The organism is Mycolicibacter senuensis (assembly GCF_002101885.1).
GTDB lineage: Bacteria > Actinomycetota > Actinomycetes > Mycobacteriales > Mycobacteriaceae > Mycobacterium > Mycobacterium senuense.
Genome location: NZ_LQPS01000018.1, coordinates 1 through 53,081, shown reverse-complemented (window position 1 = coordinate 53,081; position 53,081 = coordinate 1). Strand labels below are relative to the sequence as shown.

Here is a 53,081-nt window from a genome sequence, read left to right as displayed (position 1 = left end):
GTCCAAAGCCGGCGCCGCCGCCACCGCCGCCGCCGCCGCCGCCGCCGCCGCCGAAGTCGCCGTCGCCGCCGGTACCGGTGTCGGCGTAGTTGCCCAGGTGATCAGTGCCGCCGCTCCCGCCATCACCGCCGTCGCCACCGTTGCCCGCGTTGCCGGCGTCGGTGCCGTCGGCACCCGCACCGTCGAGACCGCCGGCGCCAGGGATGCCCCAACTGCCGGTCGCGCCGTTGTGGCCGGCGACCGCGTCGCCGCCATCAGCACCGTCACCGCCGTTGCCGCCGTTACCGGCAGCCCCCGAGACCGCGCCGCCGTCACCGCCGGCGCCACCGTTGCCACCCGTCCCACCGTTGCCGCCGGCGGCGCCGGCAGCCCCCGACCCGCCGTCGCCGCCGGTTCCGCCGTTGCCGTGGTCGCCGCCGTCACCGCCCTGGCCGCCGTTGCCGCCGGAGGCGCCCGGGGTGGTAGCGGTCCAACCGTTGCCGCCGGTGCCGCCGTTTCCACCGGCGGTTCCCGACCCACCATGGGAGCCGGTCGTCGACCCGGTACCGCCTGCCCCGCCGGCGCCCACGTCGCCGCCGCGGCCGCCCGCACCGCCATCGGGTCTGCCGGCATCACCGGCTCCGCCGGCGCCACCGTCACCGGCATTGCCGCCCTGGCCGCCGTTCCCGCCCCCGGCACTGACGCCGGTTGTGCCGTCGGTGCCGAACAGTGAACCGCCCGCCCCGCCGGCCCCGGCCTTGCCGGCGTCGCCGCCGGTGCCGCCCGCTGCAAGCGCATTCGTGCCGTCGGCGCCGGTGCCACCCCGCCCCCCGGTGCCACCGGAACCGGCAGCACCACCGTTGCCGCCGCCGCCCAGCCACCGCGATCCGGCGCCGCCGTTGCCGCCGTTGCCACCGGTGCCGCCGATCTCACCGACGCCGCCGTTAGCACCGGGGACCACCCCGTCGGCGCCGTTACCGCCCAGATACCCCGCGCCGCCGGAACCGCCGTCGCCACCGTTGCCCCACCAGTCGCCGCCTGCGCCGCCGTCTCCACCGTCTGCACCCGCGCCGCCGGCACCGCCGTCACCACCGTTGCCCCAGCCGCCGCCATCACCGCCGTCGCCGCCGACGGTCCCGGCCACGTCACTGTCCCAGCCTTGCCCGCCGTCACCGAACCACCACCCACCGCCCTGGCCGTCCGGGTCGGCGTGGGTCCCGTCGAGGCCGTTGCAGATCACGCCGCAGACGTCGGTGGGCGTCAGCGGACTCAGCAGCGTGTTGATCACGCCGTCGACCTGCTGGCCGATGTCGCTGGTGATCCAGTCCTGCAGCATGGCGTGGACCGGCAACCAGAGATCCGCCTGGAACGTATCGGCGAGCGCGCTCTCCGGACCGATCGAGGCCAGCGCCGCATCGTCCGAGCCGAACCAGCCCGCCCACCCGGTCGGGTCGAACAGATCCTCGAAATCCGCGTGAGCGGGCGTCGGCGTCATCGCCACCGCCAGGAACGTCCCGACCGCACTGCACGCACCCACCACCAGCCGCTCGCTCCGGCGCCGATGACCCGACATGGCAAACCTCCCGATGAACCCACGTGCTCCTCAGCGTGCGCTCAGCGCGCCACCTCAATGCCAGTAGCGCACTACCTGTCCTTGCGCCCGCCGCAGCGACCACTACTCACCCCGGCTGCGTAGTCGCCACCCCGCCCGGGTAGTCGAAGGCCTCGGCTCGGTGGGAATCGGGTAGTCGGCCACGGATGCCGCGGGTCGCGGGGCCGGACACAGTGGAGGACCGAGATCGGACGAAGCGAGGGCAGAAATGGCCGCTGCTGACAGCACCGCGCAGCGGTATGAGGCCGCCCTGCGCCGGCTTCCCGATGCGCATTCCCTCGCCCTGCGACTGCGCGCCGCCGGTGTCGCCGATGAGGTGATCTGCGGCTACCTACAGATCGAGCCGGAAGGGCTGGGCAGCGTCCTGGAGCTGGCGCGCCGGAAGCTGGACGCCGAACTACACAAAACTCCTCGGTAGTGACCGTGAGGTGTCCGACAGTGTCTACGATCGACGGGTGGGTGGCCGCTGGCCCCTGATGGGCCGGGGCGAAGAGCTCCGGCTGATCGGAGACGCACTCGCCGACAGTGAGTTACGAGGGGTTCTCATCGCCGGTCGTGCCGGGGTGGGCAAGTCCCGGCTGGCGTCGGAGGCCGCCGAGATCATGGCCGCCTCGGGCTGGGCGGTCAGTCGACTGGCCGGAACGGCGAGCGGGCGGTCGGTGCCGCTGGGCCCGTTCGCCGCGTGGGTCGACGACTTCGACGCCAGCCCGCTGGCCATCACACGGCAGATCCTGACCGCGTTGCGCGCCGGTGCCGGCGGGGCGCCGCTGTTGGTGGTGGTCGACGACGCCCACCTGCTCGACGACCTGTTGGCGCTGGTGGTGAATCAACTGGTGGCCCAGCACGTCGCCGAAGTCCTCGCCACCGTTCGCACCGGTGAAGCCGCACCCGATGCGGTGTCCACGCTGTGGAAGGACGGCGCCCTGCGACGGGTCGAACTGCAGCCGCTGTCCCGCCCCGAGAGCGAGGAGCTGCTGGCGGTGGTACTGGGTGAGCTGACGCCCGCGTGCGCCGAGCGGATGTGGCGGCTGACCCGCGGAAACGCGCTGTATCTGCATCATCTCGTCGAGCAGGAACGCGAGGCGGGCCGGCTGGTGTGCGAGGCCGGCCGGTGGACCTGGGCCACCGGGCTGTCGGTGTCACCGACGCTGGTCGAGCTGGTCGAGCTGCAGATCGGCAAGGTCGCCGACGACCTGCGCGACGTGGTCGACCTGGTGGCGATCGCCGAACCGATCGACCGGGCCTGCCTGGCGTCGCTGGCGAGCCCGCAGGCGATCGAGGCCGCCGAGGAACGCGGGCTGATCAAGGTGTCGCCGAGCGCCGACATGATCCGGGTCGGCCATCCGCTCTACGGCGAAGTGCGGCTCAATCAGTGCGGCCCGCTGCGGTTGCGCAGACTGCGCGGCGAGATCGCAACCGTCATGGCGCGAGAGCCGGCGCGCGCCGATCCGCTCCGGTTGGGCCTGCTGTGGCTGGAATCCGATCTGCCGGCCGACCCCGTCGTGCTGGTGCGAGCCGCCACCGTCGCCCGCTCGCGGCTCGACTTGGCGCTCGCCGAGCGGCTGGCGCGCGCCGCCGCGGACGCCAGCCCGAATCCGGTGACCAAGTTGCTGCTGGCCTACGTGCTGTTCATGCGGGAGAACGGGCCTGAGACCGAAGAAGTGCTGGCCGGTATCGATGACAATGACCTGCCGGCGGCCGGGTTCGTCAGTCCGACGATACTGCGTTCGGCCAACTTGCTGTGGGTGTTGCGCCGGCCCGACCAGGCGTGGCAGGTGCTCGAGGACGCGCTGCGCGGTGGCGACCCCGATCGCGCCGTGTCGCTGCGAACGTTTTGTGGGGTGCTGCTGGTGCTGGCCGGCAAGCCCGCCGACGCCCTGGCGGCCCTGTCGGACGGCGACATCGACCGGCTCGATCAATTCGGGAAGACGCTGGGCCGGTGCGCCCAGACCATCGCCCTCGGTGATCTGGGGCGGATCGCGGAGGCCGGGCAGCAGGCCGGTCTCGGATACGACGTGATCGCCGAATCCCCGCAAGGAGAGTTTCAACGGCAGTGGCCTGAGCGAGTTCCACTCCTATGCGCTGCTGGCCGCCGGCCACATCAAGGAGGCGTCGGCCGTCGCCGAAGCCCGCCGCCGGCGCTGCGCCGACATGCCCGGGATGGTGAGCGCGATGGCCGCCGCGGTGGTGGGCATGACCGCGCTCGGTGGCGGGGAGCTGCCTGCCGCCCGGCGCCTGCTCGGTGGGGCTGCCGCCGGAATCGGCAGCTATGGCGAGATCAGCGGGATCTTCTACCGGTTCAAGATCCTGCACACCGAGGCGTTGGCCCGCAGTGGTCAAGTCGATGCCGCCGACGCCGAGTGGCGGGCCACCCGAGGCAACCGCCACCCCGCCTATACCTATGTGGAGTCGGGTCGGCTGCTCGCCGGCGCGTGGGTGTCGGCGGCGCGCGGCCGAGTCGGCGAGGCGCGCGCAATCGCAGCCGGCGCTGCGCAGTTCGCCCGTGACCACGGCCAGTGGGCGCGCGAAGTGGTGGCATTGCAGACCGCGGCCCAGTTCGGTGACACCGGTGTCGCCGACCGGCTGGATGAGTTGGCGACCCTGGTTGAGGGGCCCCGGGCGCCGATCGCCGCCCGGTATGCACGGGCCCTGGCCGCCGGCGACCATGCCGGTCTCGAGGTGGCGTCGCGGGAGTTCGAAGACATGGGCGACGGGTTGGCCGCTGCCGACGCCGCGGCGCAGGCCGCCGCGGGGTATCGCCAGACCGGGCTGCGTGGCAGTGCACTGTCGGCCGCCGGCCGCGCCCGTCGGCTCGCCGAGCAGTGCGGCGGCGCGGTCTCGCCGGCCCTGGCTGCGGCCGCGATGACCCTGCCGCTCACCGGGCGGGAACGGGAGATCGCCCTGCTGGTCGCCCAGAGCCTGTCCAACCGGGACATCGCCGAGGCCATGTCGCTGTCGGTGCGCACCGTCGAAGGCCACATCTACCGGGCGACCGTCAAAGCCGGCGTCGCCACCCGAGACGAATTGTCGTCGATGGTCAAGCAATTCGGCCAGGCGTCGGTGCCGTCGGCCTGATCGGATCCAGCAGCAGACACCCGACGCTCGGTGCGCCATGATGACGGTATGGAATTCCGCTACCTGGGCAACTCCGGCCTACAGATCTCCGAGATCACCTACGGCAACTGGCTCACCCACGGCTCGCAGGTCGAGAACGACGTCGCCACCGCGTGCGTGCACGCTGCGCTAGATGCCGGCATCACCACCTTCGACACCGCCGACGTCTACGCCAACGGCCGTGCCGAAGAAGTACTCGGCGCCGCTTTGCGCGGCCGGCGCCGCGAATCGCTGGAGATCTTCACCAAGGTCTACTGGCCGGTCGGCCAAGCGCCACTGGGCCGCAACGACACCGGCCTGTCCCGTAAACACGTGATGGAGGCTATCGACGGGTCGCTGCGCCGGCTGGGCACCGACTACGTCGACCTGTACCAGGCGCACCGCTATGACTCCTTCACCCCGCTGGAGGAGACCATGCAGGCGTTCGCCGACATCGTCCGGGCGGGCAAGGCGCTCTACATCGGGGTCAGCGAGTGGACGGCCGAACAGATCCGCCAAGCCCACGGACTGGCCCGCGAGCTCGGGATCTCATTGATCTCCAGCCAGCCGCAGTACTCGATGCTGTGGCGGATCATCGAGCCCGAGGTGGTCCCGGTCTGCCGGGAGCTGGGCCTGTGCCAGATCGTGTGGTCGCCGATGGCCCAGGGCGTGTTGTCCGGCAAGTACCTGCCCGGTCAGCCCCCGCCGGCCGGTTCACGCGCCACCGACGAGAAGGGCGGCGCGAACTTCGTCAAGCGCTTCATGACCGACGACGTGCTGACCCGGGTACAGCAGTTGCGCCCGATCGCCGACGAGCTGGATCTGACGACGGCACAGTTGGCGATCGCCTGGGTGCTGCAGAACGACAACGTCGCCGCGGCGCTGGTCGGAGCGTCGCGCCCGGAGCAGGTGACCGAGAACGTCAAGGCGTCCGGGGTGAAGATTCCCGCCGAACTGCTGGCCCGCGTCGATGAGGTGCTGGGCGATGCGGTGACCAGCGACCCGGCGCTGGTGGCCAAGTCCACCCCGGCGCAACGGCTGCTCTGAGTCATCACCCCCGGCACAGGATCTGGCTGTGCGGAATCGCCAGCCAGCCGTCCGGGTGACCGGCCCAGTCTCGCCATGCCCGCGAAATCGCTTGCAGCTTGGCCTGATCGGCGACGCCACGGCTCAGCAGTTGCTCGGCGATGGCGGAATGCAGGATCCGGTCGGCCCACATGCCGCCCCAATGCTCCCGTTCGGCCGGGGTCGCGTAACACGTCGCGCTCACCGACGGGGTGACGTCGGTGAATCCGGCCGCATGGGCCCAGGCCAGCAGGCGTCGCCCCGCGTCGGGCTCGCCGCCGTTGGCTCGCGCGGCGTCACGGTAGAGCCGTAGCCAGTCGTCCAATTGCGTCGACGCCGGATGCCAGGCGAACGCCGCATAGTCGCTGTCGCGGGCGGCCACCACCCCGCCGGGCTTGCACACCCGGCGCATCTCGGCCAGTGCGGTCACCGGGTCGGCGACGTGCTGCAGCACCTGATGGGCGTGCACCACGTCAAAACTGTTGTCGCCGAACTGCAATGCGTGCACATCGGCGACAACGAAGTCGATGTTGTGCTGGTCGCGCTCAACGGCGCAGGCGCGGGCCAGCTCCAATGCCTCGGGGACCGGTTCGATGGCGGTGACCCGGCCCGGCGCGACGATGCTCGCCAGATCCGCCGTGATGGTGCCCGGGCCGCAACCGACGTCCAGCAACCGCAGGCCCGGCGCCAGCGATCCCAACAGGTAGGCCGCGGAGTTCTGCGCGGTGCGGGTGCGGTGAGCACGCAGCACCGACTCGTGGTGGCCGTGGGTGTATTTGGGCTCGGAAGGCTCGGAGGGCTCGGACACGTCGGGCAACGCTACGCGGGGGCCGGCTGTCTGCCGCGCACCAGCCTGCCGGGCCGGGCCGCGGTGGGTTTGCCGTGCTCGGCGATGATCTCGCCGGAGACGATCGTCGCCACGTAGCCGTCGGCGGTCTGGTCGAGCCGACGCCCGCCGGCCGGCAGGTCGTAGGTGACCACCGGCTTGTGCAGCCGCAGGTTCTGGTGATCGATGACGTTGAGATCCGCCTTGTAGCCGGCCGCTATCCGTCCCCGGTCGTCGAGACCGGCGACCCGGGCCGGTACGGAAGTCAGCTCGCGGATCGCCTCGGGAACGCTGAGCCGCCCGGACGCGCGATCACGAGCCCAATGTGTCAGCACATAGGTGGGATAGCTTGAGTCGCAGATCATTCCGTAGTGTGCGCCGCCATCGCCCAAGCCCAGCACCACGTCGTCGCGGCGCATCAGGTCGCCGACGGTGTCCAGCGAGTTATCCCGGAAGTTGGCCAGCGCGTCCAGCAGGAACGCGTGCCCGCCGTCGTCGAGCAGCCGGTCGTAGGCCTCCTCGGCCGGCGACACGCCACGGGCGCGGGCCCGTGCCGCGATGCTCTTCGACGGATCCGGTTCGTAGTCGGCGTCATCGTCGAGCGGGTACGTCCACTCCCAAGACTGCGCGAGGTAGGCGATGGGGTTGGTCGGGACGATACTGGCCTGATCGGCCAGGATTCGCTGCCGGACAGCAGGTTTGCGCATCTCGGCCACCCGCTCCGGCAGCGGCAGCCCGGCGATCTCCCGATAGCTGGGGTAGAGCACGAACGGGTTGATGCTCAGGTCGAGTCCGACCATCAGCCCGATCGGCCGGGGGAAGACCTGCGCGGTGATCGTGGCGCCGGAACCGTTCGCCTTCTCCACCATGGTGATGGCGTCCTGCCAGACCGGATCACCGGCGTTGCCGATCAACAAAGTGAAGGTGACCGGTAGGCCGGCGTCGGTGCCCGCGTCGAAAACCTGCTGCAGCACCGGCTGATACGCGCCATCGGGCAGATCGGGAACGAACTGGATCAGGCCGCCGCCGCCGTCGGCGATGCCGCGGCCGATCTCCAGGATCTCGTCGTATGCGGCGTCGTAGCTGGGGATCTGGGAGCCGGTCCGGGTGCGGTGGGTGACCAGCCGCGACGATGAGAAACCCAGCGCCCCCACCTCGGCGGCCTCGCAGGCCAGTTCTCGCATCCGTGCCAGATCGGCCGCGGTGGCCGGCTCGCGGTCGACACCGCGCTGCCCCATCACGTAGACCCGCAGCGGCGAATGCGGCAGATACGCCGCCACATCGATGTCCCGCGGCCGCGAATCGACGGCATCCATGAACTGCGGGAAGGTCTCCCACGTCCACGGCAGACCGTCGGTCATCACCACACCCGGAATGTCCTCGACACCGGCCATCAGGTCGACCAACACCTCATGGTCGGCGCCCCGGCACGGCGCGAAACCCACTCCGCAGTTGCCCATCAGCGCCGTCGTCACACCGTGTGCCGACGAGGGATTGAGTCGATCCGACCAGATCGACTGGCCGTCATAGTGGGTGTGCAGATCCACGAAACCCGGTGTCACCAGCAGCCCGGTCGCATCGATCTCGTGCCTGGCGTCGCCGCTGAGGGTGCCGACCTCGGCGATGAGACCGTCGCGGACCGCGATATCGCCGACGAACGCCTGGCCGCCCAGCCCATCGACGATGGTGCCGCGACGGATGACGAGATCAGCGACGTGCGTCATCTAGACAATCTACGACCGTATCGGTACCTCATGCCAGGGCATTTCCGTGATCGGTCGCCCAAACGGCTCGGGACTGCCGGCTCGAGTCGTGGCTATAGTGAGTGGTTGGAGCAACCCTGAAGCCTGCAAGGGATAGGGAGGGGCAAACCGATGGCCGCCATGGAGCGTCTCGACTCGGACGGTGTCCGGGAGCTGTCCCAACGGACCGACAAACTCGGCGTGCTGTCGGTCAGCCTGAACGCGGATCCGAGCGGGGATCCGAACCTGCAAGCCGCGGCTATCGACCTGAAGAACCGTTTCCGGGAATTGCAACGCCGGGTTGCCGCGGAGGCCGATGACAGCGGCGAGACCGTCGCGGCACTAGAACGAATCTGGCCGCGAATCGCCGAGCTGGCCGACCCGGCGGGTGCCGGCCGAAGCCGAATCCTGTTCGCCGGACTGGAAGATGACTGGGTTCTGCAACTGCAGAGCGCGTTGCCGATCGCCAGTCGAGTGGTGTTGGACGATCGCCCGTTCGTCCATCCGCTGCTTGAGTTGATCGACGAAGGCCGGCCGGCGGGCGTGGTCCTGGTCTCAGCCGAGGAGGCTCGACTGCTCGAGTGGCGCGTCGGGTCGCTTCAGCTGCTGAGCCGAATCGAGCAGCCATACATCCAGGCTGCACACGAGCGTGCCGGGCAGCTCGGTGGCGGCCCGCAAGGGCAGTTCAACACGCCGATGCGAGAACAGCGGCAATCGCGCGAGCATGATCGGGCACACCGTTTCCTGGATCAGGTGACGACGGTGGCTGCCCGGCTGGCCGCTGAGCGCGGCTGGGAGCGAATCCTCGTCAGCGGTGGGGACCGCTGGAGCGAGCCGACCGTCGCGAAGTTTCCGCAAGCGCTGCGCGACCGGATATTCATCGATTCCCGAATCCTCAGTGGGCTCGATCCCGCTGCGCTGCAGGCCGCTGTGACCGACTGGGCCCACGAGCAGCACGCCGAGCGTGAACGCCAATTGCTGGACAGTGTCGGCAAGGGCGCTGCGGCCGGACACGCCGTGGCGCTGGGGTTGTCGGAGGTGGCCGCGGCATTGAACGCCGGTCGAGTCGCACACCTGATATATGACCCGGATGTCCGTTACACCGGCATGGTGGGCGCCAACGGGGCGCTCTACGGTGGCGACGAGGTCGGCCCGGACGGGCGCCCGGGGGAACCGGAGCCCCGGTTGACCGAGCGGCTGGTGGAGCGAGCATTGCAGACCGGGGCCCGGATCAGCCCGATCGAAGGGGCGTCCGACGGGCGGCTGCGCGATGCTGCGGGTATTGCCGCGCTACTGCGCTGGTGATGCCGGGAAGATCTGTCAATGCCGGGAAGGAGTCGACGATGAGCCCGACGGCATCCCGGAGGTCCCCGTGACCGATGCCGCGTTACAGGAACTGCTCCGCGACGCGTTCACGCGGTTGGTCGAACACGCCGACGAACTCACCGGCGATCTCACCGACGCGGTGGCCGACTATCGGCCGAGTCCACAAGCCAACAGCATCGCCTGGCTGCTGTGGCACAGCGCCCGGGTGCAGGACATCCAGATCGCCCAGGTCGCCGGCGTCGAACAGGTGTGGACCTGCGACGGCTGGGTGGACCGGTTCGGCCTGGACCTGCCGCGCGATGACAGCGGGTACGGCCACAGCCCGGCCGACGTCGCGAAGGTCCACGCCCCGGCGCAGCTATTGGCGGGCTACTACCGCGCCGTGCACCAGCTGACCCTGGACTACCTCGACGGTGTCACCCCCGACGAACTGGCCCGGGTCGTCGACACCCACTGGGATCCGCCGGTCACCGCGAGCGTGCGGCTGGTCAGCATCATCGACGACTGCGCCCAGCATCTGGGGCAGGCCGCATACCTGCGGGGCTTGATCGCAGAAGCCCCGGACAGAAAAACTTGACACCTGTCGAGGCCCGGTGCGACCCGGATCACAATCAGGACTAACATGGCGCGCATGACCGCCACCACGCCTGCTGCCACCGCTTTGTCCGGCACCGACTCCGTGCTCAACCCCGCCACCGGGGAGTCCGCCGGGGAGGTCCGCTGGACCGATGCGTCCGAGATCGACGCGATCGCCGCCGGACTGCGCACCGCCCAGCGCGACTGGGAGGGGCGCGGCGCCAAGGGCCGGGCCAGAACACTGGCCCGGTACGCGGTCTGGCTCGGTGAGAACCGGGACCAGATCGAGAAGATGCTGATCGCCGAGACCGGCAAGTCCAGCACCGACGCCGCCCAAGAGGTGCCGTTGCTGATCATGATCCTGTCCTACGTCATCAAGGTGATGGACAAGGCGATGGCACCGGAGTCCCGGCCCGCCTCGCTGCCGCTGATGGCGATCAAGAAGGTCGCAGTGCACTACCGGCCCCGGCCGGTCGTCGGGGTGATCGCGCCGTGGAACTACCCGGTGGCCAACGCGTTGATGGACGCGATCGGTGCGTTGGCGGCCGGTTGCGCGGTGCTGCTCAAGCCGTCCGAGCAGACCCCGCTCACCGCTGAGCTGCTGCGCGAAGGCTGGCAGCAGGCCGGCGGCCCCGACGTGTTCGCGGTGGTCCAGGGTGCGCGCGAAGTGGCCGAAGTCGTCATCGACAACTCCGACTACGTGCAGTTCACCGGGTCGACGGCCACCGGGCGCAAGGTGGCCGAGCGGGCCGCGCAGCGACTGGTGCCGTTCAGCCTCGAGCTGGGTGGCAAAGACCCGATGATCGTGTGCGAGGACGCCGACATCGACCTGGCCGCGCACGCCGCGGTGTGGGGCGCGATGTTCAACGCGGGACAGACCTGTGTCTCGGTCGAGCGGGTGTACGTGCTCGAACCCGTCTACGACAAGTTCGTCGCCGCGGTCGTCCGCGACGTGCAGGCCCTGCAGATGGGCGCCGGCGAGGGCACCCACTTCGGGGCCCTGATCAACGATCAGCAACTGGCCGTCACCGAACGGCACGTCAAAGAGGCGCTGGCCGCGGGGGCGCGCGCGCTGACCGGCGGTGAGCGCGCAGGCGGGGCGGGCAGTTTCTACCCGCCCACCGTCCTGGTCGACGTCGACCACTCGATGGCCTGCATGACCGAGGAGACCTTCGGCCCGACGCTGCCGATCATGAAGGTCGGCAGCGTCGAGGAGGCCATCCGGCTTTCCAACGACAGCCCCTACGGGCTGAGCGCCTCGGTGTTCTCCGGTGACGTGGCCCGGGCCAAAGACATTGCGATCCAGTTGGATTGCGGTGCGGTGAACATCAACGACGTGATCGCCAACCTGATGTGCACGACGGCGCCGATGGGCGGCTGGAAGACGTCGGGTATCGGGGCGCGCTTCGGCGGCCTCGACGGGATCCGGAAGTTCTGCCGGCAGGAGGCGGTCGTGTCGCCGCGCACCAGCGTCGGCGCGGGCGGAAACTACTACCACAACTCGCTCAAGGCGCTGGCCCGGATGAACGGCCTGATGACCCGGATGGCGCTGGCGCGCCCGCGCCGCACGGCCAAGTAGTGCGGTTCCTGACCGCCGCCTTGTTCTGGTTGCTGGCCACGGTGACCTTGGCGGTGACACTGCCGACGGCCTGGGCGCAGTGCAACCTCATCGACGGCGACGGCTACGCACGGCTGGCGCAGCGGGCCGCGGCTCAACCGGCCCTGCAGGATGCGGTCGCCGCCGAGCTGAGCTCCCAGGCGGTTCGACTGATCCGTGCGCAAGGCTTCCCCATCAACCCCTCCCCGGTGCGGGAGGCCGCCGCCGAATACACCGCCGGCCCGTCGTTTCCGGCACAGTTCGAGACGCTCAACCGCGACGGGCATGACTGGCTGCTCAGCGGCGACGACACCGGCCCGTGGGAGATCGACGTGGTGCCGATGTTGCGGGACAAGGCGTTTGCGCAGCTGTTGGGCGACTTCAACGTCGCACTGCCGACGTCGATGACCGTGCCGCTGACGCCGACGTCCACCGAGGTGGCGCGGCCCGGCGGATTACACCGCCTCGCGGTGTGGGGACCGTCGCTGAGTCTGGTGCTGGTGGCGTTGACCGGGTTGTGTGCCGCCTTGACGATCGCCGCGTCGCGGCATCGTGGCAGGGCGTTGGCGAGCCTGGGCGTTTCGGGGCTGCTGGCGGGCGCGGCGGGCTGGTCGGGGATCGAGGTGGCGCGGCGCTACCTGAACCAGGTACTCAATCAGGCGACCGGCGACATCCGCCGCATCGCCGACGCGATGGCCGACGTGGCCGAAGCCAGCCTGCACCAGTGGCTCAATCTGACCCTGGCGGCCGGTGCGGTGCTGGTGCTGATCGGAGTTGCGGTTGCGCTGGCGGGCGGGCTGCGCAAGGCGAAATAGCGCGGACCGAGCGCCGACATCAGGACTGCACCAGCCGAATTCAGGACTCCTGTGGTGGAGTGTGACGGTCGAATCTCAGACGCAGCGACTCCGGGCCGTTGGCGATTCCAGCCGCCCATCGCACGTCATCCGTTGGATCGGCAAGGCGCAGGTTTGTGATCTGTTTGAACAGTTCGTCGAAGGCGATGGTGATCTGAATCCTGGCAAAGTGGACACCCAGGCAGCGGTGCAGCCCCAGTCCGAACCCCATGTTGCCGGGACGGCGGACATCGAAATTCAGGCGATCAGGGTTCTCGAACTGGTCCTCGTCCCGGTTGGCCGAGTCGTAGCGGATCAAGACCTGGTCCCCTTTGGGGATGCGAACACCGCCGAGTTCGACATCGGCGGTCACGCGCCGCCCGAGACAGGCGACCGGGGATGTGAGCCGGATGAACTCGTCCATGTCCTGCCGGATCCAGTGTGGATCACGCAGGCGCTGCTCGAGTTCGGGTGCGGTGGCGACATGCCAGGCGATCGATCCGAGCGCCCCTCGAGTGGTGTCGAGACCGCCGAGGAACAGCACCGTCATCACGCCCAGGCGCTCGTCGTCGGTCAGTGGCCGTTCGTCCGGGCCGATCGTGCCGGTTGTGACCGCGTTGAGAACATCGTCCGCATCGACGGGATTGTCTTCTCGTTCAGCGAGATATTGGCCGGCCAGGACCGCGAGCTCGAAGAACGCCTCGTCGGTTGCCTCGGCTGCCACCCGGATCACGATGTCTGCGGCTTGCTTCATCTTCTCGGGATCTTGTTCGTTGAAGGCGAGCTTGGCCAGCGCATTGCCGACGAACGGTGCGGCGTACTCGGAGATGAAGTCGAACTCGCCCCTGTCGATGAACCGCTCGATCAACTCTTGTGCGTCGCGGCGCAGCCCGGCTTCGTGCCGCTGGAAAGAGGTTCTGGTGAACAGCGGGTTCAGCAGCCGCCGCAGTTCGGGCTGGAACGGTGGATCGGCATCCAGGGGGTTCAGCGGAACCGGGGAAGCCCCGCGAGGATTGACGCCTGTCGACGAAAAGGTCTCGGTGTCCTCGAGCACCTGTCGGGCATCGTGATACTTGGTGACCACGTGCTGGCCGCCGCCATCGGCGGAGGTGTGGAACACCGGGCATTTCTGCCGGGCGTAGGCGAAGACGTCCCACTTGATCGCCTCGTGTGCGGGATCCCACATGTCGTAGTGGTCGACGATGTCCTCGGGATGAGGTGTGGACTTAGTGGTCAATGTTCCGCTCCTCCAGTGGCCGGTCGGGTGTCAGCATAAACGAGCAGCGTTCGTTTGTACAAGCGTTTTACCTCGTACGAAATCAGCTTACCCAAGGCCAATGCCGTTGTAGACAAAACCAAACAGTGTCGGCTAACATCCGGTGCGGGATAAAGCTGGAATTCTGGACACGTTGGCGAACCGGAGGTGCGGCTGTGCAGGTGACGATTGACGGTGGGCGGTGCCAGGGGCATGCGCGGTGCGTGACGATCTGCCCAGAAGTGTTCGGGATGGACGACCAGGGCAAGGGGTACGTGCTGGACCAAGACGTCTCCGACACGCTGAAAGACCAGGTCGACGAGGCCGTGATCGCATGCCCCGAAAGGGCGATCTCGATGGAGATCGACGACTGACGCAATACGGGAGCCGGGGCGGCTCTCGCGGCTGATCATCGCGCTGCCGGCGGTCGTGCTCAGCCCGTCAGGTCCAGCGCGGCGCGCACAATGCTGTCGGCGTCGATCTCGTGATAGCGATACACATCGTCGAGGGCGCCGGCCTGCCCAAAGCGACTGACGCCCAGTGCTACGCCGGCCACCTGGTTGATCCCAGTCAGAAACGCCAGGGTGTGCGGGTGGCCGTCGAGGGCAGTCACCATCGGCGCGGCGCGGTCGGCGGGAAACACCTGATCGATGATCCAGCTCCGGGCCTCGCCCAGGCCGCGACGTGCCTGCATCGCCTCGAACAGCAGCCCGGGACTGGTGACGCATACGATGTCCGCGTCGATGCCCTGGCGGCCGAGCCGTTCTCCCGCGTTGAGCAGTTCGGGGACTATTGCACCCATCCCGACCAATGTCACGGCGGGCCGGATCGCCCGCCGCAGCACATATGCGCCGGCGATGACCTGCCTTCGGCGCCGATCGCGGGCCCCGGGATCGCCGGGAATGCCGGCGAGCTTCTGGGGGACCGGCCTGGTCGACAATCTCAAGTACGACGAACTGCCGCCGGGCCGGCCCAGCCGGGCCAAGCAGGACAACAGGATCCATTCGACGTCGACGGCGAAGGCCGGCTCGTACCCGACACAGTTGGGCTGTTCGATACCGATCGACGGGGTTTTGATCGACTGGTGTGCGCCGCCTTCAGCGGCCAATGTGACACCCGAGGGCGTGCCGACCAAGATCGACTGCCCACCGGCATAGATGCCGAAAGACCAAGGTTCCAAAGCACGTTCAACGAACGGATCGTAGAGCACCCCGATGGGGAACAGTGGCTGCCGCCACCTGCTCCACGTGGCGCCCAACTCGCCGATCAGCCCCACCAGGTTCGTCTCGGCAATCCCGAGTTGCATGTGTTGCCCGGTCGGCCTCTCCCGCCAACGCACCAGGCTTTCGCCGTCGTCATCGAACCAGTCACGCCGCTCGGTCGGTGACCATATTCCTACCTTGTTCAACCACCCGGCCAGGTTCGTGGTGGAGCTGACATCGGGGCTCACCGTGACAACTCGCTCGGCGACGTCAACCGCTTGTCTGGACAGGTCCAGCAACGCGCGGCCCAGTGCTGCCTGGGTGGCCATCATGCCGGCGGGGGTGTGTCCGAAATCGGTCGGTACGGGCGGCGGTGCTGACTCCGCGATGCGCGGGCGTCTCAACCGCTCACGGGTCGCGGCACACAGTCGCCCCGCTGCGGAGCTGTGATCGAATCGCCGCCATGGCCGATCCGGATCCATTCGCATACCCGTCGCAAGCTCTTGGTACTCGTCTACTGTCAGTAGCGATGAATGATTCTGTGGATGGCCGTGGGTCGGCAGGCCGTAACCCTTGATCGTATAGGCGATGATCACCGTTGGCCGGGTGTCATCGATCTGCCGGTAGGCCTCCCGCAATACTTCCAGATCGTGTCCGCCGAGGTCTCGGATCGCCGCCAACAACGTCGCGTCGTCGAGTTCGGTGACCAATCGGCGAATCTCGGCACTACCCTCGCCGTCTCCCGGCAGCCGCCCGCGCAGCTGGTCGGCCGAATGTCGCAGCAACCGCTGATATTCCGGGTTGGGCATCGACAGAATTCGAGCCCGCAGCGCCGCCCCTCCGCTGCGGAGGAACAAAGACTCCAGCAGCCGGCCGAACCGGCAGGTGATCACCTGCCAACCGGCGCCGCCGAACATGCGCTCCAACCGCTCAGCGGCCATCAGCGGGACCACGCGGTCCAGTGATTGGCGATTCATGTCGACGATCCAGACCAGCTCGCCGAGTTCGGCGACCGCGGGATCGAGGATCGCCTCCCAGACCGCCCCTTCGTCCAGCTCGGCATCACCGACCAGTGAATACTGCCGGCCCAGCGCGGACCCCGATGATCTGTCCATCCCGACCAGCCCGTCGGAATCGGAGAACCTGGAGTGAACGTAACGCCGCGACAGCGCGCCCCAGATCGGCGCCGTCGCACCGATTCCGACCGATCCGGTGGAGTAGTCCACCGGATCCGGGTCTTTGGAACGGCTCGGGTAGCTCTGCAGGCCGCCGAACTGACGCAGCGTGGTCAGGTGTTCCTCGTCCAGTTCACCGATCAGGTAGTTGATCGCGTGCAGCACTGGTGAAGCGTGCGGCTTCACCGAAACCCGGTCACCCGAGCGTAGTTGGCCGAACCATAGCGAGGTCATGATGGACACCATCGACGATGACGAAGCCTGATGACCGCCGACCTTCAAACCCGAAGGGTTGGGCCGAACGCGGTTGGCGTGATGAATCATCGCTGTGGAAAGCCAGAGCACCCGGTGCTCGATCTCGGTCAGCACCTCGGTCGGAGGCGACGATGCTCCGACGTCAACGCATGGCAAGGCGCCGATACTCATCCGACTACCCGAATCACACGTTGCGCAGCGACTTCCGCCGAGGTCGCGCATCCGTTGGTGCTCGAAGCACTCATGTAGTCTCCGGCAAGCTGAACCCTGGAACGGGGATCGACCCTACTGACGAAGTCGTCGACGTAGGAGTACATCCCGGGATAGCTGCGAACGACCGCCGGCCGCCACCGCTCGATGTGTGAAAACTCCACGTCGCGCGAAATTCCGGGTAACACCTTATCGATGGATGGCAGCATCTTCGCCACCAAATCGGCGTCCGCGTGATCGCTGTGATCGTCGCACCAAGTGCCGAGCCAGTAGGTGCTGACGATGCCCTTCCCGTCCGGCGCGGCACCACGACTGAAATTGTGCGGCAGCACGACAACGCATAGGCCACGGTCGACCGGCGTCGGTACCGGGATCACCATCGCATCCTCATCCGGCTTCCGCGACACCGCGAAGTGTGCGGCATAGGCGGTCCCGTATTCGATCCGGTGGCAGAGGATCTCCCGTTGCACTGCGTCCAGCTGCGGAAACAACTGAGGCACTTCGGTGGCCGGCGTTGCGATCACACACGCATCGGCGGTGAGCGTGGATTCGGCACCGTCGACGGCGTACGTCACGACGACATCGTCGCCCCGTTCGGTCACGTTGGCCGCTTGGGCGTTTGTCACGACGTTGAGTTGCCGGGCGATCGCCTCGACAAGGAATCCGATTCCGGAGGGGTAGCTCATGAATCCGGATCCGACGAAATTGACTGCCGCGAAGAAGAAATCGACAACCGATACGTCGTGCGACTCCGCGCAGTACAGAGCCCGCAGCAGTGGGTTGACCAGGAATTCCTCGAGCTCGGAAGTCAGCCGGCGGTCGCAGTACTGCGCAGCCGTCTGACTGTCGAATTTCGCGGCAGCTCCGAGATTCTCGTAGCTGAGGTACTTTTTCATCCGAAGTCCGTCGATGAGCAGGTTGCGCGCCTTGAGCTTGCTGCGCCGCGTGAACAGGTTGGTGTGAAGAGCGTCCGTCAGCATCGAAACACCGGTGGACCGGATGCGGTGGAGTTGCCCACCCCGCGGAATCGCGAGGATACCGGGGATGTCGCTGATCTGTCCCGAAAGTTTCAGCTCACCGATCAGACTTCTGATCGTCGAATACGACGAGGGCAAAATGTTGGCGGCCCGATTGATGGTGAAACCATCCCGGTGAATGCTGCTCATCTTACCGCCCACCGCCAGCCCCTTTTCCAGCACGGTCACGTCATAACCGCGGCGGTGTAAGCGGAAACCTGCTGTCAGACCGGATATTCCAGATCCGATGACCACCGCGCTCCGGCGGACGTTACCTGACATCACAACCCCTTCCCAGGATCCGCACGAGGTCGGCAGCGGCGCGCTGCCCGGCGCCCACACTGGCGTTGATGCTCGTCTGCGCGTGGTAGTCGCCGGCCAATTGGATGCGACGATCACTACGGCTCCGCACCGCGAACTGGCGCAGGCCGGCAAACGTGCCCGGCCGACTTGCCACCAGGGCCGAAGACCACCGTGAGACGTGCGATGCCTGTACATCGGCGGCCCATCCCGGAAACAGATCATTGATCGCTTGGCGGGTTTGCGCGACGATGCGGGAATCTTCTTCGTCCCAATGCTTCTGCGACCACGCATCCATCCAGAAAGCGGTCAGTATGCCGCTGTTCGGCGGCACGCGGCCGGGTGCGAGATTGTGGCCGAGGCCGATCACCGGAAGGGCCCGGTTGACAGCTCGGGGTATCAGGACCATCGATGACTCCTCGGTGGGCGCGGTCCGGACACCGAGGTTGACAACGATCGACGACGAATAGGCCAATTCATTGAGGTATGCGGCGCGGTTCTCGTCCAGCCCGCCATGGATCTTGAGCACTTCCGGCGCGGGAATCGCCAGGACCGCGGCGTCGAAACTCTGGTGGTGTTCCTTCCCTTCGCACCGCCAGGTGAGGTCAACTCGGTCGTCGTGCTCACGGACGCTTCCGACCTCCACTCGGTGGCGGATGTCCAGTCCGCGGGCCAGCCGCTCGGTGAAGAAGGCGACGCCGGCGCGATGGGTCCAGATGCTGTTGGCGACCAGCAACGTCTTAGCTGCGGCGAACAAGTCCACCACCGACGTCTGTTCGGGTTCCACCAGGAACAGTGCACGGGTCAGGGGTGCGATCAGGTAATCGAAAACGTCCGCGGGAAACCGCGAGTCGGCATATTCGCGCACCGTCTGGGTGTCGAACCGTGCTGCCGTCGACATGTCGATCGGGTTGATCGAGCCGTACCTGCGTGCGAGGTCCACACCGAGCCGCGACAGCGAGAGCTTGGACGCCGCGCTCAATGCCCGGAAGTTCAGGAGACTGAGCGGTTGCCGACGATGGATTCGCTCGACCCGCGCGCCGCGCAGGACACCGATTGTCGCTCCCCGTTTCTCGACATGATCGTCCAGACCGAGGCTTCGGAGCAGTGACTTCACTTCACGACTGGTAGACGGCAGCGCGCCGGCTCCGGTGTCGAAACCGAATCCGCCGCACCACGCGGTACGTGCCCTGCCGCCGACCGTGTCCGATCTCTCGAACAATTCCGGCCGCAAACCCGCTTGCCTCAAACGATAGGCACAGCTGAGCCCGCTGACGCCGGCGCCGATCACCGCTACGCGCGGTCGTACCTCGCGGCCGCCGGTTGCCGCATCGGGATCGCCTGGCGAATCCGGTGACATCTCACATCGACTTTCCATGGGTTGGTCTGTACCGAGGCCCTTCAGGACGTGGCGTTCACCGGGTGGGCCGGCGCGTTGCCACCGATATCGCTGGTGGCCTGCGCGGCCGACCGGAGCAACGGTTCGGTGAACGGTGTGACGGTGTCCGGGCGCATTCCGGGCGGCAGCCCCCACAGGCTGAACGTGATGACGACGTTACCCTCGGCGTCGAATATTGGTGCGGACAACAGCTGGATATCCGCGTCTGCGCACGCGTCGCGGCTCGGTGGGTCGTACTGATCACTGAGCGCCAATATTCGCTTCAAGACCAGGAATTCGTTCTCAACGGCGTCCCGGACCGCATGCCTGCGCACGATCGCCTTCTGCAGTTCCTCATGGGCGTCGTCCCCAACCGCCAGGGACCAGCCGCGCTGCCGCACGATCGTCAACTGCTCGCCGTACGAGCACCGGTCCTGCGCGGACACCGGCGACGGTCGTCGGGCGATCCACTCGTCGACGGCCGCCTGATCGCGCCATGCGACGAAGAGCCCGCCGACGGGCGCAACGAGGGGCAGTCGGTCGCCGAGACGTACGGCCGCATGTCCGGCCCGTGGGCTACCGGCGCTGGCCACGATCACCATCTGGGTGCCGGTGGCCGCTACTGCAAGAGCCTGAACGTTCAGTTCGTCGGCGAGACACTCCAGGCGGTTGCGGACGTTCTCGGTCACCCGGAGTTGCTCAAGGATGTCGGCTTCGGTGGCTCTCGCCGCGCTCGGGGCCACGAACGTTCCGTACCCGCCACGATGGAAGACCAGCGGACCGGGAGCCCGGCGTGCGCTGAGATCGAGGACTCGTGCGAGCACGTGCAGGTGGTCTCCGGCGTCTGTGACCTGTTCGAGCGCGCAGTCCAGCCACGCCGCGACGCCGTCCAGGACCGGCGCGCCCGTCACCGGCGACGGTGTCCAATGGACCCGCCGGAACTTGTCCGTGCCGGTGGCTGCGAAATCGCGGCACACATGCTCCTGGTCGGCGGCCAACACGTTGATACAGAACCCTTTGGCACACTTGATCTTGGGAAAGCTGCTCGAAGTCTTGGCGGGGTAGAACGCGACCAACGGCGGTTCGATCGAGACGGAGGTGAACGAGCCCAGAGCCATTCCCACCGGCTCGCCGGCGGCGTCGACGGCGGTGATGACCGTAACCCCCGTCGGGTAGGTCCCGAGCACGTCCCGGTACTCCAGGCGGTCGATATCGCGTCCTGCGAGCTGAGTTTCCCGCACCGCTGTGTCAGCTCCTCGTCCATGACCCGTTCGTCGCGACGCTGTTCGGTGGCGACCCGGACAATCTAACATCATACGGTTTTCTTCACGTACTGATTCTCACGTTTCCGCCCCCGCCCATGAGCCCGGTCCAGGTCGGTGCAGTACAACTGCCTGGCAGCGGCCCCAGTGCGGCGACTCGGGGCCGCTATGCGGTCTCCCTAGGCTTGGCCAAACCGCTTGATTGACCAAACGTTGTTCGATATTGTTGGCGAGGCTCCGCTGCGACAGGCACGCACCCCCAGCGGACGGCCGGGTATCGACCTTGAGGAGTCGCTGTGACGCAGTTCAACCATCATTCCCCCGCGTTCGCCTTGAACTGGCGCGAGCAGTACGCCGAGATGCGGACGAAATGCCCACTGGCACATAGCGATGAGTTCGGCGGTTTCTACGTCGCGACCGACTACCGATCCGTTCAGGGCATCCTGCACGACCCGCAGAACTTCCGGTGCGGACGCGACCTCGACCTCGGCACCGGTGACATCGCCCCCGGTGGTGTGACCGTTCCGACCAACCCGGTTCGGATGGGCATGATGGAGATGGACCCGCCACGGTCCCAGACTCTGCGAAGGATCATCGCAAACCGGTTCTCCAAGAAGGCCGTCAACGAGTACGCGCCCCGTATGCAGCAGCTGGTGTCCTGGTGCGTGGACCGCGTGATCGAGAGCGGATCCATCGACTTCGTAGACGATCTCGCCAACCCATTGCCCGCCCTGGTCACCGTCGACTATCTGGGGCTGCCCCTGGAGAACTGGGAGTTCTACGCCACGACACTGCACAAGGCGGCCTATCGCGAGAAGGGATCGGCGCGAGCGGTCGGCGAGATGCTGGACGACATCCGAGCGATCGTGCGCAGCAGGCGAACCCGGCGCCGCGACGACGGCACCATTGTCGAGCAACTACTCGATGGCGAGGAGGATGGCAAACCCATCACCGAGGACATCGCGGTGGAAATGCTGTTCATGCTTCTCAACGGTGGGATCGACACGACGACCGCACTGATCGCGAACAGTTTCCTGTACCTCGACGCCCATCGGGACAAATGGGATTGGCTACGTGCGGAGCCGATCCGGATTTCGACAGCCGTCGACGAGCTGATCCGTTACACCAGCCCGAGCACCGGCGTGGCCCGCACGGTCGCCAATCCGGTATCGATTCACGGGGTGGAACTCAAACCCGGTGACCGCGTTCTGCTCGCGTTGGGCTCGGCCAACGCCGACCCGGAGGTGTTTGACGACCCCGGTGAAGTCCGGCTTGATCGACAACGAAACCGACACCTATCCTTCGGTTCTGGCATGCACCGGTGCATCGGCTCGTACATTCCCCCGCTCGAGATGACCCTGCTGTTGCGCGAAGTCACTCAGCGCCTTCCCGACTATCAGATCCAACGCGACCAAGTCGTCGCCTATCCGACCATCCCGCTCGTGAACGGATACATCGCCATGCCGGCGACTTTCACGCCTGGACCGCGCCTGATGAAAGGTATCCTCGCCGAGGACCTGCCGCATGTCCTGGATAGGGCTGCGGTATGACGGCCGAAACGGGTATTGCCGATCGTCCGAACAGTGGATCTCTCAGTGGTTTACGCGTCCTCGAGGTGGGGCACATCATCGGTGGTCCCTTCTGCGGGCACCTGTTCGCCGACCACGGCGCCGAGGTCATCAAGATCGAGCCGCCGGGCAAGGGCGACCCGATGCGGACCTGGGGAGGGCTGTACAAGGGGATCGGCCTGTACTGGACGATCATCGGGCGGGGAAAGAAGTCGGTCGAACTCGACCTTCGGACGTCAACTGGGCAATCGGCCTTTCGTGACCTGGCGCGCACCGCTGATGTGATCGTCGAAAACTTCCGGCCAGGGACCATGGAACGCTGGGGCCTTGGCCCCGACGTGCTGCAAGACCTCAATCCTGGACTGATCATGGTCCGCGTCACCGGATTTGGTCAGGCCGGCCCGTATCGCGACCGGGCGGGCTTCGGGTCGGTCGCCGAAGCGATGAGTGGTTTTCGGCACCTGTCCGGAGAGCCGGGTCGCCCGCCGGTGCGGGTCGGGATCTCGATCGGCGACGCGCTGGCGGCCACCCAGGGATTCATCGGTGCGTTGATGGCACTGTGGGCGCGCGACAATCCGGCCGGACTGGGCAGAGGCCAGGTAGTCGACGTCGCCCTCTACGAAGCCGTCTGGATGTACATGGAATCGACCATCGCCGAATACGAGAAGCTGGGCCGGATCCGCCAACCCACGGGTGCGCTGTTGCCCGGGGTCGCGCCGTCCAACGTCTATCCGACCTCCGATGGGCAGTGGATCATCGTTGGGGCAAACCAGGACTCGGTGTTCAGTCGACTTGCCCGACTGATCGGACGGACCGAGTGGCTGGGGTCGGACTCAACATATCTGACGCATACCGGGCGCGGCGACGGGCAGGCCGAACTCGATGCGGCCATTGCCGCATGGTCGGGTCAACTCACCGCGGCCTCGGCACTGGCGCAGCTCGCAGACGCCGGCGTTCCCGCGGGACCGATCTACAAGGCCGACGATATCGCCAGTGACCCGCACTATGCCGCACGCGAGATGATCATCGATGTCCCGGAACCCGGATTGGGAGGCGAACTCGTACCCATGCCGGGAGTGGTTCCGAAACTCAACGTCACCCCCGGGGTGGTGCGACGAGGTGCGCCCCGCTTAGGCGAGCATACCGACGACATACTCAGCGGCCTGAGGAGTGCTCAAACCTCATCGCGCGCAGCCATATCGGCAGAAGGCGTCGACTATGACGTTGCAGCACGCTAACTCCGGCCCGCTCGCGGGCATCACGGTGATCGACGTCAGTGCGCTCGGGCCCGGCCCGTTCTGCTCGATGGTGCTGGCTGATTTCGGCGCGGACGTCATCAGCATCAGCCGGCCCGGCCCCCGCGAGGCCTTCGACCCGTCGCAGTACTTCTCCCGAGGCAAGCAATCGATCGTGGTCGACCTCCGCAATCCGGATGGCGGAAAGTTGATCCGGCACATGGTCACCGAGGCCGATGTCTTTTTGGAGGGCTTCCGTCCCGGAGTCATGGAAAGACGCGGATTGGGTCCCGACGACCTGATGGCGCTCAATCCCCGGCTGATCTATACCAGGCTGACCGGCTATGGACAAAGTGGGCCATCAGCCCAGACGGCCGGCCACGACATCAACTATCTGGCTTCTGCGGGCGTCCTCGGGGTGTTGGGGGACAGCGAAACCGGACCCACGATACCGCTCAATCTACTCGGTGACTTCGCTTCTGGTTCCATGTCGGCCGTCGTGGGTATCAGCCTTGCGCTGATCGATCGGCATATGACGGGCCGGGGCCAGCTCATCGATGCCGCGATGGTGGACGGCGCGACAGCGCTGCTGTCGGCGCAGCTGGCCGAGTACAGTGCCGGAACGTGGAACGGCCCGGGCACGTCCGTGCTCAGCGGCCGCGCACCTTATTATCGGGCATATCGCTGTTGCGACGGGGGCTGGTTCGCGGTGGGCGCCATCGAGGATCGCTTCTATGTGCAGATGGTCGCCGCCTTGGGCCTGAGTATCAGCGACCTGCCCGACCGATCGAACCCGGCGAACTGGGACGACTTGCGCGATGTGTTCGCTGCTCGGTTCGCAACGCGGTCCCGCGCGGAATGGACGAAGGTGTTCTCCAGTGCCGATGGGTGCGGGAGTGCTGTGTTGCGGCTCGACGAACTGGTCGACAACCCACATTTGCAGAACCGAAAGACGGTGTACCGCAACGGCAACCTGATCGAAGCGGCTCCTGCCCCGAGGCTCGAGAGCTTCCAGCCGATCGTTCGCCCGCGAGTCGCTACCGTCGGTCAGGACACTCGGGCCGTCTTGCAGCGGTTCGGGCTTGACGACACCAGAATCACCGAGCTCGAACAGCGAGGCGTGGTCGCCTGAACCACCCGGCGCACCACGGCGCGGGTGCCCGTCACATCGACATTCCGCCGTCCACGGGCAGCACCACACCGGTGATGTAGCCGGCCTCGGCAGAGGCCAGAAACTGTACCGCCGACGCCATCTCCGCGGGGTCCGCGAAACGCTGCTGTGGAATCGCCGAGGTCAATTCGATGAGCTTGTCGGGTGGGACGGACTTCACCATTGCGGTAGCCGCATTCGGCGAGATCGCATTCGCCGTGATGCCGAAGCGGGCGGTCTCCTTCGCGACCGTTTTCGTGAAGCCGATCACGGCGGCTTTGGCCGCGGCGTAGTTGGACTGCCCGACGTTTCCGTGCATGCCGGTGTAGGAGGTGACGTTGATGATGCGTCCGAACCCCTTGGTGCGCATCCCCGGTATCGCCACGCGGGCGACGTTGAAGGTCCCGCCGAGGTGGACATCGAGGACGGCCTGCCAGTCGGGGTCGGTCATCCTCCACACCACGGCGTCGCGCGCGATGCCGGCGTTGTTGACCACGGTGTCGACGCCGTCGCTCCAGGCGAGAATGCTGTCGAACGCCGAGGCGACGGACAGCGAATCCGCCACGTCGACCGCGATCGGCAACACCTGCTCCTGCTGCGGCCACACCGCCGCCAGGGCGGCCGGGTTGTTGTCCAGCACAGCGACACGGGCGCCGGAGTCGAGGAACGCACTGGCGATTTCGAAACCTATGCCTTGAGCGGCACCGCTGACGAGGACGGTGCGACCCGAGAAGTCGAAACCGATGTTCATGACCGGGCTAGCTGGCTCCATGGAATATCCTTGTCCACGCGGGGTTCTGCGGGCAGTCCCAGCACCCGTTCGCCTAGAATGGTGCGCTGGATCTCTGAAGTGCCGCCCTCGATCGAGTTCGCGAGCGAGCGTAGATAGGCCTTGGTGAGTACCTCGCCGCCGTGTACCGATGTGAAGTCGGGCGCGGTTTCGTCGTAGTTGTCCACCGCCAGCGAGGCCTGGCCCTGGACATCGACACAGAATTCATAGATTGCCCGGTTGAGTTCAGCCATCTGGAGTTTCGCGATCGAGCCCTCCGGACCGGGTGTAGCCAGGTTCGCCCCGGCGCGCAGGTTGGTCAGGCGCGCAGCCTCGGCCTGAATCCATAGCCGGATCAGCCGGTCGCGCGCGACGGGGCCGCCCCGACCTGATTCCGTCGCCTGGCGAAACGCTTGTACCGCTTGTGCGATAGGGCCTTCGCCGCGGTCCCGGTGTATACCGCCGAGGGTGACACGTTCACTGCTGAGCGTGGTCATCGCGACTTTCCAGCCATCGCCGACCGCGCCGATCCGGTCGCTGTCGGGTAGCTCAACATCGGTGAGGTAGACCTCATTGAACTCGGCCTCACCGGTGAGCTGCCGGAGCGGCCGGACATCGACTCCGGGTGAGCGCATATCCAACAGGAAGTACGTCAAGCCCCGATGCTTGATGAGATCGGGATCGGTGCGGGCGAGCAATAATCCATAGCGGGCAGCATGGCCCAGGGAGGTCCATACCTTCTGACCGTTGACCACCCACCTGCCGTCGCGCCGCACTGCTTTGGTGGCGAGCGCGGCCAGGTCCGACCCGGCGCCCGGTTCACTGAACAGCTGGCACCAGATGTCTTCGCCGCTGAACAGGGTGCGCAAATGCTTTCGGTGTTGCTCGGGTGTGCCGTGCCCCACGATGGTGGGTGCCGCCATACCAAGGCCGATCACGTTGCGCGCGCTCCAGTCCGGTGATCCCGCCTGCCGGAACGCGAGATCACACTCGGCCTGCAGGGCTGAGTCCAGGCCCAACCCGCCGAGGCCTGGCGGGAAATAGACGAACGCGAGGCCGGCATCGAAACGCGCCTCGCGTATCAGCCGGTCCGGCGTCGTCGCCACGTCGTGGGCGTCGAAGAAGCGCTCAAGTGCCGTCGACAGTGCGCGGCGGTCGTCGTCAGCAGCCAACGTATTCAACTCCACTCGGCAGTTCGAGGCACATACCCACTCGGTCCCGATTCTGTGCGGGCGAGCGCAGCAACAGCGACGAGGCCTTGGCTCGCTTCAGGTAAAGGTGGGCAGGGTGCTCCCAGGTGAACCCGATGCCACCGTGGATCTGGACGTTCTCTGCGGCGGCACGCATGTACGTGTCGGTAGCCGCCGATCCGGCCAGCGCGGCGGCGATCGCCAGATCTTGCGGATCGTGATCGGCGGTCCAAAGGCCATGCCACACCACTGATCTGGCCAACTCGACGGCGACGAGCAGGTCGGCGCAGCGATGTTTGATCGCCTGAAAGGAGCCGATTGGACGTCCGAACTGTATGCGGGTGCGCGCGTAGTCGACGGCTTGTTCGAGGACTTGCGCCGCACCGCCGAGTTGTTCGGCTGCCAGTAGCAGTGTCCAGATGTCGACGGCCCGGTCCAGGGCGTCACCCGTGATTGAAAGGCGACGTGCCGGGACAGCGCGGAGCTCGACATGGCCGAGCTTGCGCGTCTGATCCAGCGGCGTGATCTCGTGCCACGGTAGCCGCCGGGCATCTTCGACGGCGTACATCTCCGGGCCGTCGGCGGTTGTAACACTCACCAGGAGGATGTCTGCCTGTGGACCGGAAAGCACGTAGTCTGCCAGGCCGTTCAACGTGGCGGACTCGCCGCCGGCGGCGGTGGCAGTGACCGAACTCCGCGACGGATCGGGACCACCCCAGGCCACCGCGGCAACCATCTCCCCGGAAACCAGCGGTGGGAGCAGCTCCTGCCGAGCAGCGGTGTCGGTACAGTACAGCAGCACCGTGGTTGCGAATCCGACGGACGCCAATATCGGTGCGCCGTAGAGGTTGCGGCCGAGTTCCTGGAACACCATCCCGAGTTCGGTGAGCCCGGCTCCGCTTCCGCCGAACTCTTCCGGAACGGCCAGTCCGTGCACGCCGAGCTCGACGGCGAGCGTCCGCCATACCTGCGGGTCGTAGGACCCGGCATCGGACATCCGGTCCCGCACCGTGTCCTCGGGGGAGTGCTTGTCGAGAAAGCGGCGAACGACCGCCCCGAGTTCCAGCGCTTCGTCACTGGGTATGTAGCTCATTGGATCTCATCTCCATGTCGGTACCCACGACGCCTTCCGTCGACGAATTCCTCACGAGCATCGCGTGCTTCGCCCGACATGTTCAACTCGAGGGTGTAACTGAGCTCCTGGCGGTAGGACTTACGGATGTCCCGGCCGATGGTTCCCTTGACCGCGGATTTGATCCCTCTGATCACCGCGGAGCGCTTCGAGGCGATCTGCTCTGCGACAGCCCGCGCCGCATCCGCCAACTCGGGCACCGGAACAACGCGGTAGACGCTGCCGTAGGAATGCAGCTCCTCGGCGAAAAACGGGTCGCAGGTGTACATCGCGGCCTGTAGGCGTTTCTCCGGAAGCAGACCGACGGCTTGGACGATTCCGCTCGTGGCGCCGTTGTCGGCTTCGGCGAGAACGAATCGGGTCTGTTCGGCCGCAAGGATGATGTCGCATACCCCGGCCACCAGTACCCCTAATCCGATGCAATAGCCATGGATTGCGGCGATCACCGGCACCGGACACTCGTCGATCGCAAGCGTAAGCTCTTGGGATCCACTGGCCTGGCCGAGTATTCCGTGAAATCCGGACAGGCCCTGAACTTCCTTGACGTCGCCGCCACCACAGAATCCTCGACCATCGGCTCGTAGCAGCACAACGCGCACGCGGTCGTCAGTCTGGTAACTGCGCAAAAGCCGGACGAGTTCGGCGATATCGGCAAGATTGAGTGCGTTCGCCGGCGGGTTATCGATGATCAACTCGGCGATGCCGCTCCCCGACATATGATGTCGTATCATACTCGTACCCCGCAGTATTGCTGTTTCAACTCCGAGCGGGACACCTTTCCGGTGGCGTTACGAGGGAGTTCTGGCACTACGGTCAGGGCTTTGGGCAGTTTGAACCGTGCCAGCCGTGGCCCGGCGAATTCGTTGAGCTCCTCGAGCGTGGGAGGGTCGTGTGGAGTGGCCGGTACGACGACGGCCATTCCCGTCTCACCCCATACCTCATGTGCGATGCCGATGACGGCGACGTCCGCGACCTTCGGATGAACGCACAGGATCCGCTCTATCTCGGCGGGGTACACATTCTCCCCGCCCGACTTGAACATCTCTTTGACCCGGCCGGACAAGTAGTAGTACCCGTCAGCATCGTAGCGTGCACCGTCGCCGGTCCGATACCAGCCGTCAGTGAAGTATTCCTCGGTGTTCCTGTTCCAATATCCCGGAGTAACGCTTGGACCGCGCAGCCAGATCTCGCCGGTGCGGCCAGCGGGCACGTCGTTGCCGTCCTGGTCGACGAGGCGGATCTGGGTGTGTCGAGCCGCTTTTCCGGTCGACCCGGCCTTGGCCTTCGCGAAGGCGGCCATCGGGTCGGCTGTCGAGTAGTCCAGGGCCGTTGCCATCGGACCATGCTCGGTGCCGCCGTACTGCGGCTGCAGCAGCACACCGCGATCTGCCCAGATCTGCAGCAGCTCGGGTTCTGCGATGGCGCCCGCGACAATGAACTGACGTGCGTTTGAGAAGTCGGCGCCGCTGAAGTCCTGCTGGGTGGATATGCTGCGATACATCAACGGTATCGCGGCGAAATGCGTTACCGGAACCTCAGATCGGGTCAATGCGCTCAAGACGGGCTCGGGTGCGAACCGCCGCATGGTCGATACCGCGCCACCGAAGTACATGACCGGATTGGCCATCACATTGAGGCCGCCGGCATGAAACAGTGGCATGGGGTTGAGGTGGTGATTGTCCGGCTCGGAGAACCTGGTGGTCTGTGCGGTGTTGAGTGCGTGCCACACCAACGTTCCGTGGGTCGAGAGCACGCCCTTGGGGAGACCGGTGGTGCCCGACGTGTACAGGATGTGGGTGGGGTCATCGAACGTCAAATTGCCGTTCGGAGCAAGGTATTCGGCGGCGGCAACGGCGATGTCATACTCCGAGTCATCCGATGCCCACGACAGCCGCTGCGGCACCGCTGCTCTATCAGCGACGGCGTGGGCTACCTGCGCCCAATGAGCGTCGTGGATGATCAGTCGCGGATCGGCGTCGATCGCGATGTCGATCATCTCGGGGACCGCCAAACGCCAATTCACCGGCGTCAACACCGCGCCGATCCGCATCGCGGCGAACTGGATCTCGAAGAGCCGCGGGTCGTTCTCGGCGACCACCAGGATACGATCACCTTTACCGACGCCACGCGCGCGCAGTACCCGGGCAAGCCGGCCCACCCGATCTTCGAGTTGAGCCCATGTCTGCATGGTGGAATCGTCGGCGCTGCCGAGCGCCGGGGCATCCGGGCGGTGGTCGGCGTGGTAAGCAACCCAGTCGTGGGCCACGAAGGCCATCTGTCTATCTCCTCATCGGGTGGCGTGGACCGCGTAGTTCAGTTGACAAACTGGTGCCGCACCACCCAGTGATGCACCAGGTCGGCAGCTCGGGTCAGGTGGGTCTTCTGGCCGGCTCCGCTGAAATAGTGGTTGGCACCGGGCAGTTCCACCAGTTCCTTGTCCGGATGGCTGATCGCATCGAAAACCTGATGCGGGTGACTGGTCGGCACCGCATCGTCGCACCCGTTGACCAGAATGAGAACCGGAACGGTGACGCGCGGGGCTGCGTCGCCGGCGTCAACCTGGGCGGTCTGCAGGCTCCACTGGGAAAGCCAGCTACGCGTGGTGGTGAAACGCATCAGTGCGCCCGGGCTGTTATTGGCGGTGCATGGATCGCCGAGGTAACTCCAGCCGGGTTGTCGCCCGTTGGGTTCGATGGACGGGTCCAGCCAGCGGGGATCGGCCATCGTCCCGGGCACCACGAAACCGTGTTCGGCGTGTGGCCGTCCGGCCGCCCGGAATTCGGCCAACTTGCTCTGGGCGAACGCGGTGATCCGATGGCTGCGTTCCCGCTGGGCGGCGCGATACTCGGCGAGGAAGTCCGGCGAGTACGGCGGCTGGTTGGGATTCGCGGGGTCATACAGGTCGAATTCGGTTCGGCGACCGCATTCCGGTTCGAGTTCATTGGTGATCGAGGCATCGAGAAAATCGGTGAGGAGACGGTGCCTGCTGCGTGGTGCTGCCAGCAGCACCACCCCATCTGCTTTCGCGAGTGTCGTCTCGGTGAGCAGCGTATCCTCGCCGGCAGCGGTTTTGGCGATGATTGGCGATTCGGCCTCCGCCTGATACCCCATCATCGGGGACCCGCCGCCACTCCAGCCGGCGAGGATGACGTGCTGGTAGCCGAGGCGATTGCGCACATCGTCGATACACGCGTGTAGGTCCAACAGCATGTTCTCCATCTGGAGCGCAAAGTCACCGACTGAGTAGCGATTGGCGGCACCGATCACGTGTAGACCGGTGCGGGCCAGCTCGGAGAACAGCGGCAGGTATCCCGGGGAACCGATGGGATGCGTCGCCACGATGACGGTGTCGGATGGCTGAGAGCCGCGAAGGAGCTGCGCTTGCCGGACGATGTTCTCGCCGATCGACCCGTAGACGTCCTTACGTACTGTCTTCTCTTCCGAGACGATCAGATACGGGGTCCTGGTGTACTTTCCGCGGGGCACCTGAGTGACCGATTCAGCCAATTTGAAGATCCTCCAGTCAAGTGCTGACCCGACGGTGACCGATCGCCGCCGGTTACGCGAGAGGTTTGCGGTGCGTTTAGCGGACCGATGCCCCGGCGTCGACCGGCAGTGAGACTCCCGTGACATAGCGCGCTTCATCGGACACCAACCAGGCCGCGGCGTTGGCGACGTCGTCCGCCTCGATCAACTGCACCGGGAGTGCGTTGCTCATCGCTTCGAACAGTTCGGGGAACTGATCGGCCGAACCCAGGAACGCGTCGTTGGCGACCATCGGGGTATTGGCGCCGGTCGGATGCAGGGTGTTGACCCGGATGTTGTAGCCGGCCAGTGCGTTGGCGTAGGAGCGCATCACACCGATCACGCCATGTTTGGCGGCCGTATAGCCCAGCAATCCGTATGTGTTGGTGCGTAAGGAGCGGGCGGTGCCCTTCAAGCCGGCGACCGAACTGGTGATGACGATCGAGCCGCCCTCGTTCTGCTCGATCATGGTCGGCACTGCGGCCTCCAACGTGTAGACCACGCCGGTGAGCATGATGTCGATCGCGTCATGCCAGGCGGAAACCTTGGTGGACGTGGGTCCGACCACCGGCATGATCCCGGCGTTGGCCATCACGACGTCCACCCGCCCGAGTTCGCCTATGCCTTCTGCGAGAACCGCTTCCACCGCAGCCTGATCGCGAACGTCGGCCTGGCGGGCCAACGCTTTACGCCCCAGCGCCTCGACTTGCCGTACGGTCTCTTCGAGGTCGTCTTTGGTTGCCAGCGGGTACGGTACCGAGTCGATCTGCCCGGCGATATCGAACGTGATGATGTCGGCGCCTTCGCGAGCGAGCCGGACGGCGTGCGCGCGCCCCTGGCCGCGCGCACCACCACTGATGAAAGCCACCTTGCCCTCGAGGTTTCCCATGCCGCTCCCGTTGCTGATCTGCTGTGTGACAGGCGTTCTTGGCCCGCGTGGTCCGATAGTAACCAAACGAGGTTCGGCTGGCAAGAAGGGTATCGTGAACGGTGCTTGCGCTGCGTCATCAGGCCGCTTCCGCAGCCGAACCGGCGCTTTAATCGAATGACGCTAGTTTAATGCCCGGGCCCCCTGGAGCCTGCCGTCCGGTCCGCCGGCCGCGGAGCCGGGTATCCACACCCGCTACGCCGGACGGGTCCGCGGAGCGTCCCGGCGTAGCGCTCGCCCGCCATAATCCAATCGATGCTGCATTGAGGTGCCGTATCTGCGGAACCGTCCATCCTCGACGATCCCGGGAGAGCCTTGCAAGCAACCAAATTCGCGACCTCGATGCCCTCCCTTGTCGAATCAAACAGCGTTTGTTAAATTGGGCTGCGGAGCGTCCTGTAGGGACCATCGAGGATGGGAGAAGCGGAACCATGGCTTTGAGTTTGATGACCCTGGGTGACCAAGTCACCGATCCGATCACCGGCAGACGCGAGAGCGCCGTCGAACGTCACCGCGCGATCGTCGAAGCAGCGGTGGCTGCCGATGAGGGCGGGTTCGAAGCGGTGCATATCGGTGAGCACCACGGGCTGGAATACATCTACTCGTGTCCGCCGGTCATCTTGGCCGCCATCGGCGAACGCACCAAGAACATCAAGCTCAGTACCGCGGTAACGCTGCTGGCGAACCTCGACCCACTGCGGGTGGCCGAGGACTACGCAACCCTGGACGCGCTGAACTCCGGGCGCGTGGAAATGGTCGCTGGCCGCGGGAACTTCTTCACGTCGACCTACACGGTCTTCGGGCAGAATCCCGACGACTCACATGAGCTGTTCGAGGAGAATGTCGAGCTGCTTCTCGACCTGTGGACTGGCAAACCCGTGACGTGGCAGGGCAAGTACCGGCCGCCGCTCGACGCGTTTGCATTGCAGCCGCCGCCCGAGCAGGTCCCGCCGCTGTGGATCGGGGGCGGCGCGTCGGAATCGACGCTTGAACTCGCTGCCCGGCTCGGCTTGGATCTCATGCTGCCCAGCGCTTTCGGCAATCCCGCCATGTTCGTCCCGGTAGTGGACAGTTATCTCGAACGTTATGCGTCGCACGGGCATACGCGCAAGCCGCGGATCGGTGCGTGCTGGCATCTGAATGTGGACACCGACAGTCGGCGTGCCCGCGAGCGCTGGATGCCGCGTTACAACGCGTATTTCGATCTCATGAAGACAGTGATCGCCCGCGTGAACCCGAATCCGCCGCCCTTCATCCAGAAACCCTTCAATTTCGAATTCTTGAGCACGGACGGGCCGGCGATCGCGGGCAGCCCCGCCGAGGTCGTCGACCGCCTGGGGAAGGTCACCCAGATGCTCAAAGCCGACGTCAACCTGTTGTCGATCGACATGGGCGGACAGCCGGCCGACGAGTTCCGGGCGATGGTCGAACTGATCAGTACGGATGTCTTGCCCCAACTCTCGTGAGCATCGGCGTCCGCCCGGCGTTGGACATGCCGGAACGAATTTCGGTACGCGAGGTGGGCTTGCGCGATGGGCTGCAGTTGGAAGCGCCGATCGCCACCGCCGCCAAACTGAGACTGCTGGACGCCTTGGTTGCCATGGGAGCCGAACGGATCGAGGCTACCGCGTTCGTATCACCGCGAGCGGTACCCGCGCTTCGCGATGCCGCAGACGTAGCCGCGGCCCTGGACCGTTATCGCGGCGTCGAGTTCTCCGCGCTGGTGGCCAGTCTCGGCGGCGCGGGCCGGGCCATTGACAGCGGCCTGGTCAACCTCGAGTACGTGGTGTCGGCGTCCGAAGGACATTCGCAGGCCAATGTCGGCCGTTCGGTGCAGGATTCGATGGCCCTGGTGTCGCCGATAGCCGACCTCGTTCATGCCGTGGGTGGAACATTGGAGGTCATCTTCGCGGTCGCCTGGGACTGTCCCTTCGACGGGCCCACACCGGCGGCGCGAGTCGAAACCCTCGTCGATCGGGCCGTAGTCAGCGGGGCGGATGTGATCTGTCTCGGCGACACCATCGGAACGGTGACACCGCGGCGCGCAGCCGATCTGATCGTCGCCGCGCGATGCCGGCAACCCGCGGTGCCGATTGCGTTACACGTGCACAACACCCGCGGAACCGGGCTTGCCACCATTTTCGCGGCGATGCAGCTCGGCGTCACGATGATCGACTCGTCGATCGGCGGCCTCGGCGGCTGTCCCTTCGCTCCGGGAGCGAGCGGCAACGTGGCAACCGAGGAACTGGTTTATCTGGCACGTGACATGGGCGTCGAGACCGGGATCGACGTCGAACTATCCATCCGCGCGGCACAACTCGCGCAGGACATCATCGGCCGGCCTCTGCCGAGCGGAGTGCTGCGCGCCGGGGACCGTCGCGGTTTCGCGGGCTCGGGCATCGTGGACCCCTAGCCGCGCCGCGCCCAGCTTCCCCACGCCACAGGACCGGCCGGCCGAATATGGGCCGGCCACCACCAATTCAGTGGATGGATCGGGTTCAGGGCGCCACGCCGGCGTCGATCAACCGCTCGGCGTCCTTGCGGGCACGGGCGTGTTCCGACTTGTGCACGATCCCCTCGTACTCCGGGACGCTCGCGGGCGTGTCATCGGCCATCAGCTCGATGGCTTCGGCGGTGTCGTCCGCGGTGAGAGGAACAGTGTCATAGGTGAACTCGACAAGCGTGCCGTCGGGGTCACGGGTGTAGATCGAGTGGATGAACTCATGCCTGACCTCAAGCACGTGATAACCGCGGTCCAGCCACCGCTGCTTGTGTTGGTCGAGCTTGCCCGCATCGTGGCATTCGAACGCGATGTGGTTCACCCAGTACGGCAACCCGACGCCCGTCGACAGACCGCCTGACCAGCCCTCGTCCATGACACCGGTGCCCTGCAGGCCGCGGAGGTCCCAGATGGCGAAGAATCCTTGCTCACCAGGGTTGGAGTAGAAGATGTGCTTGGTCCAGCCTCCGCCGGGCGCTTGCCGTTTGACGACTTTACGCAGTTCAAAACCCATGACCTCGGTGTAGAACTTGTGAGAACGGTCGACGTCTTTGACGGCGATTGCCGTGTGGTGGAACATGGCACCTCATTTCGCAGCGACAACAGCTGCGTCCATGTTATCGAACGACGATTGATTAGTCCATGGTTTGCCGCCTGCTCGTGAGAAGCGCACCTCCTGGCTGACGGTGGCGATCTCCCGCCCGAGTGAGGTCGACAGCGTGTACGTGGAGAATGCTCGGGCGCCGAAAGCCCGTGAATACGTCTCGTTCACCAAGATCCAGTCGTCGGCCCGGAAGCAGCGGTGGATTCGCAGGTCGTAACCGGTCGGGTGGCAATCACCGGCGTGGCGCATGCCGTACGCGATGACCCGATCGACGATCAGTGCCAATGCTGCGGCGTGGACGAGCAGATCGTCGGGTAGCTCGCGGTCGAACCTGACCCAGGCCCGGCTGTCACCCGGTATTAGCCGGATGTCGACCGGCAAACCCGCCGCCCACCGCGGCGAGGCGACTGCGCGAGCGCGGTGCGGGCCAGGTGTGTCGCTGGCTGCGATCGCGGCTTCCTGGTGTGCACCGAGAAACGGAGCCTCGAACAAGACCTGGCCGTGAGCGAGGGTGCGGTCGTCGAAGGCCAACGCGACCGCGCGGAAGCCCCGGTCCGCACCTGTTTCCCGTTCGGTGATCTCGGTTCTCAGGTCGCTGCTGTCCAGCCGAGTATCGAGTAGCGACACCGACACCGAATGGATCCAATGTCCGAATCCGATATCGATGCCGGCATCGAGAACAGCACGTGCGGCCGCGACACCCGCGGTCAGGCGTGTGGCAGGGCGGCAGAGCCCGGCGATCAACGGGTCGAGTCGCAGCCTTCCCAACTCGGCCCGAGTCGGGCCGCCAGGCCGCGCGGAAATCATGTTGAGGTGCTACGCCGAATTCTCGGTCTTGCCGGCGGGGAGCCATCGAGACTGTCGTTCCTGCACAGCGGTCTCGAACGCGTTCACCACACTCTTGACGATCACATCGAACATCTCGTGTGGTGAAAGTCCTCTTTCGCGAAGCACTTTGGCCAAGACCGGATATTCCTCGGATATCACCGACGACGTATCCTCTGCGGCCGCGTCTGTTCGGGTCTCATGCAGGGCGCTGCCGATCGCCACCAGTTCCAACGACTCGATCAGAGGCATCACCGCGGCACTCGGAACGCCCTCGTCGATCAGGTGTTTTGCCGACAGCTCGATGCGCTTCGGCCCCACACCTATGCTGCGGAGACCGATCACGACTTGGATGATCTCGGGATGGGCGAGTAGCGCGCGCCGGAGCTCACGCGCATTCTGCGGTAGCCAATCTCGCCACGATCCCGACGCGACATCGGGTACCCGCACGTCTTCCAGCGCGAGCTGGGCTGCCCCGGTGATGATTTCGTCCTTGTTCTCAAAGTGGTGATACAGGGAGGCGCCGTTCACACCCAGCTCATCAGCGAGCCGACGGATACTCAGGGCCGCCAGCCCCTCGGTATCGATGATGTCCAGCGCCACTTCCAGCGAACGGCGGCGTGAGATGAGTGCCGTCTTCGGTCTTGCCATCGTCTCTACCTCTCGTCCCCCTGGCCGGTGAATGATGATTTGCAACGAGCTTATCCGAACGCTGTTAGCGCCGGCCTCGTCGACGCGTCAGAAATCTCTCGGACTGGATATCCATGGGGTGACGACTGCGTACCACAACATGAGCTGAACCAGGGTGCTCAGGTAGAACGCGGACCAGATGCCGGCGGCCCCGGTCGCCAGCTGACGGAGCTTGTCCTCGGTGGGGTTCTGCGGCAAGCGGTTCGTGTCTTCCCATCGCAGCGCCAGACGCAGTGCACCGTAACAGCTCACCCCCAGTAGGCCGGAGAACCAGATGTTCGACCAGATGACGCCGCCGACCAGGTACTGCGGGGCTTGATAGTAGGTCCACAGGTGCAACCACGACACCATCGGTATCTCGAACAGCGGTTGGAGCACCCCCATGCCGAGGAACACCACCAGCCATCCCCAGGTGCCGAACCGGCGGTCGAGCCACGCCCTGTTCCGCGCGAGAAAGGCGGTCGGTATGCCGAAGAAGAATGCGTAGGTGAACAGCAGCGCAACGGGTTGCACCGTATCGCCGATCCGGAACAGCGGTATGAAGTTCGAGCTGTAAAGGACGTTGAAGAACCACTTGGTGTTGAACATCCAGTCGAACACGACGGTCAGCGTCGCGCCGACGTAGCCACCGAGCACGATCATGCTGCGGGTCCGCAGGGCGTACCACCAGCCGAATGCGAAGAGGCCGAACGCGACGACTTCAAACAGTCGCACCGCGAGGACATCCGCGACTATCGGTTCAGGCATTCCAGGGCTCCTTCCAGGGGCGTCAACGGCCCGATGTCAACAGTTCTCCGCCGTCGATCGGCACCACCACGCCCGTCAGGTAGTCGGCCCGATCACTGCACAGAAAGCCCACCAAGTCGGCGATCTCCGCCGGATCACCCAGCCGGCCAAGCGGATTGATCGCAATGTCGTTCCTGGCCGTCCAAGCCATGATCGGGGCGACCATATCCGTGTTCGTCTTGCCCGGTGCCACGGTCAGCACCCGGATGCCGGCGCGTGCCCATTCCAGTGCCAGCACCTGCGTGAGCATTACCAATCCGGCCTTGCTGACGTTGTACGGAGCAAGACCGACCGAGGGATACATCGCCGCGGTGCTGGCGACATTGATCACGACACCACCGCTAGCGGGCATCAACTCCCTGACCCGGCACGCCAGAAACCACGGCGAGGTCAAGTTCAGCTCGATGACGGCCGCCCACTGTTGACGGCTGATGCGCTCGGCGCGCTTGGCCCCGGGCAACACACCGGCGTTGTTGACCAGAATGTCGACCACCGGGTGCCGGCGTTGGACTTCGTCTGCTAGCCGCGCCACGTCCGGAGGCAAGGTCAGATCCGCGGTGAACACCTCGTGTTCGAGGTCGCGGTTCGACAGCTGTGCCGCGACTTCATTCAGACGTTCCGTACTCCGGCCGACCAGCAGCACCCTTGCGCCGAGTTGGGCCAGCCGTACGCAGATCGCTGCTCCGATTCCCCGGCTGGCCCCGGTAACGAGAGCGGTTCGCCCACTCAGCGACTCCATCGGTAATGGTGGCGTCGTCACCGGGTGCCGGTCCACTTCTGCATGTGCGCGCCCAATGCGACTCCTACTCGTCAGCTGTAGCTCTTCCGCGACTTGGCCGGTCGTGAGACCCGCAGAACTCACGTCTGTCCTCCGCGCCCTGGACCGACTGCCAGGCCGGGCCAGGATAGCAACTATATCCTGACGGCGCTTGGTTAACTTGGCGTCCGGACACGACTCCGCATCGTGTGTGGACGGCCGAGCGAGGCCGCGCGCCTGGTTCGCGCAAGCCAAGGCGAAGCCGGTTTCCCTGAGGCGCGAGGGCGCAACTATCCGGCCCCCGGTGAATGCATCCCGCGGACTTCATCGTCCCAGGTTGAGGCGTAATACGCGCTCGGCACGGCATTCGTCGGCCCGGGCGCCGGGTCGGGCGGTATCACCCGCTTTCAGCCCGGTGTCTTGGCGGCAGACTGCGCAGCCCGGGCCGGTGCGAGCCCGTCGCGAAAACCCCGGCGCGATGCCCCGCCGAAAAATCTCTGACAGAAAGCTCCAATAACCGGACAGCGTTTGATACTGTGACGCACTGAACACGCCCGTCCGGTGACTGGCCTCACAACGAAATGTAGAAGGACCCGGCATGACAACGCTGCGGACAAGGCCCGAGGTCGATAGCTCAGAAGCGCCGCCAAGCCCGATCGGTCAGGACTCTTCTGGCGACCAGGTCAGGCGCCAGGGCGCCCCTGACGCCCTGACGATGACCCGAGTCCGTGCCGTCAAGATGCTGTCGCGTATCGCCGAAATTCCCTATCGGAGCGCCGACACCACAGGGCGCGGTGTCCTCTTGGCGGCTTCGATGGTGAGGTACGCGGTGACGGACACGATTTCACTGAAGCTTTCGTTCGGTGAGGTGATCGTCCAGGCGTGGACCTTGCTCAAGGTGACGGCGCTGCCGGCTGTTTTGATGGCAATACCGTTCGGCGCGATGGTGGCTGTGCAGATATCCGGTCTGGTCAACGAAGTCGGCGCCAACTCACTCGTCGGGTCGGCGACCGGTGTTGCCGTTCTACGGCAAGGAGCGCCGGTGACCGCCGGACTGTTGATGGGTGGCGCAGCCGCCTCCGCCATCACCTCCGACTTCGGTGCGCGAGCCATTCGTGAGGAACTCGATGCCCTCCGGGCTCTGGGGGTCGATCCGGTCCGACGGCTGGTCGTCCCCCGTTTCCTGGCGCTCCTTATGATCACTCCGATCCTGGTCGTCCTGGTGCTGGCCATGGGGGTGGGCGCCGCGTTCCTAATTGCGACCATGGTCAATGGCGTAACTCCCGGCAGCTTCTGGCTATCTTTCGGGGCGTTCGCGAAGATGGTCGACCTCTGGTTCACCATGGGCAAAGGCTTCTGTTTCGCTGCGATCGTCGCGGTGATCTCGTCACAGCGTGGTATGGAGGCCAAGGGCGGGCCGCGAGGCGTCGCAGACGCTGTCAACGCGTCGGTGGTGCTTAACGTACTTCTCATCGTGGTCGTCAATCTCGGGATCACCCAGGTGCAGTCGATGTTCTTCCCGATGGCGGTTGCATAGTGACGCAACTAGCTCAACGTGGTGCCGCCGCGCCGTCCACCAGGTTCGGACCCATGCTGTTGTTGAAACGGCAGGCGCAGGAACCCTTCCGGCAGGCGGGTCAATGGGCGACCTTTGTTGCGCAGACGATTTGGTTGCTGCCGACCACGCTACGCAAGTACCGGCGCGAAACAGCACGGGTGATGAACAACTTGGCGTGGGGCCGGGGCTCGATCATCGTTGACGGCGGAGTGATCAGCGTGTTGCTGATTCTCGGAGTCACTGTCGGAGGAATCGTAGCCATCGAGGCCTTCGCCACCCTCGATCTGATCGGTCTCGGCGCCTTGACCGGAATCATCGGCGGCTGGGGCAATGTCCGCGAAATGGCGCCGCTGGTTGCCGGTGTGGCCTTCGCCGCTCAAGCGGGCTGCCGGATGACCGCTGAGATCGGATCCATGCGGATAGCCGAAGAGATCGATGCCACTGAAGCGATGGGCCTGCGAGCAATCCCATACGTAGTCGGTACCCGCGTGATCGGCGGATTGATGTGCATCATTCCCGGCTTTGTGATGACACTCGCCCTGAGCTTCTTCACGGTGAATCTCATCGTCCAGAACCTGTACAACCAGCCGGTTGGCACCTATAACCACTATTTCGTCGAGTTTCTCACCCCACAGGACATCGCCTTCTCGGTGCTGAAAGCGACGATCTACTGCACAGCGGTAACGATCATCCACTGCTACTACGGCTTTTTCGCGTCCGGGGGCCCCGTGGGAGTAGGTCAGGCGTCCGGCCGGGCCATTCGTGCAAGCCTGGTGACGATCATGGTTCTCGATCTCACGACGACGATCATGATGTGGGGCCTGCGACCAGAATTCGTGTTCAAGGGGTAGTGCAGACAATGCTATTCCTCACCTCCGCAGAAGAAGAGGCCCGCAGGCTGACCAGCATCGGCCTGGCGGTTATTTCATGCTTCGCCATCGTGTGCACCCTGGTGGTGACAAATCCGTTCGCCCGCAAGAGTGACCACATCTCTGTCGTCATGGATATGCCGTTCGTCGGCCAAGGCGTGGCCACGAACACCCCGCTGATGCTGCACGGTGTCACGGTCGGGAAAGTCACGGACGTCCGAAGTATGCGAAACGGCACCGTTCGGGTCAACGCCAATCTGCAGGCCGCCCCCGCCGCGGGTTTGACCGACAGGATGGGTGTCGATTTTCGCCCCGCGAACTACTTCGGTGTCACGGGGATCAACCTGATTCCGGACGGGTCAGGTGCGCCTTTACGCGACGATGCGCACATCAGCACTGTGCCACAAGGGAACTTCACATTGCAGGCGTTGCTGACCCGCATGGGATCGATCACCGGGAACGTGATCACCCCTCAACTAGTCGACGTCATCAACAAGGCGACCCGGTACACCGACGGGCTCAACCCATTGATCGAGGCGATTCTGATCGCGGCGGATTCGGTGGACAAGGTCCAGACGGTGTCCACCGAACGATTGCTGCGGAATACAACGGGAATCAGCGTGGTCTTCCCGGCCTTCACCGACGCCGCCACCGCTGCCGGCCACGGTTTCAACCAGGGTTCGAGCGCCACCACGTTCAAAGTGTCCAGTGAACAAACCCTGCCCGGACAAGAACTGGCCGCCGTCATCGGGGAACCGGTCTCGGAGGAGTACTGGAGCCAGCGAGTCATACCGACGCTGGAGGTCGTGGCGAACTCCCTGTTCGGCGCGGTCGGAAAGCTGGAATCTTCGCACGCCACCGATTTGCTTCCCGCGATCAAGCTGACGCAGTCGCTCACCGATACGGTGCCCGCGCTGCTGACACCCGTCGGTATCAACGACACGTTGGTAGAGCTGCGCAGCCGCTTCGAGAATCTTTATGCCGGTTCGCCCGAACAACGCGCGATGCAGGTAGAGATCGTGCTCGATCAAATCCCTGGCGTGCAGGCCCCCGTTAACGCGTTTGGAGGAGCGCCGTGATCAAACCCCGCGCCGCCTTATGGCGATTCGTGGTGGCCAGCGCACTTGCCTTTCTGGTGTTCATCCTGATCGTGAACGTGCTGCGCCAACCACTTGCCGACGAAACACGCTCGTATACCGCGGAGTTCACCGACGTGTCCGGCCTGCGCCCGGATGCGGATGTGCGCATTCGAGGGGTTCGGGTCGGCAAGGTCAAAGGGTTGCAACTGGAGCACAAAGCAGGCCAAGACATCGCGGTGGTCGACCTCAGCCTCGACAAGCATTACTCAGTGGTGGCGGCGACCCGGCTGGCCATCAAGTACCAGGCGCTCACCGGCTTGCGGTACATTGATGTGACCAACGCTGACGAGCGATCTGCAAAGCAGGGAGCCGAGCGAGTTTCGCTCACACACATCCCCGTGAGCATGACACAGCCATCCTTCGACATAACATCGCTGTTCAACGGGCTGCAACCGGTGCTTGCGACACTGAGCCCCGAGGATATCGACCGCTTCACAGAGAACGCCGCCAACTACCTGCAGGGCGACGGCGACGGAATCGGGCCGGTACTGGACAGCATCCGAAAGCTCACCGAGTTCACCTCAAACCGGCAGCAGGTGGTGGCGACGTTGATGCAGAACCTCAGCTCGATCTCTGACACGTTCGGCGGCCATGCAAAAGAGCTTGTGCAGGTGATCGACTGGCTGAATCGGCCATTCGATGCGGCGCTTACGGTACTGGACGAGTTCCGGAAGTCTGATCTTTACGGCCCCCTCTACACCGGTCATGTCGTACGGCTCCTCGCGAATGCGGGTTTCACGCCGGGAAAGGCAGATCTTGACGAAGGTCTCGACCGTGCCATCACCGCGTTCTACGACTTCAGCGACGAAATCAAGCGGGTGCCGGTCGTGTGGGACAGTGTCCAGCCGCCGGCCGAGCCGGACTCGCCGCTTCCGTGCGCGAAGGGCCAGGCGCAGTTGCCGGAGTCCATGGACATCCTCCTGAACGGGCAGCGGGTGATCGTGTGCAATCGTTGAAATTCACTAGAACCCCGGCACTTTGGGGTGTCATCGCACTGGCCCTCGTGGCAGCGCTGGCGGTGACGGCCGCCGCGGTCTACGTCCGTCCGCCGGGGCAGCAGACGGTAGTCTTCTACACCGACGATGCCGCGGCTGTCCGGCGGGGCGACGATGTGCGAATGGCCGGAATCTCTGTCGGGAGGGTCGACGGTCTGGCGCTTGAGGCGGATCAGGTGAAGGTCCGCGTAACCGTGGACGCAGACGCGTTCGTCGGAGACCAGTCACAGGTTGAGGTTCGCATGCTCACCGTCGTCGGCGGCTACTACGTGAATTTGGTATCACTCGGTGATACGCCGTTGGGAAATAACGCTATTCCGGTTTCCCATGTCACCATGCCGTACAGCCTGATGCGTGCCCTCGCCGATACGACGAAGGTGTCCGAGCATATGAACGCCCGGCCGGTACGTGAGTCGCTGGACCAGCTGCAGGCGGGACTGCAGGGAACGAATCTCGATGCTGTGACAGCGATGATCGATGCCGGGAACTCGTTGACCGCCACGATAGACCGGCAGCGCGGCCAGATCTCGCAGATTCTCAGCCTCTCCGATGAGTACATCGCCGAGTTGAAGAACTATCGAGGAAAGCTACATGAACTTGTCTCCAAGATCGCGATCGTCGAACAGACGCTTGTCCTCTACGGGAAGGGATTCAGCCAAGCGCTGAAGGGCCTAGGCGAGGTCGCCGATGCGATCCTGGTCCCGTATGGCAAGTTCTGGGTCAACCACCGTGAGGACTTCATCCAGAAGATCCGCGAATGGGAGGATCGGATCACCAGGTGGGTTGAGCACAACAGCCGAATCGTCCCGAGGCTGCGGCGGGTACGGGACAAGATCGAGCGTGTCCTCGACGCACAGAACGCGCGCCCGGAATTGCTCGCCACCGACGTGTGCATCCCGATGCCGGGAAGTCCGTGCTGATGGCTACGACAACCCTTCGCCGAGCGTTCCGCACCGGTGTCGCGGCAACGCTGACCGCGGCCATCGCCGGTTCGGCGGTAGGGTGCGCACCCGAGAAGCAACGGGACTCCGCCTTCTGCGCACACCTACCCGACACGGTCGGACTCTACGTGGGCAATCCGGTTACGCAGTTGGGGTATCCCATCGGAGCGATCACCGCCATTCAGCCGGAACCGACCCGCGTTCGTGTCGAGTTCTCGATCACCGAGCAGCGGACATTGCCGAGCGATGTCAAGGCGATCATCAGATCGCCATCCATCCTGGCCGACCGCTCGATGGAGATGGTCGGCAACTATGCCGGGGGGCAACGCCTGGAGCCCGGGTACTGCGTCCCGCTCGAACGGACCATCTCACCAAAGACCCTTTCTGAAGTGATCGGCTCGGCCAACACATTCCTCAACGAAATCAACTCGGCCGGTTCGGAGAACATCGCCGACACCATCCGCGGGATGGATCGCCTGGCCCAAGGCAACGGCGCGGGAGCCGGCCGGCTGTTGACGACGTCCTCCGCCCTGCTCGACAGCCCCGACCAGGCGATCAGTGACATCGGCTCGATCATCCGAAACACCGCTACGCTCACCACGGCGTTGACAGAGATGCGGGATCCGCTGAAGGAGATCCTGCAGGATTCCCTCATCACCAGCGGCGACTTGGTCGTGGCGGTGGACGGCGGCGCACGCCTCGCTGGGGGCAGGGGAATTGGACTCGGAAGCCTCGGTCCCCTAGTCGAAACGGTCGCTGTCATGGAAACAAGGCTCGGCGAGCCGACCCAGATCGCGCTGGACGCGGTGAGCACCGCGGTCCGAAAGGTCACCCCCCACTCACAGGCCCTTGCCGACCTTTTCAACCCGGTGCCATGGTGGATCAACACCTTGGCGAACCATGTCAATGCCAAAGAGTGGGGGACCTTCAATATCGCCTATCGGCCACCGCTTTTCCGGGTTCCCACCCACGACGGGCTCGCGCTGTGCGGTTCCATGAACGCGTCGATGCCCGGCAGTTGCGCAGACGTGAACGGCCAACCCTACGCCGTCGATGTCGCGTTGCTCCAGTACGTTCTCCAGGAAGCGAGCAAGCGATGAGCCCGCGGATGTGGTTTCCGGCCATTGTCGGAGCTGTTGCGGTGGCGGTGTCGTCGTGCGCGTCGATCACGGTCAATTCATTGCCACAACCCGGGGGCCGTGGCAATGACGGCTACAGCATCATCCTGGAATTCGCCAACGTGCTCAGCCTGCCTGACCGGGCGAAGGTGGTACAAGACGGCACGACCGTCGGGATGATCACCCGTGTTGATCTGCGGAACGACCATGTCGACGTCGTCTCGCAGATCGATCCGGGCGTCACAGTGCCATCCAATATCCTGGCGACGCTGCAGCAATCCACCGTGCTCGGCGACACGTACGTCGCACTCGAGCGTCCTACGACGGGTGACGCGGCTCCCGGATTGACCGCCGGCGGCCGAGTTCCGTTGGCACAAACGACGTCACCTCCGCAACTGGAGGACACGCTCGCCAATCTGGCGAATTTCGTCGGCAGTGGTGCCATTCAACGAGCCCAGAACACGATCATCGCCGTCAACAACGTGACACCTTCGCAGCACGGTGAACTGCGCAGCCTGGTGAGCCGGGTTTCGGTCGACCTCGGCGATCTGGCCAACAACATCGACACGGTCGACAAATGGCTGCACGGTGTGTCGGGTACCGCCGAGGTGATGGTCCGCAACCGTGAGACGTATGAGTATTGGTGGTCACCGACAGGGATGATCGGCTGGGACCGAAATACGCAGATGTCAAGCTATATCGGATCCGTGCTGCCCTCGGTTGGGAGTATCTACTCCGGCGGCTTCTGGCTTGAGCCGCTGCTGAATTCTCTCGCGGACGTCACCGGTGCGCTGCAGCAAAGCAAATGGGATTTCGAAGCCGAAGCACCGCGGTGGCGCGAGTTGTTCGCGGACTACTTCTATCCCGTCGACAAGCGTCCGGCCATCAACATCACTTCGATAACCGGACCGGACGGCCGCGAAATGATCGACAACGTCCAGGACGTGCTTCGGATACTGGGAGCGGCGCCATGAGAATCGCAAAGAACATCGCGTCCGTCACGCTCTTTGCGCTTCTCATCGCGATCGGTAGCGCGTACATCGCATCTTTCGACCTGCACACCCGCGCACCCGACAACCGCACCAATCTGTCGATGGAAGTCCCTGACGTCAAAGGCCTTGTCGTCGGGTCGAGCGTGCTGCTGCGCGGTGCGTCCGTCGGAAAGGTCACCGGGGTGTCGTCATCGACGACCAACGCCACCATCGACTTCTACGTCGAAGCTGATCACCAGATCCCGATCGACAGTGACGTACGACTCGACAATCTGTCCGCACTCGGCGAGGCCTACGTCGGATTCCTACCGCGGACGGCGCAGGGACCGATGCTGACCGACGGCCAGCGGATCTCGACGGAATCGATAATTGTTCCGCCGTCGATATCACAACTGGCCACAACCGTGGTGCGGATGCTCAATCAGATGGATCCGGATCAACTCAAGCGGATTCTTGACGAGAGCGACGCGGCACTGCCCGAACCGACGCAGGTGCTGCCGAACTTATCGCGAGCGAGCCTGCTGAACCGGAACATGGTGGTGGGCATGGATGGCACCGGAAAGGAAGTGCTGGGTAACTTCCAAACGCTGCTGCAAAATGCCGACTGGGTCGGGCCCCATCTGAGTCAGCTGACCCCGCATCTGTGGGACTTCAGCCCTACCATATCGGATTTGTGGGTGGGGACGATGAACACCGTTGTGTGGAACAATCCCGAAAATATGGTCCTGTTCGGTAACTTCCTGGACCGAATACAGGTGTTCCTGGATACCAGGGCGCCGGACCTTCAGGTGATAACCCGGACGCTGATACCACAATTCCAGGGCATCAGCGGCGCACTCATGAATTTCGATACCGGCCAGATTCTGTCGAATGTGCTGTCCGGGATACCAGAGGAAGGGGCGATAAAACTTCATGTCACCATCCCTGACCGTTAGGTTGAGGCGGTCACCGCAGACTGCCGAAAGCGAGAAACCGATGTCCGACAAGGATTCAGAAGACCAGCTCGACGACACGGAGTCCTCCGAGACCGAGACCGAGACCGAGACCGAAGAACGCCTCTCGGGTGCACCGGAGAAGGTCTCACGCCAGGTCACGCTGTCGCTGCGTAGCGTTGTCAACGCGGCCGTGATCGCCCTCTTGGCCGTCACCGCAGGCGTGTTCGGGTGGCTGTACCTGGGCGCCCGGCACGAACTCGATGAGCAGGCACAGGAGGCGGCCGCCAGGGAACGAGCACAACAGATCGCCACTGACTACGCGGTGAACGCCGCGGAGATGGACTACCAAGATTTCAACGGGTGGACCGTCAAGCTCGTCGATGGAACGTCGCCCGAATTGAAGGAGAAGCTGACTAAAGCTGCCGAGTCCATGGAACAGCTATTGGCGCCCATGCAATGGAAATCGACAGCGCGGCCACTGTCTTCGATTGTCAAATCGGATTCGAATGGCGTATATATCGTCGACGCATTCGTCAGTGTTCTCACTAAGACGTTGCAAGCACCCGATGGCCTGCAGTCCACCGCAACGTACAGCATCACGATCGACAGCCGGAACAATTGGCTGATCACCGACGTGGGCGGGATTGATGCCGCGCTGGGCAGAAATGGCGGCGACAAATGAGAGCCCCCAGGTGCGGTGGCCGGGCGGTCGCGGGCCTCGTCTTGACCGCATTGTGTGGCGCGGTCATGGGCGGTGGGCAGGCCGGCGCCGATCCGTATGAACCGTACGATCCCGCAACCCACTTCGATCAGCCCCAGCCACTGCCGGCGGTGACGCCGGCACCCGCCGGCTGGCAGCCGAAATTTCCCCCTCCCTTCGACAGAACGCGACAGTTCGTCACGGACGCCGATATCAACGCAGAGCGGGAGATGTGCGGATGGTACAACGCTCAGTACAAAGTGATCCAACGGCATATCGCCGGGCTCAACAATGCCGTCATTCGGGCTAACGGTGACTGGAATTCCGATGAGATTCCGCAGCATGCCGATATCGTCGCGGCCAACCTCGACCAGTCCGTCGCCTTCTTGGCCCCGCGCATCGGGGCCCTCACCCGAAGTGCCGACCGTGCCGGCGACATGTACTTCCCGCTGTACCAGGGCGATAGCTTCCATGGCCTGTGGCAGCAGATGTCCAACGTCAGCAACGGAATCAAGGCTCGTCAGCCGACTTGGTTCAGCGGCCCGTCCTATCACCAGATGCAGTTCTGGGGGAGCAAGATCAAGCGCTCCCGGGCCTGCGTCTGATCACCGAGCCGAGAAGGAGAAACTCTTGCCGAGGGCACGTACCGTTGCGGCTTTCGCACTGGTTTTTGCCGCATGCGCTCTGCGGGCGGTGCCTGCCGGGGCTGATCCATCGCCGGCGGTCGGCCAGGCCGTGGCCGAGGTCCGAGGGGCTTCGGCATGCGGTCCGCTGAATTACAGTCCGGAGCTTGAGCGTGCGGCCGAGATCATCAATCGCTCTACGGCTGCCTACCTCGACCACAGCGGGGCGAACGTTCCCGCCGACGACCCGCATCCGATGCCGATCATCAGCGAACTCGGCATCGAAGCGACCAACGTCCATTCGCTTCAGGGCGCCGGCCGAGATGAAGCCGATGCCATCAGGGGTCTGTTGCTGCAGGGCTATCAAACGATCCCGGACTGCTCCTACACCGAATTCGGTGCAACTCAACTCTACGAACCGCAGTCCGGCCGCGTCCTCGCCGTCGCACTGCTGATCCAGAAGTGAGCGCTGATATGACGACATTGAAGACGCGTGTATCGCGCGCGGCGGCGGTGAGTCTGGCAACGAGTTGCCTTCCGGTAGTGCTCTATCCGCCGATAGCCTGGGCCGACGATGTCGTTACCTACGAGGTGTTCTCAGATACGGTCCGCGTCGCAAACGTCGAGTACCAGACCAGTGCCGGGCGGATGGCCGTGGAATCCGTCGCGCTCCCATGGCGGATGGACACTCCGGTGCAGTCCGTTTCCGGCCCACCGCCAGACGGCAGCCAGGTGCGAGCCGATTGGCGGCCCGTTGCCGCTCCGAGGCGATGGGTATCTGTGCGAATCATCCACCAGGACAAGGTCATCTGCCAGAACACCCTCGACATCGGTAACGCCACCTGCTATGGCATCACCCGCCGTATTACCTAGCCCCAGAATGATTCAGATTGGAACCAGGTCGTGAACCTTCTCTACTTCGCACCAGCGGCCATCATTGCTGCGGTACTGGGCAATCCTGTTGCGGCCCGGGCTGAACCTCCCCACCCGGAGGCAGTCATCGATCCGTTCCCCGATATCCGGTATTACGACATCGTCGATGCTGAGCCGTATGTCCTTCCCGGCGGGGTGTGGTTTACCACCCCGGGCGGACAGAATTGCGGTATCTGGGGTCGGGGAAACTTCGGCTGCTCCGGCGACATTCCCGGCGCTCCGGACGGCGTGCGGCACATCGGTTGGGTCAACGGGGACCGTGCTGTCCACTACGACTGGTCGATGGCGGCCCGGTTTCCGGCGACCCGGGCCGTGACGCCGCTTCCCGCGCACGCCAAGATCATCCACGAGGGGACCAGCTGCGCCGTGACAGTCGACGGCAGAGCTTACTGCGAACGAGGCCCGCTGCGCTTCGTCATGGAGCCCAGCAAGACTTGGCTGTCGGCGGGTTGGACGGACTTGAGTTGGATGGAGCGCGGCCCGGCCTCCTGCAGCCCGCCCGGCGGAGGAGCCTGCTACAGCTGAACCCAGAAGGGCCGCGGTAGCAGCAGGAGCAATCAGGCTATCCGGCGCGGTATTTCACGATATGAGAACACGGAAGAGGAGTTTTTGTGACCACATCGGTTGAGCCGTTCTCGGCGGACGATGAGATGCCCCACCCCATTGGGGCGGACCCGCTATGGCAGGAGAGTGTGTTCCTGCTCTGGTGGGATCGCGCTGCCGGCATCGGCGGCATCCACCGCATCGGTCACGAGCCGGGCCACGGTATCTCCACCAGTTGGGTCGGCATCCACACGCGTGACGGTGAGAGTTTTTGCCAGCACCTGAACCTGCCTTTCACTGAAGCCGATCGCACCGGCACGGCCTTCCGGGTCGGCGATCAGTATGAGGCCGACTTCGCGGAAGGAAAGGCGCGGTGGACCATTGAGGAGACCGACTGCGAGATGGAGTTGGTCGTCACCGACTACACGCCACGATTCGACCTGTTCCGAGCGGGCGGCACCGTCACCGACGACTTTGCGCCGGGACACCTCGAAGCGGCCGGCCGGGTTCGCGGGTCGATTCGGCTCGGCGAGAAGCGGTACGAAATCGACGGGCTGTGCTACCGCGACCACAGTTGGGGAAAGCGCGACTGGGCCACCCTATTGAGCCACCGGTGGATCGCCGGCACCTGCGGGCCGGAACTGACCTTCAACGCGGCTTCGTGGCACGGCGTAGACGGTTCACTGCGCAGCTTCGGCATCGTCGCCCGCGATGGTGTAGTCACCCACGCGGACACGGTGGACATCCTGGTGTTCATGGAGACGGACGCGATGACCCACCGCGGCGGTGTCGTCGCGTTCGAACTGCCTGGCGGCGAAACCATCCGAATCGACATCGGGCCGCCCATCGGCGGTGGGCTGACCACACACAACGGTGTGGCCTGTGTCGATGAGCTATGCGAGTTCGAGTACGGGGGGAGCCCCGGCTTCTGCGACTTCGAGATCACCACCAATCCGCGCGGAGGCAGTGACCCGGTCAGTGCGCTGGTACGCGCGACGATGGAGAAAGGACTCTCACGGCGCGAGTGGTCCACCGGCCAGCTGTTGAGCCCGTTCGGAGTGGACGCATGAGCGGCCCCGGTCACGTCACCGCAGTCGACCGCCACTGCGCGCGTGCGTACTTGATCAACGTCGCCGACACGTTGGAACACGCCATCATTCCCGCACTCGAAGGCTCCGAGCTGAGTCGCGCGCGTGACTGCGTGACCATCGTTGCAAGACTGGCGTCGCGGCTGACGGCACCAAACGACGGGGCTCAACAGTCTCTGCAGCGGCTTGCTGGTCTCGACTCGCTGACCCGTGACGCTGTCGAGGCCGATGGTGCTGTGTTCGACGCCGAAGAAGCCGCGGTGACCGAAGTACGCAGCGGGGTGGCCACACCCGTGGACGGCGGACAACGCCGCTTCGACCCTGCAGCCCTCGAAACCTACCTGCGCGCGCACCCGCTCGGAGGCGATGCGACAACCATCGTGGAGTCACAGCCGCTCACCGGAGGACGTTCCAAGCAGACCGTGCTGCTCAGGCAGCGGGGCGCCGCATCACTCCCCGAACACCTTGTGCTGCGCCAGGACTGGGATGGATCGGTTGTGGGCACGTCAGTAAAGCCGGAGTTCGAAGTGCTGCGGCACACACACGCGGCCGGCCTGCGCGTGCCGGAGCCATACCTACTCGAGCCCTCTGATGGGCCGCTCGGCGCACCGTTCCTTCTGGTCGGCCGCATCGAAGGCCACATCGAAGGCGACGTGTTCGATCCGCCCGCATCCGAAACGCTGGCGTTGCAGTTCGCCGAACAACTCGGCCGCCAGCACGCGATCGGTGACAAGCCTTTCGAGCGCTTGCCGGGCATTGTCGAGCGCAGCTTCGCACCTGACCAGTTGGACAGCGAGCTCGACGGTTTCGAAGCGATCATCACGAAACTCGGTGAACCGAACACCACCATCACCGCGGCGCTGGATTGGACGCGTCGCCACATCGCTGACATCGCGGGCCCGCGCGTGCTGGTCCACGGAGATCTGGGCTTTCACAACTTCCTGGTGCACAACGGCGACCTCGTCGGCGTACTGGACTGGGAGCTGGCGCACCTGGGCCATCCCGCTGAAGATCTCGGATACGTCCGGGGCTGGATGCGAAAGATGTTGCCGTGGGACCGCTTTATCGCGGCCTACCACCAGGCGGGCGGTCCGAACTCAGCGCAGGTCGACGTGGATTTCTATACGCTGTGGGCGAGCCTGAGGCTCTATTCCATGCTGCTGCAGGCACGCGTGGCCATCGTCTCGGGGGCTCTGCTCGACAGTGAAGTGACCGTCTGCGTCGTGGACTACGTCCCGAAACTACTGCATCAGACATCGGTCGCGCTGCGGGAGATTCTCGCCCACCGCTGATCCGTTACATCAGCCCTTGGCCGGCGCGGTCGCCTGTTGTTGGCCGCGCCGGTCAGGCGCCCGGAATGCCACCGGCTTGAGGAGGACGGCCACCACCCTGGCGGACTTGCCGCGACCTGTTGGCTGAAGCCGTTGTCGCCAAGCCTTGTTCCGCGTTGGCGGTCAGCGCGCGAACGCCTCGACTATGTTGCGATAGGCGTCGTTCTGGCCGGCGCCGGACATCAGTTCGGTCAGAATCTTGCTGTCCAGGGCGAGTCGGGTATTCACCGACGTAGCGGTGTCGTCCCTCAAGAGGCGCTTTATCGCCAACAACGCGGCGCGGGGCTTGGTGCTCAGCACGGACAGTCGATGCGCTACCAAGGACTCCAAATCGGTTGCCGTCGGGACTACTTCGTTGACGAAACCGGCAGCCTGAGCTTCCGCGGCGCTGAAGGGCTCACCGAACAGCATCGCTTGCGCGGCGCGCTGGTACCCGATCAACTGTGGCAGCAGAAGCGTTGACGCTGCCTCCGGTGAGGGGGACCCGTTTGGTGGTCCAGTCGCTATGCGGCTTGGGGTTGGTGGGTCGAGGTCCACTGTAAGGCGAACTCGGCAGGGCTGAGTCCGTGGTGGGCCGAATGCGGTCTGTTGGCGTTGTAGTCGATCCTCCAATCCTCGATGATCACCCGGGCTTCCAACAGCGAGTCGAAGCGCCAGGAGTTGAGCAGCTCATCTCGCAGGCGGCCGTTGAATGACTCGATCCAGGCGTTCTGCCAAGGTGATCCGGGATCAATGAACAGTGAGCCGGTGCCGTTGAACCGGCACCAGTCGTTGACCGCATGGGCGACGAACTCCGGGCCGTTGTCGAACCGCACGTAGTGCGGAGCCCCGTAGGTCAGAGCCAATTGATCGAGGATGTCGACGACGCCATCAGCGTTGATGGCGCGGTCGACGTGGATCGCCAGGGCTTCGCGGGTGAATTCGTCGATGACGTTCAGCATCTTGATGGTGCGCC

The 53,081-nt window shown here is 65.1% G+C and carries 51 protein-coding genes; 29 read left to right on the top strand and 22 right to left on the bottom strand.

Annotation, left to right across the window (positions count from 1 at the left end):
- Positions 1-1,552, bottom strand: a 1,552-nt coding sequence (locus AWC24_RS22660; RefSeq protein ID WP_337341294.1) for a PGRS repeat-containing protein, incomplete at its 3' end; no start/stop codon positions are given.
- A gap of 247 nt (positions 1,553-1,799) precedes the next feature.
- Here AWC24_RS22660 and AWC24_RS03535 point away from each other — a divergent pair.
- Genes AWC24_RS03535 through AWC24_RS03525 form a run of 4 tightly spaced genes read left to right on the top strand, consistent with a single transcriptional unit; the run spans position 1,800 to position 5,731 of the window.
- Complete coding sequence (locus AWC24_RS03535; protein ID WP_085082116.1) at positions 1,800-2,009, top strand: hypothetical protein; 210 nt, start codon at positions 1,800-1,802, stop codon at positions 2,007-2,009.
- 37 nt (positions 2,010-2,046) lie between these two features.
- Positions 2,047-4,098, top strand: a complete 2,052-nt coding sequence (locus AWC24_RS03530) for an AAA family ATPase (RefSeq protein WP_133055693.1) — start codon at positions 2,047-2,049, stop codon at positions 4,096-4,098.
- Between the two features lie 25 nt (positions 4,099-4,123).
- A complete protein-coding gene (locus AWC24_RS23265) occupies positions 4,124-4,666 on the top strand; it encodes a helix-turn-helix transcriptional regulator (RefSeq protein WP_272937704.1) in 543 nt (180 codons plus the stop codon).
- A 48-nt stretch (positions 4,667-4,714) separates the two neighbouring features.
- On the top strand, positions 4,715-5,731 hold the full coding sequence (locus AWC24_RS03525; protein ID WP_085082137.1) for an aldo/keto reductase family protein: 1,017 nt from the start codon (positions 4,715-4,717) through the stop codon (positions 5,729-5,731).
- Between the two features lie 4 nt (positions 5,732-5,735).
- Here AWC24_RS03525 and AWC24_RS03520 read toward each other — a convergent pair whose 3' ends face one another.
- Both AWC24_RS03520 and AWC24_RS03515 read right to left on the bottom strand, forming a co-directional pair.
- Positions 5,736-6,557 (bottom strand): class I SAM-dependent methyltransferase, encoded by an 822-nt coding sequence (locus AWC24_RS03520; RefSeq protein WP_085082135.1) that lies wholly within the window; start codon positions 6,555-6,557, stop codon positions 5,736-5,738.
- Between the two features lie 11 nt (positions 6,558-6,568).
- Positions 6,569-8,299, bottom strand: coding sequence for an N-acyl-D-amino-acid deacylase family protein (locus AWC24_RS03515; protein ID WP_085082108.1), 1,731 nt, complete (start codon positions 8,297-8,299; stop codon positions 6,569-6,571).
- A 150-nt stretch (positions 8,300-8,449) separates the two neighbouring features.
- Here AWC24_RS03515 and AWC24_RS03510 point away from each other — a divergent pair, with 150 nt between their 5' ends.
- From AWC24_RS03510 to AWC24_RS03495, 4 genes are all read left to right on the top strand, one after another.
- Positions 8,450-9,622 carry an MSMEG_1130 family ribosome hibernation factor gene (locus AWC24_RS03510; protein WP_085082106.1) on the top strand — a complete coding sequence of 391 codons (1,173 nt, stop codon included), beginning with the start codon at positions 8,450-8,452 and terminating at the stop codon, positions 9,620-9,622.
- A 67-nt stretch (positions 9,623-9,689) separates the two neighbouring features.
- Entirely contained in the window at positions 9,690-10,220 is a 531-nt protein-coding gene (locus tag AWC24_RS03505; RefSeq protein WP_085082133.1) for a mycothiol transferase, read from the top strand.
- 54 nt (positions 10,221-10,274) lie between these two features.
- Positions 10,275-11,798 (top strand): aldehyde dehydrogenase family protein, encoded by a 1,524-nt coding sequence (locus AWC24_RS03500; RefSeq protein WP_085082131.1) that lies wholly within the window; start codon positions 10,275-10,277, stop codon positions 11,796-11,798.
- Complete coding sequence (locus AWC24_RS03495) at positions 11,798-12,631, top strand: hypothetical protein (protein ID WP_085082105.1); 834 nt, start codon at positions 11,798-11,800, stop codon at positions 12,629-12,631. The genes AWC24_RS03500 and AWC24_RS03495 overlap by 1 nt, the downstream gene beginning before the upstream one ends.
- Positions 12,632-12,671: 40 nt before the next feature.
- Here AWC24_RS03495 and AWC24_RS03490 read toward each other — a convergent pair whose 3' ends face one another.
- On the bottom strand, positions 12,672-13,769 hold the full coding sequence (locus AWC24_RS03490) for a cytochrome P450 (protein ID WP_234807244.1): 1,098 nt from the start codon (positions 13,767-13,769) through the stop codon (positions 12,672-12,674).
- Positions 13,770-14,080: 311 nt separating this feature from the next.
- Between AWC24_RS03490 and AWC24_RS03485 the strand changes: the two genes are divergently transcribed.
- Complete coding sequence (locus tag AWC24_RS03485; RefSeq protein WP_085082101.1) at positions 14,081-14,278, top strand: ferredoxin; 198 nt, start codon at positions 14,081-14,083, stop codon at positions 14,276-14,278.
- A gap of 59 nt (positions 14,279-14,337) precedes the next feature.
- Here the strand turns inward: AWC24_RS03485 and AWC24_RS03480 are convergent, their stop codons facing one another.
- Genes AWC24_RS03480 through AWC24_RS03465 form a run of 4 tightly spaced genes read right to left on the bottom strand, consistent with a single transcriptional unit; the run spans position 14,338 to position 20,753 of the window.
- Positions 14,338-16,707 carry a thiamine pyrophosphate-binding protein gene (locus AWC24_RS03480; RefSeq protein ID WP_085082099.1) on the bottom strand — a complete coding sequence of 790 codons (2,370 nt, stop codon included), beginning with the start codon at positions 16,705-16,707 and terminating at the stop codon, positions 14,338-14,340.
- Positions 16,704-18,044, bottom strand: coding sequence for a protoporphyrinogen/coproporphyrinogen oxidase (locus AWC24_RS03475; protein WP_085082097.1), 1,341 nt, complete (start codon positions 18,042-18,044; stop codon positions 16,704-16,706). Before AWC24_RS03475 ends, AWC24_RS03480 begins: the two co-directional genes overlap by 4 nt.
- Positions 18,034-19,422 carry a protoporphyrinogen/coproporphyrinogen oxidase gene (locus tag AWC24_RS03470; RefSeq protein ID WP_163705525.1) on the bottom strand — a complete coding sequence of 463 codons (1,389 nt, stop codon included), beginning with the start codon at positions 19,420-19,422 and terminating at the stop codon, positions 18,034-18,036. Before AWC24_RS03470 ends, AWC24_RS03475 begins: the two co-directional genes overlap by 11 nt.
- Before the next feature lie 41 nt (positions 19,423-19,463).
- The gene (locus AWC24_RS03465; protein ID WP_234807246.1) at positions 19,464-20,753 is read right to left on the bottom strand and encodes a flavin reductase; all 1,290 of its coding nucleotides are present in this window, start codon (positions 20,751-20,753) and stop codon (positions 19,464-19,466) included.
- A gap of 245 nt (positions 20,754-20,998) precedes the next feature.
- Here AWC24_RS03465 and AWC24_RS03460 point away from each other — a divergent pair, with 245 nt between their 5' ends.
- From AWC24_RS03460 to AWC24_RS03450, 3 genes are read left to right on the top strand one after another with little or no spacing between them, the layout of a single operon-like run.
- Positions 20,999-22,252 (top strand): cytochrome P450, encoded by a 1,254-nt coding sequence (locus AWC24_RS03460; RefSeq protein ID WP_085082091.1) that lies wholly within the window; start codon positions 20,999-21,001, stop codon positions 22,250-22,252.
- Complete coding sequence (locus AWC24_RS03455) at positions 22,249-23,508, top strand: CaiB/BaiF CoA transferase family protein (protein WP_085082090.1); 1,260 nt, start codon at positions 22,249-22,251, stop codon at positions 23,506-23,508. Before AWC24_RS03460 ends, AWC24_RS03455 begins: the two co-directional genes overlap by 4 nt.
- The gene (locus tag AWC24_RS03450) at positions 23,489-24,637 is read left to right on the top strand and encodes a CaiB/BaiF CoA transferase family protein (protein ID WP_085082089.1); all 1,149 of its coding nucleotides are present in this window, start codon (positions 23,489-23,491) and stop codon (positions 24,635-24,637) included. The genes AWC24_RS03455 and AWC24_RS03450 overlap by 20 nt, the downstream gene beginning before the upstream one ends.
- Before the next feature lie 31 nt (positions 24,638-24,668).
- On the opposite strand, the gene AWC24_RS03445 is transcribed toward AWC24_RS03450, so the two are convergent.
- From AWC24_RS03445 to AWC24_RS03415, 7 genes are read right to left on the bottom strand one after another with little or no spacing between them, the layout of a single operon-like run.
- Entirely contained in the window at positions 24,669-25,406 is a 738-nt protein-coding gene (locus tag AWC24_RS03445; RefSeq protein WP_085082088.1) for an SDR family oxidoreductase, read from the bottom strand.
- Complete coding sequence (locus AWC24_RS22855; RefSeq protein ID WP_234807243.1) at positions 25,403-26,596, bottom strand: acyl-CoA dehydrogenase family protein; 1,194 nt, start codon at positions 26,594-26,596, stop codon at positions 25,403-25,405. The genes AWC24_RS03445 and AWC24_RS22855 overlap by 4 nt, the downstream gene beginning before the upstream one ends.
- The gene (locus AWC24_RS22850; protein WP_085082086.1) at positions 26,586-27,707 is read right to left on the bottom strand and encodes an acyl-CoA dehydrogenase family protein; all 1,122 of its coding nucleotides are present in this window, start codon (positions 27,705-27,707) and stop codon (positions 26,586-26,588) included. Before AWC24_RS22850 ends, AWC24_RS22855 begins: the two co-directional genes overlap by 11 nt.
- Entirely contained in the window at positions 27,704-28,462 is a 759-nt protein-coding gene (locus AWC24_RS03430) for an enoyl-CoA hydratase-related protein (RefSeq protein ID WP_234807242.1), read from the bottom strand. The genes AWC24_RS22850 and AWC24_RS03430 overlap by 4 nt, the downstream gene beginning before the upstream one ends.
- 11 nt (positions 28,463-28,473) lie before the next feature.
- Complete coding sequence (locus AWC24_RS03425; RefSeq protein WP_085082084.1) at positions 28,474-30,021, bottom strand: AMP-binding protein; 1,548 nt, start codon at positions 30,019-30,021, stop codon at positions 28,474-28,476.
- A gap of 38 nt (positions 30,022-30,059) precedes the next feature.
- Positions 30,060-31,391, bottom strand: a complete 1,332-nt coding sequence (locus AWC24_RS03420) for an alpha/beta fold hydrolase domain-containing protein (protein ID WP_234807241.1) — start codon at positions 31,389-31,391, stop codon at positions 30,060-30,062.
- Positions 31,330-32,160 (bottom strand): mycofactocin-coupled SDR family oxidoreductase, encoded by an 831-nt coding sequence (locus tag AWC24_RS03415; RefSeq protein WP_085082082.1) that lies wholly within the window; start codon positions 32,158-32,160, stop codon positions 31,330-31,332. Before AWC24_RS03415 ends, AWC24_RS03420 begins: the two co-directional genes overlap by 62 nt.
- Before the next feature lie 470 nt (positions 32,161-32,630).
- On the opposite strand from AWC24_RS03415, the gene AWC24_RS03410 reads away from it, so the two are divergent.
- Both AWC24_RS03410 and AWC24_RS03405 read left to right on the top strand, forming a co-directional pair.
- Positions 32,631-33,665 (top strand): LLM class flavin-dependent oxidoreductase, encoded by a 1,035-nt coding sequence (locus AWC24_RS03410; RefSeq protein ID WP_085082081.1) that lies wholly within the window; start codon positions 32,631-32,633, stop codon positions 33,663-33,665.
- Positions 33,666-33,691: 26 nt separating this feature from the next.
- The gene (locus AWC24_RS03405; protein WP_085082129.1) at positions 33,692-34,612 is read left to right on the top strand and encodes a hydroxymethylglutaryl-CoA lyase; all 921 of its coding nucleotides are present in this window, start codon (positions 33,692-33,694) and stop codon (positions 34,610-34,612) included.
- 85 nt (positions 34,613-34,697) lie between these two features.
- Here AWC24_RS03405 and AWC24_RS03400 read toward each other — a convergent pair whose 3' ends face one another.
- From AWC24_RS03400 to AWC24_RS03380, 5 genes are all read right to left on the bottom strand, one after another.
- Positions 34,698-35,279: a VOC family protein gene (locus tag AWC24_RS03400; protein WP_085082080.1), complete on the bottom strand. Its 582-nt coding sequence runs from the start codon at positions 35,277-35,279 to the stop codon at positions 34,698-34,700.
- 6 nt (positions 35,280-35,285) lie between these two features.
- Positions 35,286-36,047, bottom strand: coding sequence for an acyl-CoA thioesterase domain-containing protein (locus AWC24_RS03395; protein WP_163705529.1), 762 nt, complete (start codon positions 36,045-36,047; stop codon positions 35,286-35,288).
- A 72-nt stretch (positions 36,048-36,119) separates the two neighbouring features.
- Positions 36,120-36,779 carry a TetR family transcriptional regulator gene (locus tag AWC24_RS03390; protein WP_085082078.1) on the bottom strand — a complete coding sequence of 220 codons (660 nt, stop codon included), beginning with the start codon at positions 36,777-36,779 and terminating at the stop codon, positions 36,120-36,122.
- Between the two features lie 87 nt (positions 36,780-36,866).
- The gene (locus AWC24_RS03385; RefSeq protein ID WP_133055692.1) at positions 36,867-37,565 is read right to left on the bottom strand and encodes a hypothetical protein; all 699 of its coding nucleotides are present in this window, start codon (positions 37,563-37,565) and stop codon (positions 36,867-36,869) included.
- Between the two features lie 22 nt (positions 37,566-37,587).
- Positions 37,588-38,343, bottom strand: coding sequence for an SDR family NAD(P)-dependent oxidoreductase (locus AWC24_RS03380; protein WP_085082076.1), 756 nt, complete (start codon positions 38,341-38,343; stop codon positions 37,588-37,590).
- A gap of 616 nt (positions 38,344-38,959) precedes the next feature.
- On the opposite strand from AWC24_RS03380, the gene AWC24_RS03375 reads away from it, so the two are divergent.
- The 15 genes from AWC24_RS03375 (at position 38,960) to AWC24_RS03305 (ending at position 52,087) form a co-directional block, all read left to right on the top strand.
- A complete protein-coding gene (locus AWC24_RS03375; protein ID WP_085082075.1) occupies positions 38,960-39,898 on the top strand; it encodes an MlaE family ABC transporter permease in 939 nt (312 codons plus the stop codon).
- A 53-nt stretch (positions 39,899-39,951) separates the two neighbouring features.
- Positions 39,952-40,770, top strand: a complete 819-nt coding sequence (locus tag AWC24_RS03370) for an ABC transporter permease (protein ID WP_085082074.1) — start codon at positions 39,952-39,954, stop codon at positions 40,768-40,770.
- Positions 40,771-40,778: 8 nt separating this feature from the next.
- Positions 40,779-41,867: an MlaD family protein gene (locus AWC24_RS03365; RefSeq protein ID WP_085082073.1), complete on the top strand. Its 1,089-nt coding sequence runs from the start codon at positions 40,779-40,781 to the stop codon at positions 41,865-41,867.
- Positions 41,864-42,883, top strand: a complete 1,020-nt coding sequence (locus AWC24_RS03360) for an MlaD family protein (RefSeq protein WP_085082072.1) — start codon at positions 41,864-41,866, stop codon at positions 42,881-42,883. The genes AWC24_RS03365 and AWC24_RS03360 overlap by 4 nt, the downstream gene beginning before the upstream one ends.
- Positions 42,880-43,842: an MlaD family protein gene (locus AWC24_RS03355; protein ID WP_085082071.1), complete on the top strand. Its 963-nt coding sequence runs from the start codon at positions 42,880-42,882 to the stop codon at positions 43,840-43,842. The genes AWC24_RS03360 and AWC24_RS03355 overlap by 4 nt, the downstream gene beginning before the upstream one ends.
- Entirely contained in the window at positions 43,842-44,963 is a 1,122-nt protein-coding gene (locus tag AWC24_RS03350; protein ID WP_085082127.1) for an MlaD family protein, read from the top strand. Before AWC24_RS03355 ends, AWC24_RS03350 begins: the two co-directional genes overlap by 1 nt.
- On the top strand, positions 44,960-45,955 hold the full coding sequence (locus AWC24_RS03345; RefSeq protein ID WP_174813674.1) for an MlaD family protein: 996 nt from the start codon (positions 44,960-44,962) through the stop codon (positions 45,953-45,955). Before AWC24_RS03350 ends, AWC24_RS03345 begins: the two co-directional genes overlap by 4 nt.
- Positions 45,952-46,908 carry an MlaD family protein gene (locus AWC24_RS03340; RefSeq protein ID WP_085082070.1) on the top strand — a complete coding sequence of 319 codons (957 nt, stop codon included), beginning with the start codon at positions 45,952-45,954 and terminating at the stop codon, positions 46,906-46,908. The genes AWC24_RS03345 and AWC24_RS03340 overlap by 4 nt, the downstream gene beginning before the upstream one ends.
- 40 nt (positions 46,909-46,948) lie before the next feature.
- A complete protein-coding gene (locus tag AWC24_RS03335) occupies positions 46,949-47,590 on the top strand; it encodes a hypothetical protein (protein ID WP_085082069.1) in 642 nt (213 codons plus the stop codon).
- A 65-nt stretch (positions 47,591-47,655) separates the two neighbouring features.
- Positions 47,656-48,213, top strand: coding sequence for a hypothetical protein (locus AWC24_RS03330; RefSeq protein ID WP_085082068.1), 558 nt, complete (start codon positions 47,656-47,658; stop codon positions 48,211-48,213).
- A 25-nt stretch (positions 48,214-48,238) separates the two neighbouring features.
- Positions 48,239-48,697 (top strand): hypothetical protein, encoded by a 459-nt coding sequence (locus AWC24_RS03325; protein ID WP_234807240.1) that lies wholly within the window; start codon positions 48,239-48,241, stop codon positions 48,695-48,697.
- An 8-nt stretch (positions 48,698-48,705) separates the two neighbouring features.
- Positions 48,706-49,104, top strand: coding sequence for a hypothetical protein (locus tag AWC24_RS03320; RefSeq protein WP_085082121.1), 399 nt, complete (start codon positions 48,706-48,708; stop codon positions 49,102-49,104).
- Positions 49,105-49,134: 30 nt separating this feature from the next.
- Positions 49,135-49,689, top strand: coding sequence for a hypothetical protein (locus AWC24_RS03315; protein ID WP_085082067.1), 555 nt, complete (start codon positions 49,135-49,137; stop codon positions 49,687-49,689).
- Positions 49,690-49,775: 86 nt separating this feature from the next.
- A complete protein-coding gene (locus tag AWC24_RS03310) occupies positions 49,776-50,777 on the top strand; it encodes a DUF7064 domain-containing protein (protein ID WP_207568299.1) in 1,002 nt (333 codons plus the stop codon).
- Complete coding sequence (locus AWC24_RS03305) at positions 50,774-52,087, top strand: phosphotransferase family protein (protein ID WP_085082066.1); 1,314 nt, start codon at positions 50,774-50,776, stop codon at positions 52,085-52,087. The genes AWC24_RS03310 and AWC24_RS03305 overlap by 4 nt, the downstream gene beginning before the upstream one ends.
- 162 nt (positions 52,088-52,249) lie before the next feature.
- Here AWC24_RS03305 and AWC24_RS03300 read toward each other — a convergent pair whose 3' ends face one another.
- Both AWC24_RS03300 and AWC24_RS03295 read right to left on the bottom strand, forming a co-directional pair.
- On the bottom strand, positions 52,250-52,567 hold the full coding sequence (locus AWC24_RS03300) for an enoyl-CoA hydratase-related protein (RefSeq protein ID WP_163705532.1): 318 nt from the start codon (positions 52,565-52,567) through the stop codon (positions 52,250-52,252).
- A 62-nt stretch (positions 52,568-52,629) separates the two neighbouring features.
- Positions 52,630-53,081 (bottom strand): integrase core domain-containing protein (locus tag AWC24_RS03295; protein ID WP_133055690.1); only part of this gene is annotated, 452 nt, incomplete at its 5' end.

Bases quoted from the DNA above. Each gene is read 5' to 3' on its own strand.
- AWC24_RS03390 (WP_085082078.1), bottom strand. From the start codon at position 36,779: ATGGCAAGACCGAAGACGGCACTCATCTCACGCCGCCGTTCGCTGGAA.
- AWC24_RS03535 (WP_085082116.1), top strand. From the start codon at position 1,800: ATGGCCGCTGCTGACAGCACCGCGCAGCGGTATGAGGCCGCCCTGCGC.
- AWC24_RS03385 (WP_133055692.1), bottom strand. From the start codon at position 37,565: ATGCCTGAACCGATAGTCGCGGATGTCCTCGCGGTGCGACTGTTTGAA.
- AWC24_RS03340 (WP_085082070.1), top strand. From the start codon at position 45,952: ATGAGAATCGCAAAGAACATCGCGTCCGTCACGCTCTTTGCGCTTCTC.
- AWC24_RS03405 (WP_085082129.1), top strand. From the start codon at position 33,692: ATGCCGGAACGAATTTCGGTACGCGAGGTGGGCTTGCGCGATGGGCTG.
- AWC24_RS03335 (WP_085082069.1), top strand. From the start codon at position 46,949: ATGTCCGACAAGGATTCAGAAGACCAGCTCGACGACACGGAGTCCTCC.
- AWC24_RS03400 (WP_085082080.1), bottom strand. From the start codon at position 35,279: ATGTTCCACCACACGGCAATCGCCGTCAAAGACGTCGACCGTTCTCAC.
- AWC24_RS03425 (WP_085082084.1), bottom strand. From the start codon at position 30,021: ATGGCCTTCGTGGCCCACGACTGGGTTGCTTACCACGCCGACCACCGC.
- AWC24_RS03480 (WP_085082099.1), bottom strand. From the start codon at position 16,707: ATGAGTATCGGCGCCTTGCCATGCGTTGACGTCGGAGCATCGTCGCCT.
- AWC24_RS03320 (WP_085082121.1), top strand. From the start codon at position 48,706: ATGACGACATTGAAGACGCGTGTATCGCGCGCGGCGGCGGTGAGTCTG.
- AWC24_RS03510 (WP_085082106.1), top strand. From the start codon at position 8,450: ATGGCCGCCATGGAGCGTCTCGACTCGGACGGTGTCCGGGAGCTGTCC.
- AWC24_RS03525 (WP_085082137.1), top strand. From the start codon at position 4,715: ATGGAATTCCGCTACCTGGGCAACTCCGGCCTACAGATCTCCGAGATC.
- AWC24_RS03345 (WP_174813674.1), top strand. From the start codon at position 44,960: ATGAGCCCGCGGATGTGGTTTCCGGCCATTGTCGGAGCTGTTGCGGTG.
- AWC24_RS03475 (WP_085082097.1), bottom strand. From the start codon at position 18,044: ATGTCAGGTAACGTCCGCCGGAGCGCGGTGGTCATCGGATCTGGAATA.
- AWC24_RS03305 (WP_085082066.1), top strand. From the start codon at position 50,774: ATGAGCGGCCCCGGTCACGTCACCGCAGTCGACCGCCACTGCGCGCGT.
- AWC24_RS03500 (WP_085082131.1), top strand. From the start codon at position 10,275: ATGACCGCCACCACGCCTGCTGCCACCGCTTTGTCCGGCACCGACTCC.
- AWC24_RS22850 (WP_085082086.1), bottom strand. From the start codon at position 27,707: ATGAGCTACATACCCAGTGACGAAGCGCTGGAACTCGGGGCGGTCGTT.
- AWC24_RS03350 (WP_085082127.1), top strand. From the start codon at position 43,842: ATGGCTACGACAACCCTTCGCCGAGCGTTCCGCACCGGTGTCGCGGCA.
- AWC24_RS03420 (WP_234807241.1), bottom strand. From the start codon at position 31,391: ATGAAGCGCGCTATGTCACGGGAGTCTCACTGCCGGTCGACGCCGGGG.
- AWC24_RS03365 (WP_085082073.1), top strand. From the start codon at position 40,779: ATGCTATTCCTCACCTCCGCAGAAGAAGAGGCCCGCAGGCTGACCAGC.
- AWC24_RS03515 (WP_085082108.1), bottom strand. From the start codon at position 8,299: ATGACGCACGTCGCTGATCTCGTCATCCGTCGCGGCACCATCGTCGAT.
- AWC24_RS03380 (WP_085082076.1), bottom strand. From the start codon at position 38,343: ATGGAGTCGCTGAGTGGGCGAACCGCTCTCGTTACCGGGGCCAGCCGG.
- AWC24_RS03375 (WP_085082075.1), top strand. From the start codon at position 38,960: ATGACAACGCTGCGGACAAGGCCCGAGGTCGATAGCTCAGAAGCGCCG.
- AWC24_RS03330 (WP_085082068.1), top strand. From the start codon at position 47,656: ATGGGCGGTGGGCAGGCCGGCGCCGATCCGTATGAACCGTACGATCCC.
- AWC24_RS03410 (WP_085082081.1), top strand. From the start codon at position 32,631: ATGGCTTTGAGTTTGATGACCCTGGGTGACCAAGTCACCGATCCGATC.
- AWC24_RS03470 (WP_163705525.1), bottom strand. From the start codon at position 19,422: ATGTCACCGGATTCGCCAGGCGATCCCGATGCGGCAACCGGCGGCCGC.
- AWC24_RS03455 (WP_085082090.1), top strand. From the start codon at position 22,249: ATGACGGCCGAAACGGGTATTGCCGATCGTCCGAACAGTGGATCTCTC.
- AWC24_RS03415 (WP_085082082.1), bottom strand. From the start codon at position 32,160: ATGGGAAACCTCGAGGGCAAGGTGGCTTTCATCAGTGGTGGTGCGCGC.
- AWC24_RS03430 (WP_234807242.1), bottom strand. From the start codon at position 28,462: ATGTCGGGGAGCGGCATCGCCGAGTTGATCATCGATAACCCGCCGGCG.
- AWC24_RS03450 (WP_085082089.1), top strand. From the start codon at position 23,489: ATGACGTTGCAGCACGCTAACTCCGGCCCGCTCGCGGGCATCACGGTG.
- AWC24_RS03465 (WP_234807246.1), bottom strand. From the start codon at position 20,753: ATGTTAGATTGTCCGGGTCGCCACCGAACAGCGTCGCGACGAACGGGT.
- AWC24_RS03370 (WP_085082074.1), top strand. From the start codon at position 39,952: ATGCTGTTGTTGAAACGGCAGGCGCAGGAACCCTTCCGGCAGGCGGGT.
- AWC24_RS03445 (WP_085082088.1), bottom strand. From the start codon at position 25,406: ATGAACATCGGTTTCGACTTCTCGGGTCGCACCGTCCTCGTCAGCGGT.